We start from the raw sequence: 57,671 nt of genomic DNA, 5'->3' as shown, positions 1-57,671 counted from the left end.
TCAGCTGCTATACCGTTTACGGCTATGTCACTTCTCATAATCAAATCTATTAATATGTACGAAAATGGTGCAACTATCAGAGATGTTCCCATTAACCACTTGTTTTTATGTTTCTCATCAGGTAAGTTTGCATCTTTTATATTTAAAAACATTATGATAAAAAGTATCAAAGATAAAATTGCACCTGCGTATATTATTATTTGCACAACAAATAAAAATGTTGCATTGACCAGTGCAAATAGTGCCGCAATACTGACAAGCGTTACAATAAAACTAAGTGCAGAATCAATCGGTCTATGTGCACTTATCATAACTATAGAACTAACTATTGCTACTAGTGCCAGTATTGTAAATATTATCTCATTTTCCAAGACTGTACTCCTCTTTTGATATACCTTTAATGCTCAGAAGTTTTGCTTTATTGTAAATAAAATCTTCTCTGAGTTCACCTATTACCGAGTATATTCCGCTATCCATTCTTATTGCGTCACATGGACAAGCTTCCACGCAGTAGCCGCAAAATACACACTCTAGTAAGTCAATATTAAAAATAGCCGGCATCTTCTCATCAATACCATCTTCTCTAGGGGTCGCTACTATCTCTATACAATTTGCAGGACAAGCGGTTGCACACATAAAGCAGGCAACACAGGCAATTGAGTCATCCTCTTTTCTATGAGTAAGTCTATGCACACCTCTGTAACGAGGGGTGATATCTGTCGGCTTCTCCTCCGGATAACATATTGTAGGTATATTTGATGCATCACTTAAATTTTTTGTAAAATGCTTAAGTGTTGAGCGCATACCCGAAAATATTGCGGGGAGATACAGTTTTTCTTTAAAAGTGTTTCCATGACGCTCTACGACTTTAACTCCCATAATTTACCCCCACCACAACAATAGCTGTTATAAATATATTCACCAAAGATAGAGGAAGCAATATGTTCCACCCTAGTTTTTGAGTTTGATCGTATCTAAAGCGAGGCAGAGTCCATCTAACCCAGATAAATACAAAATGTAAAAAGAAAAGCTTCACCGTAAAGATGGCAAACTGTAAAATCATAACACCGACACTGCTCCCCTCGCTAAACCCAAGAGCGTAATAAGACATTACCACTATTGCAAAAGCTGTAAATCCAATAATTAAAGTTGCATATACTTTTTTCTCATCTAAGCCTGGCATTTCAAATATATTGTGCTTTTTCATCCATTTAAAAAATATTATAGAGGTAACAGCAGCAAAAGCAATTATCAGCCATAAAACCAGCTCAAAATTGTTTATTAGATCATTTGTGTTTAGATATGGAAGCTGATAACCCCCAAGGAAAATAGTAACTATCAATGCACCAGATGCCGCCATAGCAATATACTCAGCAACAAAATAAAGACCAAATTTCATAGCGCCGTACTCGGTATGGTAACCGGCTACAATCTCACTCTCTCCCTCTGCTGCATCAAACGGTGCTCTGTTTGTTTCTGCAAAAGCAGTTATTATAAAAATAATAGTAGCGATAGGTTGAATAACGATTCCCCATGCCGGGATAATAAAAAAGCTTTGTGACTGGTAGGTAACCATCTCATTTAAACTTATTGTTCCATAGGTGATTAGCATTGAGACCAACGATAAACCCATCGCAACTTCATATCCTATAACCTGTGCAGTAGCTCTCATTGAACCTAACATTGCGTACTTATTGTGGCTTGCCCAACCACCTAAAATAATTCCGTATACACCAAGACCAGCAAATGCCAAAAACCAAAGAACACCTAAATCTGTCGGCAATGCCTGCATGTAGTATGTTTTCTCATTAATTGTAATATTATCTGCATACGGGATAACCATAAAAGTTAAAAACGCGCTCATAAAAGCAAGAGAGGGAGCAACCAGATAATAAAACTTATTCTTTATATGAGAAGGTAAAAACTCCTCTTTAAAGACAAGCTTCATCATATCTGCAACTGATTGGATAATCCCGCCTAGTCTAATTCCGTTTATGTGACATCTGTTAGGTCCGAGTCTATCTTGAATCAAAGCGGCGATACGTCTCTCCATCCATACCAAAATAGGGACAGTTGCAAGTGAGAATAAAATAGTCAAAACAAGAGGGAGTAAGATTAAAACCGTATTCATCTTAGCTCCTGTAAAAGTTCTACTAGTCTAGGGTGAACACTTTCGTACTTTGTTGCATAAAAGTCCTGTTTTATCATATCGCAGTTAATTATTGTCCCACTGTCATGGGCAAAATTGGCAATTGCAAAAACAAGCTCATAGTTTGTCTCAATATTTGAAGTTGTAAAATGGACTACTTTTTTATTTTTCAAGACTCTATCTCTGAGAAGTTTATGGTCAAAGTTAATAACTACATGTGACTCTTGTAAAGAGGCATTAAACTCTTCCTCACTGCTGTTTATACCAAGCTCTTTTACCCCTGCAAAGTTTGCACTCATATCGTTAGTTTTTAGCCAATCATCGCCAAAACTCTCATCAATATATGGCAGAGAAAAAAGCTCTACGTTATTATTTCTACAGAACTCTTTTACAGCAGAGAGCTGTTGAAGACTCATAGATGGTGAGACAAGTGCAATTTTTTTATCAACTTTAAGTAGCTCTTTTAAATCTTCTACGTGTGAGACTTCACCAGTAAACTCCTTATTTAACTCTTGGTAACTTAGTCTTCCATAATCACATAAAAAAGATTGGTTTATATCTCTGTTTCTTCTTGAGCGAAAGCGGTGAACCTTCTCAGCTGAATATTTTGTTTCATTATAGTCTATATGAATATTACACCCGCGTGAACAGCCGTGACAAACACTCTTTGTAGAGTCTAAAAACCATACACGCTGTTTAAATCTAAAATTTTTTGATGTCAGTGCTCCAACAGGACATAGCTCTGCAACATTCATAGCATAGTCATTATCTAGTTCATGTCCTGGCGCTACTGCAACTCTAGCATTGTCTCCGCGTCCAATAATCCCAAGCTCACCACTTTTTGTAATATTTGTTGTAAAGCGGATACATCTTGTGCACAAAACACATCTCTCTTGATCAAGGATAACATTGCATCCAAGATCAATTGCTTTGCCTTTTTTTGTTTTAGGCGTACTTAGATGACTCTCATAGAGACCAAAATCCATATAATAGTCTTGAAGTTTACACTCTCCTGCTTGGTCACATATAGGGCAGTCAACCGGATGGTTCAGAAGTTCAAGCTCTAATATAGAGCGCTTAACCTCATTGATTTTTTCGCTGATTGTTGAGACTTCAAGATTCTCTGTTACAAAGGTGTCACATGCAATTTGAGGACGTTTTTGCCCTTTTATCTCAACCATGCACATTCTGCAGTTACCATCAGCACCCAAATCCTGATGGTAACAAAAATGAGGGATTTTAATGTTGTTGTCAAGCAACACATCCATTAATAAATCGCCTTCTGCACACTCTATTGGAATATCATTAACTATGATTTTCATTTTATACACTCCAAAAATTCACTCTCAAAGTGTTTTAAAAAGCCGTCGATTACACCACTGGCTGCCGGTGCAAACACACATATCGTTTTTCCGTTCATAGTTTTACTAACAGACTTTAAAATTTGCAAATCCTCTTTTGTAGCACGTTTTTCTACAAACTTATTCATAATTTTATCAACCCAAGAAGTACCTTCTCTGCAAGGTGTACACTGCCCACATGACTCATGGTGATAAAATCTAAGTAGATTTTTCAGAGCTTTAACCATAGAAGCATCTTCATCTAAAACTATCATGCCTCCAGTACCAAGTGATGAACCAAGACCGCGCAGACTCTCATAATCGAGTCTTGCACTCTCGACCATATCTGCCGGAAGTATTGGAGTTGAAGCACCGCCTGGAATTACAGCTTTTAGCTTTTTGCCGTTTTTTACACCACCGCCAAGTTTTTGTATGTAATCAATCATGCTTACACCAAATTCAGCCTCATAAACACCAGGTCTGTTTACGTTTCCGCTTATTGCAAAAAGGAGAGTTCCTGGAGACTGTTCAGTCCCGTAAGCTCTGTAAGCATCTGCTCCATTTTTTACAATAAAAGGGACTGATGCGATTGTCTCAACATTGTTTACAAGTGTCGGCGAACCAAAATAAAATTCCGGTTCTGGAGATTTTGGCTTTAGTCTTGGATGACCACGTTTTCCTTCAAGAGACTCTAAAAGAGCAGATTTTTCACCGCAGATATATGCCCCTGCACCACGATGAATAGTGATATCAACTCGGTATTTCGCGTTGCTTCCTAAAAAATTTCTCTCATAAGCTTCATCTATTGCACTTTGCGTAATATCGCTAAACTCTTCATACTCACCTCTAACATATATATATGAAGTGTGAGAGCCAATTGCATAACATGTAGCAATAATTCCCTCAATTAACAGATGTGGGTCCAATGAAAGGATGCGTCTGTCTTTAAATGTTCCCGGCTCACTCTCATCAGCGTTTACTACAAGATACTTTGTACCTTCGTAGTCAGATGCCAACTGCCATTTTCCCCCTGCTGGTGCACCACCGCCACCTTTGCCTCGAAGATTACTCTGCTTGATAATATCTATTATCTCTTGGGGCTTTTTTGAAAAAGTTGCCTCTAAAGATGAATAACGCCCATTCTCAAGTGCCACATCAATAGTATGAGAGAGTGGTATTTCAAAATTTTTACTTACTATCTTAGTTTGCATTTAAAACCTCATCAATCATCTGCGGTGTCAAATTTTCTATGTATTTTCCATCAAGTGTACACATTGGAGCACCTGAACATGCACCCATACACTCAACTTCTATAATCTCAAAATTATCACTATAGTTATCATCTAAATGTTTTTTAATATCTTCACTTCCATTTAACTCACATGAGAGTGTTCTGCAAACCTCAACGATTCGCTTCTTGGTTTTTTCAAGCCTAAACATTGAGTAAAAAGTTGCAACACTGTAAATATTCATATATGGCAATTGCACAATTTCAGAAATATGCTCCATTGCATCTTCTCGAATGTATGACTCCTGTTTTTGCGCCAACCATAAGAGGGGAAGTATTAAAGCTCTATTATCAGGATAACGTTTTTTTAAAAGCTCTATTTTTGAACTGTTTTGGATGTTATATGAAAAACTCATCTATCCATCTCTCCTGCAATAATATTTAGACTACCAAGTGTTAAAATAGCATCTGCAAGTTGTGAACCTTCAACCATTTGAGGGTATGCACTCATGGCTGTAAAAGATGGAGCTTTTACTTTTACCTTATATGGCGTTCCGCTACCATCACTAACTATAAAAAAGCCAAGTTCTCCATTGGTTGCTTCGATTGAACCGTAATACTCTTTAGAGGGTACTTTTACACCCTCATAAGTGAGTTTAAACTGATTCATAGCACCCTCAATAGTGGTGTAAACAGCCTCTTTTGACGGCAGAGTTATAGAAGCATCTTTTATATTCACCTCACCATCAGGTAAGTTTTGCATAACTTGATCAATAATCTTAATGCTCTCATCTATCTCTCCAAAGCGAACCATAACTCTGTCATATACATCGCCTACGCTTCCGACTATAACATCAAACTCATACTTCTCATAACCATAATAGGGTGTATCTTTACGCATATCAAATGAGACTCCAGATGCACGTAAATTTGGACCGGTCATAGAAGCATTGATAGCATCTTGCGCATTTATCACACCAACATTTTGTGTTCTGTCATGAAAGATTCTATTGTGCTTTATAAGAGCCAATGTCTCTTGGACACCATACTGGACTTTTTTTATAACCTCTTTTAATTCTTCTTCAAAACCATCATACAAGTCATTTGCCATGCCACCAACTCTCATAAAAGAGTTTGTCAGTCTCGCTCCAGTCAGCTTAGAGAGTAAGTCATAAATATCTTCTCTAGGATTGTACATGTACCAGTAGTTTGTAAGTCCGCCCATATCTACCAAAACAGCTGCTAAACAAACAACATGGTCCTCAATGCGGGAAAGTTCTAAAAGCATTACTCTGATTGCCTGAGCCCGCTCGCTTAGAGTAACACCGAGCATATCTTCAACTGTTTTCACAAAAGCGATGTTATTGCTAATAGCTGAACAGTAGTTAAGTCTGTCTGTATACGGAACTATCTGGTTATAAGTGTGGTTCTCACAACTCTTCTCAAACCCGCGGTGCAGATAACCAATCTCTGATACTGCTGCTTCAATAGTCTCTCCATCAAGAGCAACATAAGTTCTAATTGTTCCATGACTAGCTGGGTGAGATGGTCCAAGGTTTAGAAACATTAAATCTTTGTTACAATCACTAAAGGAACCATCTTCTAATGAGCAGACAACCTCTTTACTAAGTAGTCTATTGTTCATCTCATCAATTAAATCATCTACCTCATAAAGAAGCTGACCCTTAGTTATAGGGTAGGATTTTCTTAGGGGATGCCCAACAAACTCTTTATGATTTAGAACTCGTCTAAGGTTTGGATGGTTGATAAATTTAATGCCGTACTGATCATAAACTTCTCTTTCAAGCCAGTTTGCACCACTAAAAATATCTGTAATTGTATCTATCTCAAGAGTTGGCAAATATGTTTTAATAACTACATGTAGCTTAAAATCTTTATGGCGAATAATATAAACTACTGCATAATCTTCATCATGAGAGTCTATATGTTCAGTGTAATCTATCGCCGTAATGTCTAATAGATAATTAAAACCCTCTTTATATCTGTTGTATATAACAGAGTGAAGCTCTGAAGGTGCAACAGTTATGTATTCATGACTCATCAAGCAAACCTTTAAAATCTTTATGTCTGTCAGGATTGTATTTATTGGTTCTCAAATCTTTTTGTATGCAAAGAAGTGCATCAAGAAGAGCTTCAGGTCTTGGAGGACAGCCACCAACATACATATCTACCGGGATAATCTCGTCAATTCCCTGCAAAGTACAGTAGTTGTCATAAAAACCGCCACTACATGCACATGCTCCCATACTTACAACCCATTTTGGCTCACTCATTTGGTCATAAATCTGTTTAAGTATCGGGGCTTGCTTATATGTAATAGTCCCTGCAACTATCATCAGATCAGCCTGTCGCGGTGAAAAACGCACAACCTCTGCACCAAAACGGGAGATATCATACTTGCTAGCAGCTACACTCATAAACTCAATTGCGCAACATGCAGTTCCAAAAATCATAGGCCATAGTGACGACTCTCTTGCCCAGCCAATAGCCTCATCCAACTTTGTTACTATAACAGTGTCGCTTGGAAGATTTGGATTATTTAACTCCATCTCAAAGCACCTTTTTTATAGATGTAAATAAGTCCGGCAAGAAGTAGAGCCATAAATGTAAACATCTCAAAAAGACCTAAAAGACCAGTCTCTCTCAATGTTACAGCCCATGGAAACATAAAGAGTATCTCCACATCAAAAATCACAAATATAATGGCAACAAGATAATACTTTATATTGAATCTCTCAAAACTATCTTTATATGTTTTTTTGATTCCACTCTCATACGTTTGATTGATTGAATTACCTTGCTTAGATTTTTCACCAATATAACGGCTTAAATGAAACAAGAAAGGTATAGCAACAGTTAAAGTTAATATTACGGCTAATGGTAGATAAAAATTATAATTCATATTTTAAGACCTTTTAGTATGAGGAATTATAAACTAAAAAAACTTATTTATTGCCTTGATTTGAAAAAGAATTGATATGAGTAATTTAAGTATGAATATCTAGAAGTATGTAAATTTAGTAGTAGTTAAACGGGTAAGGAAAATCCTTAACCCATTTGCGCAGCAACTTCTGCAGCGAAGTCGCCAACAACTTTCTCAATTCCTTCACCTACTTCAAGGCGAACAAATTCAGTAATAGTTGCAGTACCACCAAGTGCAGCAGCAGCAGCTTCAACAGCTTGTGCAACTGTTTTGCTGTCATCTAGAACATAAGTTTGATCTAGAAGAGCTTGCTCTTTGTCTAAAGTCGTGTTATCATCGATAAAACGAGCTAAAGAGCCAGGAACAATTCTATCCCAGATTTGTTCTGGTTTTCCTTGAGCCTTTAATGTCTCTTTTATATCAGCTTCAGCTTGAGCCAAAACTTCTTTAGTCAATTGACTCATAGAAATGTACTGAGGTACATTTTTAAGAGGTTTTTTAAGACGAGATAGTTCTTCGTTCTCTTTTTTGATAACTTCGATTCTACCTACAGTCTCAGATGCAACATACTCAGCATCAAAATCTTTATAAGATAGTGTAGTTGGTTTCATCGCAGATGCATGCATAGCAACTTGCTTAAGCATAGCTCTCATACCCTCTGCAGTTTTTTCACTATCACACTTAGCTGATACTATAACAGCTATACGGTTGTTCGAGTGAATATAACCGTTAAGCGCCGTAGTTGCATCAGCTGTAAGTGTAGTAAAACGGCGAACTTCTATCTTCTCACCGATTTTACTAACAGCAGCTGTAAAAGTTTCTCCAAAAGAAGAAGCCATTAATGCAGCAACATCAGCAGGTTGATTATTGTAAATCTCTTCTGTTGTAGTTTTAACTAGATTTTGAAAACCTTCATTTTGAGCAACGAAGTCAGTTTCAGAGTTAATTTCAACTACAGTAGCTTTTGAAAAATCATCAGCAATTTTATAGCCAGTAAGACCCTCAGCAGCAACTCTGTCTGCTTTTTTAGCTACTTTAGCGATACCACGTTCTTTTAAAAGCTCAGTTGCTTTTGCCATGTCTCCATCAGCTTCAACTAAAACTTTTTTACAATCCATCATTGGCGCGTCAGTTGCTGAACGCAACTCTCTTACCATTGCTGCTGTAATATCTGCCATAATTATACTTCCTCTGTTGCTACTGGAGCTTCTTCAGTTTCAGCTACTTCTTCAGTTTGCTCTTCTTCAACTGGCGCATCTCTAAGAGCTTTACCTTCGTTGATTGCTTCAGTCATTTCACGACAAAAAAGTTGAATTGAACGAATTGCATCATCATTACCAGGAATTCCATAAGTGATTAAATCCGGGTCACAGTTAGTGTCAAGTGGAGCAACAACTGGAATACCTAAACAACGAGCTTCTAAAACAGCAATATGCTCTTTAACCGCATCAAGAACAAAAAGCATATCTGGAAGTTTTTTCATACCACGGATACCACCGAAATATGACTCTAACTTCTCTTTTTGACGAGAAAGCATTAAAGCTTCTTTTTTAGTTAAAAGATCAATTTGACCATTTTCTTGCATCTCTGAAATAATGTCAAGTTTACGGATAGATTTTTGAATAGTTGGGAAGTTAGTAAGCATACCACCTAACCATCTGTTATCAACATACGGCATACCACAAGCGATTGCTGCATCTCTTACAGAGTTACGAGCTTGTTTTTTAGTACCAACAAATAAAACTGTTTTACCTTCAGCTGCTACATCAACAACGATTTGGTAAGTGTTACGGAAATAACGAAGAGTTTTTTGTAAATCTATAATATAGATATTTTTACGTACACCAAAAATATACTTTTTCATTTTTGGATTCCAACGACGAGTTTGGTGTCCGAAGTGTACACCACATTCTAATAGGTCTTTCATAGTTACCATTTAAGGTCCTTTAAGAGCTCTTTTGAGCTAGAGTTTTATCAGTTAGCTTTGGCAATATCGGGTAATACTCATCTAATAAAACGAGTTACACTGACTTTTGATACATACCTGTTAATGTTTCTTTAGCTACATGTAGTAAAGAAAATCCGCGAATTATACTCAAAATATATTTAAGTTTTGCTTTTATATTGTTTTATCAATTTTAAGTAACAGCATATGTCGCATATTAGTATTTACCTATATAAATAGCACTATTTAAAATAAAATTTATATAATCTTGGTATAGTTATGCATAAATTATAAAAAACAGTTATATTACTGACTATGTTTTTTTGCATAAAAAGGATCAATATGAATAGGCCTCTACTACTATCTTTAGCTGCTGCTGCACTCTTAAGTACAAACTTAAGCGCACAGTCAATGTATGAGCGATTTGAAGCAATGGAAAAAGAGATGAATCAGCTCAAAAGAGAGCTTTCTGCTTTAAAGTCTAGCAAATCTTCTACTAAGACCGATGAAGAAGAACAAGAAGAGGTAGCTTCAAGTGTAACATCTACAGAAGATGAAACAGTGGCAGTCGCAGAAGACAAAGAAGAGGATGATGGAGAAGAGATTGCGACTAATGAAGACAGGATATATGAGCTTGAAGAGGCTGTTTCACAACTAAACAGAAGTACATCTGGTTCTCATCTTAAATTTAAAGTTGATTACAGATTCGCAATTGAGAACATGAACTACACAATGGCTGATGGTAGTGAGGCTAAAAACAATGCTTTTATGACAAACAGACTTTGGATAAATACCGCATATAAGGCAACAAACAATCTAAGTTTCTCTGCTCAATTTGCTTACAACAAAGCTTTCGGGGAGCGTTCAGGTGCCTCAGTTCCTGCTTCAAATTCATTTGAAGGTTTCGACTGGATAGCAAATGAAAATGCGTATGATGACAAACTGAGAGTCCGATCTGCTTACTTCTTTTACAGAAACACAGAGTTTATGGGTCTTGATATACCATGGACAATAAGTATTGGTCGCAGACCATCAACAAACGGCCATCTTATAAACCTAAGAGATGATGATAAAGCTTCTTCTCCTCTAGGACATGCTATCAATGTTGAGTTTGATGGACTAAGTTCAAAATTTGTTATAAATAAAAATACAGGTACATATGTCAAGTTTTGTGCAGGTCGTGGGATGAGTAATGCTGCTCCGAAATTTTCATCTACTCCTTATGCTGAAGTTAGTAGTGATAACACAAATATAGATTTGGCTGGATTGATATTTGTCCCTTTTGACAACAAACAGTATTCTGTAGCAACCCAATACTACTATGCAAACAATCTAATTGATGCAGTCAACCCTAATGACCAAACTGCTGGCTTCGATACAGTAGGCGGTTTGCATAGCGCCAGCATCAATTTTACTGCCAAGGGGATTGGGAACGAGTGGAGCAACTTTTTAGATGATTCTACATTTTTTGTAAGTCTTGCTGCTACTGTTACGGACCCTAAAGATGGACATGGCATGTTGGGCTCTACTGATAAAGAGACTGGTACATCTTACTGGATAGGGACACAATTCCCTTCACTTCTTACAGAGAGCGGAAGATGGGGTCTTGAATTTAACCACGGTAGCAAATACTGGAGAAGTATAACTTACGCTGAAGATACAAATATAGGTTCAAAAGTTGCAACCCGCGGTAATGCATATGAGGCATATTTTACAGAGTATCTTATAGAAGATATATTGTCTTTACAACTTCGTTATACATATATAGATTATGACTACTCTGGAAGTAATGGATTTTTTGGAAGCACTTCAGGAAATTCAATGAGAATTTCTGACATCCCTACAAACAGTGCTATGGCCTCTCAAGTTGTAGACAAAGCGCAAGATATCCGCTTTTATCTCAGATATAGATACTAAACTAGATTCTGGGTCAAGCCCAGAATGACGGAATTTTCAAGCCCAACTGACGGAATAGTCAAACAAAAACGTCATCCTGAACTTGATTCAGGATCTCAAATATATTAACCCTGCAAACTCTCCAGTTCACTCTTAACTTTTTGCACATGCTCTTTAACTCTTACTTTTTCAAACACGGCTTTTACAACTCCATCTGGGTCTATAATAAAAGTAGTGCGAACAATCCCCATATACTCTTTGCCATAATTTTTTTTCATCTGCCAAACGCCATACTCTTGCATCATAGAAGTATCTTCATCACTTAAAAGTGTTACATCTATCTCATGCTTTTCTATAAACTGGCGATGCTTCTTAGTTGTATCGGCACTTACTCCCAATACAATCGCATTAAGGTCATTAAAGTCAGGGAGCGCATCTGTAAACTCACAAGCCTCCGTTGTACATCCAGGAGTATTGTCCTTTGGATAAAAGTACAAAACAATCCACTTCCCTTTTAAATCTCTAAAACATATCTCAACATCATCTTGGTTTGGAAGACAAAATTCTGGTGCTTTGTCATCTATTTTTATCATATATATTCCTTAGTTTAAACTGCTTTTTTTCCATTTATCATAGTTGAGACAATTCCGTTTTCGTCTGTAGTATCTGCAATTATTACACCTGCGATATGAAGTGGCACAAAAATCATAACAACATAAAAAACAATCTCATGAATATCTTTGATACTTCCTGCAAGCTCTTTACTCATCTGTAGCTCTTTATAAAAGTGTATTGACAAACCACTAAGTGCCATAAAAATAAGTGTCGCATAAATCACATAGTATGAAATTTTAACAGCTTTTTTATGAAGGGTTAACGAAGCAAAACTCTCAGTAACACTTGAGTCTTTAAAAAAGAGGAGTATTCGGTAAATTATTAAAAATGCAAGAGCATAGCCAAATATAATATGCCACTCCCACATCCCTGCGCGAACAGCTTTTGCTAATATCTTTGCTTGTTCTGCTGTTATCTCTAATCCCATCTCTGAGAGCTGAGTCATTAAAATTTCAGAGTTAGTTCTCCATGAAAGAAATGTTTTTCTTAAAAAAACAGTACCTAATAAACCGATAACTACTATGGCATTGAGCCAGTGCCATACTCTAAATTTTACAGTGTACTTCATCTTATCCCCTAAATCTTAATATACAAACATTAAAAAATAAACCCATATCCCTGTTAGTGAAGTCGCTATGACCCCTACAAATGTAATAAGACCCGCTTTTTTGTGCTTTTTTAATTGCACCTGTTTCTTAGCCATAAAAATAGTTGTTCCCCATATTATCAGTGTTATAACTGCAACTGCTATATGAAAAACCAAAACTATAAATGCGTAATTATGAGCGACTGAACTCTCCTCCATAAAGGCATTAAAGCCACCGCTTAGTCTTACTCCATATTCGAAATATGAGACTACAATCACTGAAAAAGCAAATATAAATATTTGAACATATGAGTGTGCTTTATAGTGTTTATTTCTTGCCAGAGCAATTGCCCCTGCCACCAAAAAAGGCAAAAGTGCAACAATAAGAGTTACTAAGTCCATAAAAAATGGAGCCCGTGTGCCGAAAAAACCAGGATGGAACATATATTCTAGATTACTCATTAATTAAACCTTCTTTCTTTTTTGAACACTATAATACCAATAAATCAATAAAACCAAGGTAATTAAAATAACAATAATAATTTGTTTTAAATAATTGTTAATTAATTCTTGATTTTCTCCTATAAAATACCCGAGCATTACAAGTATCAAAGCCCAAATACCAGCCCCAAGTGCAGTGTAAGCAGAAAAAGAGGCCAAGTTCATTCGAGAGAGCCCTGCCGGGATAGAGATTAACTGACGAATACCGGGTATAAGTCTTCCTGTAAAAGTGGATATATGTCCATGTTTTACAAAAAAAGTATCCATCTTCTCTATGGCATTCTCATTTATGAAAAAATACTTCCCATATTTACGTAAAAGCTTTCTCCCTAGTGTAAGAGCAAGATAGTAGTTTATAAATGCGCCAACCATAGAGCCTCCCAAAGCACTGGCCATTATAAGACTAATACTCATCTCACCTTTTGAGGCTAAATATCCGGCAGGAACAAGCACTATCTCACTAGGAAAAGGTATAAATGAACTCTCAACAGCCATTAGCAAAAATATTCCCAAATAACCCCAGTCAAAAATTAAATCTACTAAACTTTCTGCTAATTCTCTAAGCATTTAACACCTTGACAACATCTTTTATCATCTTAGAAGCGACATCTTTGGATGAGTACTCCAATAGAGCTTTACTTTTACTCTCAAGCTCTTCATCTAATATAGAGAGCAGTTTTACTCTTAAATCTTCACTCTCCCTCTCACACCATCCAAGGTTGTTCTCTACTATAAACTGAGCATTGTGGTACTGATGGTCGCCTGCTGCGTATGGGTATGGGACAAACAAAGCTGGACAACCATTAGCAGTTAATTCCCAAAGTGTGCTCGCACCTGCACGGCTAACAGCCAAATCGGCACTAGATATTAACTTATCCATCTCCTTTGTAAAAGCATAAAGTTCAACCTCTACATGTAGAGATTCATACTTATTTTTCACCCTCTCATAATCAGCCTCACCGGCTTGGTGAATTATTTTTATATTTAACTTTTTTAGATGTTTTGCTACGCTTAAAGCTAAATCATTTATAGCCTTTGCACCGTTTGAGCCGCCTAAAAAAATGATACTCCTTAGAGACTCTCTGACTCTTGCATGTTTAAAAAATTCATCTTTAATCGGGTAACCTGAAATAGGAGAGTTATTGTCATATGCAGATATAAACCTTTTAGCAAATGGCTTTAAAAGTGAATTTAGCCTCCCCTCAACTGCATTTTGTTCATGTATAAAAAGCGGAATGAACTTACTCAAAGAGGCAAAAGAAGCAGGAGCGGCAGAAAACCCTCCCACACTGTATGTTGCCACAATATTGTGCTGTTTTAGTAGTTTTCTTGATTTAAAAAATGCTAAAAAAATTTTAAAAAGTGCTTTTATTTTTTCTAAACCTTTTTTATTTACAACACCTGAGGTGTCCAAAAAATACACATGCGAAAATGAGCTGTGATGCTCAAAATACTTTCTATCCTGCCCACGTTTTGAGCCTATAAAAACAACCTCATGTCCGTCTTTGACAGCAGCTTCTACCAAAGCTTGAGCTATCATCAGATGTCCACCTGTTCCACCACCGGTAATGCATAATTTCATTTTAATTTCCACATATATTAATTCATTTTCGCTTTTTTAGATGCCATCAAAACCATTCCTACACCAAAAGAAGCCGCTAAAATAGAAGATCCGCCGTAACTTAAAAAAGGGACTGAGATTCCTTTAATAGGCGTAATACCGCTAATCCCGTAGGCATTTACCAAAAAGGCAAATGATAAAAGCAACCCAACACCCAAACTAAACAGATATATAGTCGAGTCATCTGATCTATTTGCAATTTTAAAGATTCTTTGAATCATCCACATAAATATAAACACCACCAACAAGACACCAACAAACCCAAACTCCTCTGCTAATCCTGCTAAAACAAAGTCTGTATGTACCTCTGACAAAAAGCCTAACTTAAATGTACCGTTTGAAACACCTGTTCCAAATATGCCTCCATTATGAATTGCATTTAGTGAGTGTCCGATTTGATAAGGTTCAACTTCCGTAGGAACTCTTAACTGCTTTGCTATTGCATCTGGTAAAAGTTCCAATACACTGTTTTGCGCCAAAGCCCACCAAGATTTGATACGAAGAATTCTATGTTCAGCCGTAAAAATGAAAAACAAGAAGAACATAAGTGCTCCTAAGAGAAGAGTCAAGAAAAATCTAAAACTGCTTCCGGCAAACATAAGTAAAAAAAGAAGCGTCAATCCAAGTACAACAACCTGACCTAAGTCATTTTGTACAAATGCTATAACAAACATAGCACCGATAAAGACTACTCCATATGGAGCAAACCGTATATACTCCTGTTTTATCCCCATTCCACCATGGTGTCCTAACTTTCTTGAAAAGCTCCATGATAAAAAATATACAAATCCGATTTTGAAAAACTCCACAGGTGCTATAGAGAATCCAAAAAACTTTATCCACCGTTTTGCTCCCCCAACTGCTGAAACTAAAAAGTCTGGCAGAAACGGCATTGCTATCATAAGTATAGCTGAGCCTATAAAAAGGGTAAAGCCTATTGGGGCTAAAAGCTTATCTGGATCGCCCTGAGCAAGCAACCATATTGTAAATATACTTATAAATCCAAAAAGTGCCTGTCTTACAGCAAAGTGAAATTCATTAACCTCAAAAAGAATAGTTGTATATGCAGAGAGGGTGTAAGTCAATATAATACTAATCCCTATAAGTGCGCAGACGAGAGCGAATAGTTTTCTATCTGCCATAAAACATTACTTGATTTTGTTGATTTTTAGAACAAACTCAACTTCTGCTTTAGATATATGCAACTCTTTTGATATTGTCTCAAGAGTGACACCCTGCTTGAAAAGTAAAATAATTTTTTCATCATCATTACCATGAATAGAGGTAGGGATAGAGATTTGTTTTACGCCGTTCTCTAAAGATGCGATTCTGGATTCTATATGCTCATCAATGCTTTGAACACTCTCTTCCAATCTCTTCAAGCCCAAAGAGATAGGTTTCACCATATCATATACTGTTCTCTCAACCTCTTGGTAGATATCATCATCGCTCATTCGGCTGGTATTTTTTGTAATATTTTTTTGTGTTTCGCTAAGTTTTTTTTTCAAATAGAAGATTTCTCTATTTAGCTCCTCGGCCACAGTCGCAACAGAGCGTATATTTTTACTGTACTGGGAATCTTTTGTAAAAACATAGTAAATAAGATATAAAATCATAGCCGCCATTGCGACTACAAGATACTCAATGCTAATATACTCTATGTTTAAGTTCATCTCTTGTTCTCTTTCGCTTCACGGATCAAAACTCTCTCTCTTGCAGTCAGGTAAGCGCCCCACTCTTTTTCATCTCTATCATGAATTTTACTAATTTTAGCAAGTGATTTATCAATAGCGGTAAAAAATATAGGCACATCTCTTTTTGGGTGAACTGGCATCTCAACTCTGCCATAATATTCTTTCCCTTCTTCTAAAATATCTTCTTTGAGTTTAAAATGCTCAAAACCAATAGACTCAATTGCCACCTCATCCGTTAATGACAATCTTTTTGGCTCTTCATTTTTTAAAAACTTCTCAAGTGAGTCTATTTTTCTATGCAACTCTACCATAAGATTTAGCAAAACCGGGTCTGTATCTGAACTCTCACCTTTTGCACGCGCGAGTTTAAGCCATTGACTTACTGGATCATCATCACTCTCGCTCAACTGCTGATACTCTCTTAAATACCCCTCATTATCTATCTCTGCTTCACTAAATGTTAAACTAATTGGAGCATTGACTAGACGGATATTCATTATAGAACCTTATCAAAAACAATTAAAATAAAAAATGCAATCCCAAGATAACCATTGACTGTGAAAAATGCACGATCTATTTTAGTAAAATCTTTTCTCACCAAATAGTGTTCATATCCAAGCATAACCGCACCTAACATTACTGCAAAAAATGCAAATATACCAAGCTCTGCCATCCAAGCAAACAGCGCCCAAAAAACTACTGTCAGTATATGAAAAAATGCTGAAAGCAGAAGTGTCGCTTCTGAGCCATATTTTGATGGAATAGAGTGAAGATTATTCTGTCTGTCAAACTCCATATCCTGCAGTGAATAAAGCAGATCAAACCCTGCAACCCAAAATATAACACCTAAACTAAGCATTACAGACCAAGGTGTAATCTCTGCAAGAACTGCAACTACACCGGCTATTGGTGCAAGTCCAAGAGATATACCTAAAACTATATGAGCTAGAGATGAGAAGCGTTTAAAGTAAGAGTAAGAACCAAGAATTAAGAGTATTGGGAAACTAAGATAAAATGCTAATGGATTTATAATATAAGCAACCCCAACAAAGACAAAAGCATTTACAAGAGTAAAAACCATAATGCTTGGAGCATCTAATCGTCCATCAACATTTGGACGAGATGATGTCCTTGGATTTTGTGCGTCTATATCTCTATCTGCAAACCTGTTAAGACCCATTGCAAAATTTCTCGCACTAATAGCTGCAAAAGCACCTAAAATGAGCAGCGTAAAACCAAACCAACCATCTGCCGCAACAATCATAGCGATAAATATAAATGGAAGTGAAAATATAGAGTGCTCAAACATTACCAGTTCGTTAAAATCTTTAATTTTATTAATATATCTTTGCAAATTTCACCTTGACGTATTTTTGCTTATTTTACCTAAACTAGGTTTAAATGTGTATGATTATTAAACTAAATTATATTATAATCGTTTACATAATATAACTAATAGGAATAGAGAATTGAGGAATCAACCGAAGTATAATTTTTTTAAAAACACAACGTATGCTCTAAACGGACTAAAAGATTTAATACAGACGGAGACATCATTTAAAATTGAGCTCATACTTGCTCTGATTTTATTGCCAGTTATTATATTCATAGAAACCACTTTGGTTTATAAAGCTTTGATGTTTATATCACTAATGGGGATGCTTTTGGCAGAGGCTACAAACAGTGCTATTGAGAGAGTCGTTGATTTAGTAACGCTTGAGCATAATCATATGGCCGGTCGAGCAAAAGATGTTGGAAGCACTATCGTTTTTTTAAGCATCTTTGTCTTTACTGTAACCTGGGCAATAATTTTAATAGATATTCTATAATATGAAACAACTTGCCATTATTGGTCCAACAGCATCTGGAAAGAGCGATCTGGCTATAAATATAGCCAAAAAGATAAATGCCCACATATTATCTATCGACTCACTAAGTATATATAAAGAGATTGATATAGTCTCAGCAAAACCTTCATCTGCCGAACTAAACTCTGTGAAACATTTTGGTATAAATTTACTTAATCCTGATGAGTACTTCAGTGTTGACATTTTCATTGATTTGTACAAAAAGATACTCTCTACATGTAGAGGTGAAAATAAAAATCTTATTATTGTTGGCGGAACATCTTTTTATCTGAAATCGCTTCTTGAGGGGCTCTCAAAATTACCTGATATTAGTAATGAAACAAAACTGCATGTAGAGTTAAAACTGAAAAATCTAAAAGAGTGTTATGGGTTTTTATATGACTTGGATGCTCCATATATGAGTGATATTTCTCCTAATGACAGCTATAGAATTGAAAAGGCGATGCTTATTTATGAAGCTTCTACTTTAACACCTTCAGAGTGGTTTAGACAAAATTCACCAAAACCGACTATAGAAAACTTGAATATTTACAATATAGATGTAGATAGAGCTGTTTTACGAGAGCGAATCTCTAAAAGAACATCTAAGATGTTAGAGCTTGGCTTAATAGATGAAGTTTGCGCTTTGGAGAAAAAGTATACAAGAGCGCCACATGCTATGAATTCTATAGGGATAGTTGAAGTTTTAGAGTACCTTGACGGCAAAGTTACAAAAGAGGTTATGCTTGATAATATATCAACCCATACGGCACAGTTGGCAAAGAGACAGCAGACTTTCAATCGCACTCAGTTTAAAGGCATTGTCAGCGCTCCACTTGAAGAGCTAGAGGAGATTATACTTTCTCAAATCTCCTGAGCAGCTTTGGCTAATTTAGCCCAAGATGACTCTTTGTCTGCATTTATGGAGTCTTGATAAGCTGCCTTTGCATCATCATCTCTCCACAACTTACTGTATATACTGCCTAAAAGATATTTTTGTCTTGCTCTTGTGTTCTTTTTTAACTCAATATTGTCTAGTGATTTTATGACTTCTAGTGCTCTATTGTAATTTTCTTTTTTTGAATATGCCTCGTAAAGTGCAAACTCAACAAAAGGACTCTGAGCGTTTGAATTAGAAATTGTTTGTATTTTCATAACCTTTTCGCCATATAATATTACTAAATTACTATCTTTTTTTTGACTTCCAGCTGATATCAACGATACATATCTCTCGATATCTAAATAATCCAATCCATAAACTTTTTCTATCTCTGCCATAGTGTCTATCATCTTTGTACTGTTTTCTAATCTAGAGTATGTGTCAAATAAGTACCTATAAACATCTTTGTAGTCTGAATTTTTTTTATCCTCTATTAGGGTTATTAAATCTTTTGAAGCTTCTATAACATTACTGTAATTTCCAGTAGCAAAATCAATTTTAATATATCTATATAACCACTTCTTTCTCTCATCTAAATCTTTTGATTTTAAATTCTTGTCTGCCATCTTTTTAGCAAGTTCATAATCAGCACCTTTCATGGCACACTCATATATCCCATCATCCCATTCATCTGATAGTTCAATTTTATATTTTGATGCTATCTCCAATACACTGCCACACTCTTTTACCTCTAATGCCTGTTTCATGGTACCTATTGCAGACGATTTAATCATATTTCCAACATCTTTATACTCTTCAGTGTCTAGCTTGAGAAGTTTTTCCTCTAAACCGAGAGCATCTCTGAATTTAGAATTTTGAATAAGGAGTTTAGCTTTTTCATATATAGCTTTGTTCCCTATGCTGTCCCCGCTGTATTCATTAATAAGCTTCTCATAATTTGTTAATTTTGTTGTTACATTATCATCACTTACATCAAAAAATAGACCATCTTTAGCAACTTTTACTTCTTGTTCATAAAGACCATCAGGGAATAGCTTTAGGTATAGATTCAAGGCTTCAAGTGATTCTTTTTTATTTTTTGTTTTACTAAGCCATACTCCTCTATTCTTCAGGAGTGTCTCATACTCCTCATGAGTATCTTCTAGGCTCTTAAAGAGGGCTTGTGCTATAGATGCTCCTGTATTATAATCTTCGCTGTCTACGAAATCATACATCATATCTATTGATTCTGGAATTGATTCAATAAAGTAGCTAGGCTTAGCTTTTGCCACTTTATCTGCATATACAGATGCCTCTTTGATATCACCTGATAATATAAAATTTTGCGCTAATCTGTATGCAGCAGTTGAAGCTACATCTATATCAGAAGTTTGTTCTAATGCTTTTTTAAATAACAATCTGGCTTGAGTAGCACTGCCGGACGAATCCAACATCTCACCCTTATATATGTATCCCCACTGAGCATAAACCGTATTGTCATGTTCAGTGAAAAGCCGGTCAAAAAAGTAATCAGCATCGGTTCCCAAACCTATTTTATAGTAAGATTTAGCAGCCATCGAGAGGACTTCAGCAATATTTTCATCTGAAGAATACTCTTTAAGATAGGCTTTTGCAACATCTATCAACTCGTCGTACAACATCAGTTTAGAATATGCTTTCATCTTGTAAAACAGTAATTCAGCTGTGAATAGTGAATTTGGATACTCTTTTATAACTTCGTCAATAAGTTCCAAGGTAAACTCATACTCCTTGTCATCATAAAGTTTTTTAATTTTTATATACTGGGAAACATCCCCGACTCTTTCTACATGTACGGGGTTTCCTTGCATATCTAAACTTCCTACATATGGAAATTTATCTTCTGCAAATGTAAATGGAAAATTTATAGATACATCCAATTCAGCGTTTTTCTTTATAAAAGGTAATTCATTTCTATAGCCGATAACCATCCAGTGATTTGAGAGTTTTACATTGGAACTAAAAACAGTATCATCTTTAGTTAAGTCAAATACTATTGGGACAAGTTTCATTCTTTCATATGGTTTTATTATTAAAAAAAAAGTTTTATTCTTTACTTCAGTAGTTATCTCAAAAAAATTGTTTTGTATCTTTTTTAACTTTTGAGATGGGGATTTTGAAAATGCGCAAACTATTTTAACAATTTCATCAAAATCATTTTTCATATCTTGGCATAAAAATTTATCTTCATCTCTTAAATGAAGTGTTGAGAAATCCTGATGATTCTCTTTTGCACCTTGAAGAGATATTTCAAGTGAAAAAATAGGTTGAGTAAATAGGAGTAGCAGCGACAGGGCTAAGAGCAAGGTTTTTAACAAATTTCTATCCCTATTATTAATTTTTACAACACCTAGTTAAGCTATTGCTTCGCTAGGTTGCACCAACCTTGACACTAAAGCCAAACCATATTATTATTGGTTGACATTAGCATAAATGCAGAGAAATTTATTAATATCCGCTATTGTATACGAATGATGTAACAAACTCTAAGAGTGGGTTTAGCAATAAAAAAGCAAATATAGTTCCTATTGCTGCAAAACCGATAATAGTTTTAAGTGGAAGTGTTGCATTAGACACATATACATGTCCATCATTACCTACCACCGGTTCTCTCATAAACATATATACTATAAGTTTTAGGTAGTAGTAACCGGCTATAGCAGAGTTAAGTGCCATAATAAGTGCTAATACTGTATAGCCTCCTGTAATCGCTGAACTAATCATATATAACTTACCCCAAAATAGAGCGAAGGGAGGAAGACCGGCTAAACTTAACATAAACAGAGCCATAATAGATGCAGCCATTGGTGATGTTTTAACCATCCCGGCAAATTTGTCATAACTATGGTCTGATTGCTGATGAGCTGGAAGATTTTTCTGTCTGCTTATCCACAACATAGAAAAAGATCCTAAGTTTGTGAAACTAAATAAAATCCAGTATAAAAATAGAGCACTGTTTGATTGTGTAGTACCTATTAAAATTGCTGCCATAACAAAACCTGCATGTGAGATTGAACTATATGCAAGCATTCTTTTTACATCAGTTTGAACAAGTGCCCATATATTTGCCATAGTCATAGTAAGAACTACACCAATATATAAAATCACTTCTAACCAAACTATCCCACTATGAATTAAAAACTCAAATAGTCTCATGGCAACAACAAATGCAGCTATTTTTGGAACAATTGACATGTATCCAGCTAGTGCAGCTGAAGAACCCTCATAAACATCTGGAGTCCAAGTATGAAAAGGGACCATAGAAAGTTTAAAACCAAACGATGCTAAAAGGAATACAACTCCAATAAGAACAAAGCCTATATCAGCATAGTTGTTTGCAGAAAGAACACTTGCTATCTGATTTATCTCCACTGAGCCTGTAAGTGCATAAAACACCATAGAACCAAAACTAAAGAAACCTGCAGCTAAAGCACCCATTGTAAAGTACTTAACAGCAGCCTCAAATGATTTATCGCGGTTATGCATAGCAATCAAAGTGTACAGTGCTAAAGAAGCTGTCTCCAACCCTACAAAGATTAATATTAAATTATCAGTTGCTACCATAAACTGGAAGCCTGCTATCATAAATAAGAATAATGCAAAGAATTCAGGGTATGAGAACTCATGGAATCTCTTATGTGTTAGTGCCAATGGGATAAAAAGCATTGATGCTGCAACGATAATGAACTGCGACAAAATTGCCAAACCATCTATAAGCATTACATCAAAAACACCCATAACTGTACCGTTTTGGGCAAATATACCTGCTGAATCTAACAGTGCAGCAAAATCAATTCCCAATACAAGTAAACTTATCATTACATATAAAGATTTATCTTGTCCGCTTTTAAACAGATCTATTACTAAGATTAAAAGAGCACCAACTATTGGAATTAGCATTGGTGCTAAAGTCATTAAGTTTAGTGACTCCATTGAAATATTTACTGGTGATAACATTAGTGTGCCTCCTTTACAGAAGTCTTATTAATTAGAATATTAAGATTTGGTATTCTATTTTTTGCTTCCTCAGTTGTAGATTTTTCATGCATTAACTGAACAACTGCTTCTACTGAATTATTGATAGGCTCTAAGAGCGGTTTAGGATAAATACCTAGCCATATAGTTATCGCAACTAAAGGAATTAATGCTATTAGCTCTCTTTTGTTTACATCTGGGAGATTTCTATTTTCCTCTTTTGTAACTTCACCAAAGAACATCTTTTTGTAAGCTGCTAGCATGTAGATAGCTCCTACGATTATTGCTACACCTGCTAAAAGTGTTAAGATATGAGACTGCTGATAAAAACCAATAAGACTTAAAAACTCACCTACAAAGTTAATTGTAAGCGGCATACCAACTGAAGCCATCATCATTATTCCAAAAATTGTCGCATATCTAGGCATAACTGCTGCAAGTCCACCAAATTCACTCATAAGTTTTGTATGACGTCTGTCATAAATAACACCTACAAGCAAGAACAGAGCACCAGAGACAACACCGTGAGCAATCATTAAAAATACTGAACCTGTAATTCCCTCAACATTAAGTGCAAATGTACCGAGGATAATTACACCCATATGAGATACAGATGAGTATGCAACAACCTGCTTAATATCTTTTTGTGCGTATGCTACCATCGCAGTGTAGATAATCATAATAATTGCCAATACTGCAATTGGGTACATGAAGTAAACTGACGCATCTGGAAAAAGTGGCAGCGAAAAACGGATAAAAGCATATGTACCCATTTTCAGTAAAATTGCCGCAAGTATTACAGAACCAATAGTTGGTGCTTGACCGTGAGCGTATGGTAACCAAGTATGGAATGGAAACATTGGAACCTTGATTGCAAAACCAAAGAAAAATGCTACAAATAACCAAAGCTGGAATGATTCAGGCAATATTAGACGGTACCAATCAAGAATTGCAAAACTCCATTGACCTGTTGCTTGATAGTAAAAATAAGCCATAAACAGCATACCAACTAGCATTACAAGTGAACCTGTAAATGTATATAAGAAAAATTTAACAGAAGCGTAAATTCTTCTTGGTCCACCCCATGCACCAATGATATATAACATTGGTACTAGTGAAAGTTCCCAGAATACATAAAACACAATAGCATCAAGAGCAACAAATACACCTATCATTGTCATATGTAAAAACAAAAGTGTGATTATCATATTTTTTACATCTTTAGTATCCGTTAACGAAGCAATCCCAATCATAGTAAAAAATGACGCTAATATAATAATAAATAGTGATATACCATCTACACCGACAATATAGTTAATTCCAAATGCTGGAACAAGAGCTACCTGCTCCATAAACTGCATGCCAGAAACATTTGAATCAAAAGCAAACCAAAGCCATAGAGATAGCGCAAACTCCACTGTAGCTACTGCTACACCGTATGAACGCATACTGTCTTTATGAACAACGAATCCAAGCACAGCTGCTAGTGCCGGGAAGAAAATTAAAATCGATAAGATATGATCTAACATATATTAAGCTCCTAAACCTGATAAAATCGTTTTGATTTCACCAGAATATCTAACTGCAAGTCCAAAAACTACAGCTAACGATAGCAAGACAACAGTTCCTGCTACCATCCATTTAAGCATAGTTGATAGATTACCACTCTGCATTGCTCTTGTGTTTTCACCAGTTGAATAGAACATATGTGCTATTCCATCAACACTTGCGTCAACAACTTTTTCATCAATCTTTGTCCAACATGCATCAGACAACTCTCTGTATGGCTTAACAATATACTCTTCATAAGCATAAGGGATATAGTATTGATTGAATAAAAGTTTATATGCAAAACTTTTTTCCATTTTAGAAGTTCCATCAGGTACTTTTATATCTCTTGATGTATATTTTTTATATGCAAAAAGAATTGCAGCAATAACAAAAAGTTGTGTACCAATAGTCATAATCCAATATGTCAATTGTGAATGAACATGATACTCTGTAGCTGGAAGTACATATGTAACCATCTCAAAGTATGTCATTTTAAACGAACCTGCAATAATTGCAAGAATTAAAAGTGGGCTCATAGCAACGAGCATAAACTTGTATGCTTCATGCGGATGAAAACCAAATAGTTTATATCTCTCTTCACCATGGAAAATTAAAGCAATAATTCTAAATGAATAAAATGCAGTTAAACCAGCAGTTAATAGTAGCACTGTATAGATGATATAGTGATGTTCAACAAAACCAACCTCTAGGATTAAATCTTTTGAAAAGAAACCAGCAAATGGATATATACCAGCAAGAGCAACTGATGCTAGTGTCATCATAATCATACTAGCCTTCATCTTCTTGCCAAGTCCACCCATTTTAAATGGATCAAGTTCACTATCCATAGCGTGCATAACATTACCAGCACCAAGAAATAGTAATGCTTTAAAGAATGCGTGTGCCATAAGGTGAAATAATGCAACCCAGTATGCACCTAGTCCTGCTGCAACAAACATATATCCAAGCTGAGAAAGAGTTGAGTAAGCAATAACACGTTTAATGTCACGATTCACAAGAGCCATTGATGCTGCAAAAATTGCAACAAAAGCACCAAGAGATGCTATAAACAACCCTACATGTGGAATTAAATCATACAACGGATTAGCACGAACTACAAGATAAACACCGGCTGTAACCATAGTAGCAGCGTGAATTAGTGCAGAAACTGGAGTAGGACCTTCCATCGCATCTGCGAGCCATGTATGTAGTGGAAACTGAGCTGATTTACCCATAGCACCGATAAACAAAAATATACCCATCCAAGTTAAAACATCGCTCTCTAAAGAAGGCATAGCAGCGAATGCTTCATCATACTGAAGTGTACCTGTATTCCAATAAACTAAGAAAATACCAATAAGCATTCCAAGGTCAGCAATACGGTTCATAATGAACGCTTCATTAGCAGCCCATGTTGCAGACTCTTTTTTATACCAAAAACCGATAAGACCCCATGAACAAAGACCAACACCTTCCCAACCAATAAAAAGACCAGCAAAGTTATCACTCATAACAAGAACAAGCATTGAAAAAACAAATGCAGACAACCAAGCAAAGAAACGGTTAAAACCTGCATCGTGATCCATATAACCAACTGCATATACATGTACAACAGTTGAAACTAGCGTTACAACCATCATCATTGTAACAGATACTTGATCAACTACAAATCCAAAAGGAATATATAAGTCTCCGGTTGCCATCCAAGTCATCATCTCTACATGTAGTGTATGACCAGTTGAAAGTACCAAAACAAGAAGGATTGTACTGCTCAGCAGAGAAACACCAAGCAAAATACTTGGAACGATACCAGCTATTTTTGTCCTAGGAGATGCACCAAATAGTGCTGCAAACAAAGAACCAACTAGTGGCGAAAACAGTGCAGTATATAAAAATAATTCCATCTGTTATCCTCTCATCATTGACATTTGGTCTAAGTCAATATTGTTATGTTTTTTATGCCATACAATTAGCAGACCAAGCCCAACAGCTACTTCTGAAGCAGCAATAGCTATTACGAAAAATGCAAACATCTGTCCTGTTAAGTCACCGTAAAAATGTGAAATCGCAGCAAAAGATATATTTACAGAGTTAAGAAGTATCTCTGTTGCAAAAAACAACATAAGCAGATTTTTTCTTCTCATTACACCAACTAGTCCTATAGCAAATAAAATTGTTGAAAGAACAAGATAATGGTTTAGTCCAATTTCCATCATGAAAGCACCTTTTTATTTTTTTCTTCTCTCATTTTTCTAATATCATCTTCATCCATAAGAGTCAAAGAAAGATCCATTTTTTTACCGGCAAGAACAATACCTGCAACCATTGCAACAAGTAGCATTACGGCGGCAACTTCAAAAGGGACAAGATACTTAGTAAACAAAACCATACCTACCTCTTGAGTATTTCCTGCACCTGGAGTCATTGGATAAAGAGCAGTAATGTTATCACTTACGATAGGACCGGCAAAAATAGCAACAACCAATATTGCAGATATGATACTTAATCCTACAACAATATACTTGTTACCGTTTTTCTCTTTTATCTCTCTGGTAGTATCAAAGAACATCATACCAAATGCATAAAGAGCCATCACAGCACCTGAATAAACAACGATTTGAATCGCACCTAAAAAGTCAGCACCTAATATAAAGAAAAATGCTGATATAAAAATCATCCCTGCTGCCAATGCTGTAAGGGCATATAGCGCCTGTGACGTTGTTACTGTAATATAAAACATAGAAATTGTTAAAAATGCAAACAGATAAAATGCAATTGCTTCAAACATAACCTAACTCCTTAATATGATAGAGGTGTTTTTTTAACACGCTCATCTTCATGTGGTGTAATCGCACCAAAACCTTCGAACTCCAGCTGTTTTCCAGCCTTCATCTTATCTATTGGAGTTAACATATCTTCATACATTACAAAGTGCTCTCTTTGATCACTAGCATTTTCATACTCTCCACCGTGCGTAATTGCAAGTTCTGGACACACTTCAGCACAATAACCACAAAAAATACATCTTCCAAGATTAATACTATATTCAGAAACCTCTTTACGAGAATTTTCATCAATTTTAGTATCCATTTTAATACAGTTAGAAATACAGATTTTTTCACAAAGCCCACAACCGATACATCTCTCTGCCTCAGACTCCCAAAGTCTTTTCATCTCATGCACTGCACGATATCTTGGACCAATTGGCATCTTCTCTTCAGGGTATTTTATTGTATGTATGTCAAATCTTATCATCTCACGCAATACAACCCAAAGACCAACAAAAAGCTCGCCTCTAAGACTTCTTTTAAGTGTTCTTTTAAACTTATCCCAACCAGTGGTAGGATAATCTTCTATATCTACTAAGAAATATCCGTTACTGACATCTCTGTCGTTAAATTGTTCATTATTCATCATCACCCCTTACATCATCACAATTGCAGTGATTAAGATATTTAGCACTGCTATCGGCATTAGAACTTTCCAACATAACCACATCAATTGATCTGGTCTAACATCTGGCCATGCAGCTCTTGTCCATAAGAAAAAGAAGAAGAAAAATGCCATTTTACCAAGTAAACCTAAAGCACCTAATAGACTTCCATCACCATATCCACCTAAGAAGAGTAGAGGTATTACAAAAGAGATAAAGAACATATTTGCATACTCACCAATAAAGAAAAGTCCCCATCTCATACCAGAGTATTCTGTACCGAAACCATCAATAATTTCATGATCATTTGCTATAAGATGAAATGGCGTACGACCAGTTTCAGCAAATGCAGCAATCCAAAATAAAATAAATGCAACAGGTTGAGACCATACAATCCAATCTGTAAATCCACCAGCTTGATACTCATTAAAATCAATCAGTGAAAGTGAGCCAACTAACATAATAGGAGCCAATATTGACAAACCTGTAACAACCTCATAAGAGATAAATACTGCAGCACCACGAGCAGCTGAGAGTAATGCAAACTTATTAGCTGATGCCATACCACCAAGAAGAGGACCATAAAGACCAACTCCCATAATCCCTAATATATATAAAATACCAATATTAATATCAGCAACTATTGGATGAACTTCATATCCAAAAAGTGTGAATGATGGCAAGAAAGGAATTGCAGCAGCTGCCATAAAAGCGGTAGCAGCTGTAATAACAGGAGCAATTTTAAATATTCTTCCAACTACATTAGAGGGGACAATATCCTCTTTAGTAAAAAGTTTTATTCCATCTGCCGCAACTTGTAAAAGTCCGTATGGTCCAACATTCATTGGCCCTAAACGACGTTGCATAAATGCTAAAATCTTTCTCTCAAAATAAGTACCTATCCCTGCTAATGCAGAAAAGACAAGTAAAATTACAACGATTTTTATAACCGTTTCAATTAAATATGCTGTTTCCATATATTACACCTTTTCAATCGAAGCTACTGCAAAACGGTAACCGTTTAGAAGAACCTCTGAATTTATTTTAGAATCAAACGTTGGTAGAAGTGCAATATCACCACTGATTTTATTATCACTTACGATATTAACAACAAGCTCACCACTCTCACTCTTAACTCTCACACTGTCTCCTTCACTTAAATCAGATTTACTTAGGAACTCTTCACTCATGTAGAGTCCGCCAATCTCATTAAGATTAGTAGTTTTATTTGTAAACTCTGTAAACTGTCTTACTGGATTAGCAAGATAGATTATAGTACCTTCTAGTTTTGAATCACTAAACTTTTCTACTGATTCATCAGAACTTGTTTTAGCACTAACATTCTCTAAAAGATATCCACGATGCTCAACTCCATCATTAGAGTAATGATTTGGTAAAGAGTCAAATTTCACACCCTTAAAGCCTGATGCGACTGGAAGAGAAGCAGTATAATCAATAGTATTATACGCTTTAATACCCAATTTGTTTGCGATATCGTTTAGTGTATAACCATTGTATCCGACAGCAGCATTTGTAGGGTTTACTCTTTTGTTAACACTTGTAAGAGTCCCCTCTTGCTGATTAATAGCCGGCATATCCAAGTCTCCTTCACCAAGAGCACAGAGAGTAAAGTCACCCTTAGTATTGTACCCAACACTTAATGAGCCGCTTGTTTCATCAAGCTCACATATAAGTGCAACACCTAATGAATTTGTAAGAGTTGGTATCATAGTAATTTCAAATGCACTATACTTCTCAATTAGTCCTAAAAGACGAGCAAGATTTTTTGAGTTTGGATGAGTATATAGGTCCGGTCCGGCAATCAGAGCAAAACTATCTTTTTTAGCTAGATTTTTCTCCAAGCTCTCCATAAACTTACCGTCTGCGCCTAATATCTCTAAAAGTCTGTTATCATCAACAACAACCTCTTTAGAGATTTTTTTAGGAACCATTTTTTTCTTCTCTTCTTCTACTTCTTCATCTTCACCGGTCTCTTCATTTTTCTTCATAACGTTTACTATTTCAGTAATTTCTTCTTTAATTGTCTCTTCTATTGTAATGGTTTTTTCAGAATGAAATGTTGCCAAATAGTCAATAATACTAGCTGGAAGTTTCTCTTTATCTGCAAAAAGGTCAAGAATCAGGTATAAAACTGCTTCCTCTTGAAGCGGAGCATGTTGAACCGTCATAATGCTTTTGCCAAGACCCTCTATGATTGGATCTTTTACAGGATGAAAATATAAACCTGCACCTTTATTTACAGTCATTGAGTTATTGAGGGCATATCTTGCATTTGGATTATCACTCTTAAGTGCTGTACCAACAGAGATAATGAAGTTTGCGTTATGAGTAGCTTCTAGGTCATTGCCATAAAGTTTAGTACCACTAATTTCACTATAGTTATTTAAAAATGTCTGGAATGATTTAGCTTCACTATTTACAAGCTTAACTCCAAGTTTCTCTTTTATTTTTTGAAGTATAAAAGCCTCTTCGTTAGTTATAGTAGATGTAAACTCAATAGTATCAGCTTTTTTGAAAGCTTCAATTGCATTTGCAAATGCTGCCTCATCTTTAGCTTCAACTCTGTTTTGATAGTCAAATCCATATCTTCCGGCGCCACAAAGCGAAACATAGTTCCACTCATTCATAACACGATAGATTTTATCTTCATCATTTTCAATACTAGTGTGCTTAACATCGTAAGTTATTTGACAACCAGCAGAACAGTGTCCACATGTAGCAGGAATTTGATTTAACTCCCAAGCGTTAGACTTATACATAAAGTGAGTATCAACTAAAGCGCCAACAGGACAAACTGAAGCACACTCGCCACAAGATGTACAATCAAGCATCTCTTCACCGCTTGTTAGTCCAATAACAGATTTATTAAGCTTATTCCACATTGCATAAGCATCTTTTGGCATACTCTCTTTATACTCTGCATCCAATGCATCTGCACCGCGGGCTACAGTTTTAAGCGAATTGTCACCAATCATATCTTTACATGCTGTAACACATCTCTCACAAACTATACAAAGAGCCGGATCATAATGTAAATGACCCCAATCTTTTGATTCTCTTGCTACATCTTTAACAGCGTAACTTTGAGAATCTACACCCATCTCTAAAGTATAGTTTTGCAACTCACACTCACCAGACTGATCACAAACACCACATTGAAGAGGATGGTTTACATCGTAAACTTCCATAATAGCACGGCGTTCTTTTGCAATATTTTCAGTCGAAGTTGTAATGTTCATACCATCTTTAGACTTAGCATTACAAGCATAAACTTGTTTGCCATCAGCCTCTACAAGACAGATACGACAAGCTAGTGTTGGACTACATCTTGTTAAATAACATATTGCCGGTATAAAGATATTGTTTGCTCGAGCAGCGTTGAGTATATACTCGCCCTCTTGCGTTTGAATATCTTTACCATCAATGTTTATAGTAATATTTTCGCTCATTGTACCCTCTCTAGTTTAACTTGCTTGTAGCGATACGATGCACTGTTTTGCATAGAATCAAAGTTTGGATTAAATGCAACTGTCCCTTTTAGCTTATTGCCAACTATAAATTGCCTAATTTGCTCTTCACCGTCAACAGTAAACTTAACATCATCACCACTCTTAATCTTTGCAGCATTTGCAAACTGCTGTGAGCCTAAAATAACCGCTTTATCAACAATCTGATGTGCCTTGTCAGTAAAGAGATTAAACTGTGAAATTGGGTTACAACTGTAAATCACAGTTCCGTTAAATTCTTTTATCTCTTCTACTTCATCCAAAGTAAAATCTATATCTACTGAAGAGTTAGCAAGTTTATATCCACGAACTTGTTCCCCATCATTAAGATAATAATTTTTTAAATCATCAAATTTTGTGCCGTTATACCCTTTACTCAAAGGTAATTTTGGGGTAAAGTCAATTACATTTTTACAATACACTCCAAGCTCTTTAGCTATATCGCTAAGCTCATATCCATTAAACGCCATTGCAGCATTAACAGGGACAACTTCTTTATTAATAGTAGTGAATGTCCCCTCTTGCTGATTCATTGCAGGCATATCTAAATCTGCATCGCCTTGCGCACCTATTGTAACTGTTCCATATGTGTTATAGCCTATATCAGCTAAAGTATCTTGTGAAGAGAGCTCACAAATAAGTGATACACCAAGAGTATTAGTGTCACTTGGTATTATTACTGTCTTAAAGTCACTATACTTCTCAAGCATACCGGCCATTTTTGCAATATTTTCTGCTTGAGGATGGTTATACAAATCTGCTCCTAAAACTAATATAGGAGCTTTTTTACGATTTTTATTTTTTGCCAATAGTTCAAACTCTTCTTCACCAATACTGCTCTCACCACAAATATAACCATGGTCAATAGAGTCAAAGAAAGATTTATGCTCATCTTTAGCTCCATCAGAAACGAACAACTCACAAAGCAGTGCTAAAATCCCCTCTTCAGAGCCAACTTCATGTTTAAAGTATTGTGTAACAATATTTTGAATAGTATCATCTTCGATTGGATGTATAGCACTTACGTAAGCTTTGTTTCTCTTAACAGCTTTTGAGAGTGCAAAACGAACCATTGGGTTATCTCTTGATATTGCGCACCCTAAAGTAATAACAAAATCACTATGTGCCACATCCGTTAAATCACCACTATACAGAGAGTTTCCACTAGCGCTGCTATAAGCTTTTAAAAACTCTTGATATGCTTTTGCATCTGTGTTTATTAAATTGTATCCATGCTTATTTTTAAGTTCTTGAAGAGTATATGCTTCTTCATTTGTAATCATAGAAGTAAAGGCAATAGATTTAGCATCTTGAAATGATTTCAAAACTTTTTCAAAAGCCTCAGTATCTTTGCCTGAAACTCTGTTTTCATAATCATAACCAAAACGTCCGCCGCCACAAAGTGAATCATAATCATCTTCATTTGTAACTCTATATATCTCTCTATCACCAGATACGGAACCAATTTTACTATCTTTAACTTCGTAGTTTAAATTACACGCGCTACTACAGTGTGCACATGCTGATGGTATTTTATCAAGCTCCCAAGCATTTGTCTTATATTTAAAATCAGAACTAGCCATTGCCCCAACTGGACAAACAGAGATACACTCTCCACACTGAATACATTTTGAATAGTGGTTGTCAATTTCTGACTTATATCCGCCTGGCTTAATATATAACGCTTCTGAACCAACTACCTCATTACATACAGATGTACATTTCTCACACATAATACATAGACCTGGGTCATAACTAAGAACGCCCCATTTTTTTTGTTTTCTTTTTTGGTCTTTTGTAGCGAATGTCTGCTCTGCTACTTCAAATTCTAATGTCTTATTTTGTAAATCACACTCTCCGCTTTTGTCACAAACACCACACTGAAGAGGATGGTTAACATTGTAAAGTTTCATTATATTTTGGCGCTCTTTAAATAGCTCATCTGAGTCTGTTGTTATTTCAACACCATCTATAGGTGGAGTATTACAGCTGAGAATAAAACCGTCTACCCCTTTAGCTTGAACAACACACATTCTACATGAAGCATTAGGTGTAGTTTTTGCCAAATAACACATCGTAGGGATATACACTCCCATGCGACGAGCCACCTGAAGGATTGATTCACCATGCTTAGCTTCAACAGAGGTACCGTTTATTTTAAAATTAATTGAATTATTCATATACATTACCTGCTATGTTGCTACCATAGCGATGTAGTAACATCGCATACAGCGTTCCGCTTCTGAAATTGCTTGTTCTTGTGTGAAACCATAGTTAACTTCTCTATTATTATATTTTCTATCATCAACACCGACTACTTCACTCTTCTGGCGCTTAATTCCTGGCATCCATCCAGTTACTTTCTCTTTTTTATCATAGACTTTGAGTTTGCTTAGGTGATCTTCCATAATCTCATCGTCACTACGAGTGATTTCACCTGTTTGAATATATCTAAGCATAACAGAAGCTCCACGTTTAGCTTGACCAACAGCATTAACAATAGTCATTGGACCATATTCACAATCCCCAGAAGCAAAAATACCTTTGCGAGATGTCATATAATCTTTACCGTTTGTTTTAATAGTTGCCCATGAAGTCATCTCTATATCCCACTCCTCTGGCAAGAAGTCTAAATCTGCACTTTGAGATACAGCCGGTATTAGATAGTCAACTTCTATCAGTTCACTAGCCCCTTCTATTTGCACTAGCTCTGGACGACCTCCATTTGGATCTGCAACTAATTCAAATTTGTCAATTATAAGAGATTTTAAAATATTATCTTCATCTTTCATCTCAGCAACTGCAGAGTGAAATATAAATTCAACACCCTCTTCAACTGCTTCGTGATACTCTTCATAAGTTGTGTTACGTATAATTGTTTTCTCATCACGACGATATAGCATAATAACACGTTTAGCGCCAGCGCGAATAGAACAACGGACAACGTCCATTGAGGTAAACCCACCGCCGACACAAGCAACTGTCTTACCAGTTAAATCAACAAAATCAGCATCTATCGCATACTCTATTTTTTGCTCTGGAGTCAATGTAAACCCAAATTTTTCATATAAATTTACACGGTCAAGGAAGTCAATAGCTCCCCAATAACCGGTAATCTCAGGTCTCTCATTTTTACAACGTACAGCTTTTGATATACGAGTGCCAGAAGCAACCATTGTTGCATCATACTCTGTCTCAAACTTACGCATATCATCAGCAGATACTTTATGATTTAGTATAAAATTAACACCCATATCTCTAACGCACTCAATATCTTGAAGATACTTATCCCATGGCATACGATATTCAGGGACACCGACAGTAACCTCACCGCCAAGAACCGGAAGCTCTTCATAAACATCAACTTCAACACCCTCAGCAGCAAGATAATAAGCTGTAGTAAGACCGGCAGGACCAGAACCGACAACAGCAACTTTTTTACCTATTGGTTTCTTTTTCTTCATTGGATGAAAAAAACTAAAACCATGGTCAGTCTCATAATCAGCACCGACTCTTTTAAGCTCCATTATGGCTATTGGAGAATCAAGGTTAGTTCTTCTGCACGCGTCTTCACAGGGATGAGGGCACACACGACCGCAAACATGTGCCAGTGGCATAGTTTGACGAGTCGCTTTTAGTGAATCACCCATCTTTAAATCTCTTACACCCTCTATGTACCCAGGAATATCTACATGCGAAGGGCAGGCATCCGTACAAGGTGCAGTAATTTTTGCAATGTAGCCAACTTCTTCATGGTAATGTTTAGATGGTTTTTGGTTAGTAATACAGTCCATAAATACATCTTCAAAATGCTTCATCAAATCAATGATAGGAGTTGGAACTGTTTTTCCAATCTCACATTTTGAAGTAATTTGCATACTTTTACCGATCTCTTTCAAGTGGTCTAAATCAGCGACAGCACCTTCACCGCGAGCAATCTTGTCTAGTTGATCATATAAGATTCGTCCACCCCATCTACCAGGTGCACATCTTCCACATGCCTCAGAATACTCTTGATACTGTGCAGCATACTCCATTGCTAAACGGATTACATCTACATCTGCATTAAATAACGAAACACCATCCCAGCCAATAAAAGCTTTAGATTCACGGTGACTGTCATATTGCGCAGGCAGATTATAAGCTGATTCTTCCCACTCTTCTTCAGGTTTGCCAATATTATTTATCAGCTCTCCATTCCAAGTAGAAAAATATACTTTACTCACATCATATCCCTAACTATTTTTTAACTACGATAGTCCAGTCGACTTCGTTAAACTTTAAAGAGTTCATCAACTCATAACCACACTCTTTTACTAAATCAGCTGATTTTTGAACTGATGAAAAATCTCCAATTTCAAATAAAAATATTGCCACTTCGCCAGCTTTATGCTCACCAAGTATCTCTTTCATTCTAGGCTCAAACTCAGTTTTTAGATGTCTTAAATCATATCTTTTCATTATCTGTCAACCTCTCCAAATACGATATTTGTAGTCCCTATAATAGAAACAACATCCGGAATATAGTGACCAGGTAATAGGTCAGTTAAAATTCCTGTATGCCAAAAAGATGGAGCACGTAGTTTCAGTCTGTAAGGGTATGGTCCACCTTGAGAGTTTATGTAAAACCCTAATTCACCTTTTGGTGATTCTGTTGCTACATACACCTCTCCAACAGGAGGTCTCATGCCTTGTGTTACAAGCACAAAGTGTTGCATTAAAGAGTAGTTTTGAGTCATAATATCTAATTTAGAAGCTGATATGTATTTTGGCGAATGAGCCATCAACTCAGTTTGATTATCTTTAACACATTGTTGATACATAGTTATAGTTTGTCTAAGTATCTTAGCAGACTCTCTCATCTCTTCCATATAAATACGGTAGCGAGCAAAGTTATCACCTTTATCAGACCAAGGAACATTAAACTCTACTTCGTCATAAAGCTCATATGGCTCCTCTTTACGGATATCCCAAGCAACACCAGATGCTCTAAGCATTGGACCTGTACAACCCCATGAAAGTGCCATCTCAGTTGAGATAGTTCCAACCTCTTCCATTCTCATTAACCAGATACGGTTAGTGTCAAGAAGGTCCTCATAATCTTTTATATTTTGAGGTAACTTATCTAAAAATATACGAAGCTGAGTTATAAAGCTATCTTGAATATCTAAAGGAACACCACCGATGCGGATAGAGGCATGTGTAAGTCTCGCTCCACAATACCCCTCTATAATATCCATTAAGTACTCTCTCTCACGGAATGCAAAAAGAAAAACTGTCATAGCTCCAATATCCAGCGCAGTAGTTGCCAACCAAAATAAGTGAGACATGATGCGGTTAATTTCCAAAAGCATCATACGGATTACTTTAGCACGTCTAGGAACTTCTAACCCTATAAGTTTCTCAACTGCAAGTGCGAAACCATAATTATTTGAAGATGAGGCAATATAATCCATACGGTCAGTTGTCGGCATAAACTCATTATAAATCATATTCTCAGCCATCTTCTCCATTCCACGGTGAAGATATCCCACGTCTGGATGGGCTTTTACTATCTGCTCTTGTTGAAGGTGAAGCATTAAACGAAGTTGTCCGTGCGCCGAAGGGTGCTGTGGACCAAAGTTTAATATCATCTCATTATCTTCTCTGTCAAAAGTGATATTCTCAAAGAAAGGATTTAATCTATTTTTTACTTGTGCCATATCTTACCACCTTACCTTTGAGGGTCGTTAATTACGACCGAATCTTTTTTATCGAATTTTTTAACCATAAAAACTCCGCCGTCTTCTTGATAGTTTTGCTCTGTCTTAGGTTCATTACCTGTAATTTTTGTCCCCTTAGGAACTTCATGTCCTAGGCGCGCAAATCTCTCAGAGTCATAACGGTCTACTTTAGCAGTATCTCTAAGTTCTGGTCCTATCGCCTCACGTGCCTCTTTTCCGTAGATTTTATCCACTTCGTACCAAGCAGCAAACTCATCACCTTGCAATGGATAAGTTTTCAGAAGTGGATGACCTTGCCAATCGTAAGGCATTAAGATTCTTTTCATAAACGGGTGTCCATTAGCTTCGATTCCAAACATGTCATACATCTCACGCTCTGACCAGTCAGCACTTCTAAAAAGCTTCTCAACAGAGTTTACAGCTTCTCCATTGTCAATAAACATTTTTATACGAATACGTTTACGCTTGTTCATACTTAACAGTTGGTAGAAAATCTCAAACTTGTTATCTTTAGCAAGCCAGTCTATAGCACTCATCTCTGATAGCTGCGTATACTCAAGCACATTTTTCATAAGCTCTAAAACTTTGTAATTATCTTCTGGTTTAATGTAAACAACCATTTGACCAACTTGTATATATGCATCAAGAACGTCAAATTTCGCTTTTATAGCTTCTAAGTCAGAATTGAAAACCTCATCACTATCTACAGGACTTTTTGGAACCTGTGGAGAAACGTAAAATCTATCTGTATAGTAAGCTTTTTTCTGTACATTATCTTTAGGTGTATATGTTCTCATTACATTAACCTTTTTGCTTTTTGCGCTCTAGATGCGTGATTAGCACGGATTTTTTTCTGTAATAGCATAACGCCATACTGAAGTGTTTCAGGACGAGGCGCACAACCTGGAAGATATAAATCTACTGGGATAATTCTATCAACACCCTGAACAGTTGCATAAGTGTTAAACATACCGCCAGTATTTGCACATGAACCCATAGAGATTACCCATCTAGGCTCAGTCATCTGGTCATACAGTCTTTTAATAAACTCAGCGTGTTTTTTAGTAAGAGTTCCAGCAACAATCATAACATCTGCCTGACGAGGAGATGCTCTAAATATTGTTCCAAAACGGTCAAAGTCATATCTTGATGCCCCTGAAGCCATCATCTCAATACCACAACAAGCAAGACCATAAGTAAGTGCCCAAAGTGAGTTTGAACGACCCCAGTTTACGATTTTATCTATACTTGTAAGTGCTACAGGCAAGCCACCATCTTGTGTATAATTTACTTTATGCTGTGCCATTCAAGTGCTCCTTTTTTCCATGCATATACGAAACCGATTGTTAACAATAATATAAACATTAACATCTCAGCAAAACCAAACCAGCCAAGTAGTTTAAAGTCTACTGCCCATGGAAACATAAATACTATCTCTACATCAAAAAGTAAAAATAGCAGTGCGAACAGGTAAAACTGTGGTGAAATTCTATTTGGTTGTCTAGTAACCTCAGGTCCACACTCATATACCGATAATTTAATTTTCTCGCTGTCTTTAGCCGCTAGCGCACGACTCGCCAAACGAGCAATGATTGTTGTTGCTGTAAATGCACCAAATGTTACAAGAAAAAGTACAAATACCCCAAAATACGGATTTGCAGTACTAATATGCTCCATATAACCTACCTTTATATTATTATTGTTTTTGCTTTTTAAATATTTATACAAAAAACAGTTGGTTGGAGTATATCAAAAAGAGTATTAAATAAAAGAAAACGATGAAACTTACAGTGGTGGTTGTTACTATATACTACACAGAAAAAAATTCAAATAGGTCAAATGCGTATATTAGTAACATGTTAAGTGCTGTTTATGTTTGTAAAACTACTTAGTTAAAAATCCCATAGATTTTTCACTGTCAAAGCTTGCATCTTTTTCTCGTCTGATTTCTTGAACAAAATCTTCCAATCTAAAGAGCGGTTCATCTCTAACTGCAACTTTGTACGCAGTGTTTTTTATGATTAGGTTTATTTGACCGCCAGTAAGAGCGTAAGTTGCCAACTCTTTTAAATCAAATTTTTCCTCATACGGAGCATTAACAGGGAGCATTAATTTCCAAAGTTCTACTCTTTGTTGCTCACTTGGTTTTTTGAACTCTATTTTGTAGTTAAATCTTCTTGAGAATGCTTTATCTATATTTTCCAACAAGTTTGTCGTAGCTATAAGCATACCCCTAAACTTTTCTATCTGTTCTAAAAATATGTTTTGCATCTGATTATGCATCTGATCTGCACCTGATGTTGTGCCGCTTGAACGCGCTCCTAAGAATTGGTCTGCTTCATTTAGCAGCAATATTGGTTCTGATTTTGTTTTCTCACAAAGGTCATAAAAAGTATCAAATATTTTACGGACATTTTTTTCACTCTCTCCAACATACATAGATAAAATTTTTGAACAATCAAAAGCAAGCACTTGGCGCTTTAATGATTTTGCAAGCGAATAAGCTGTCATTGTCTTACCTGTTCCTGCTGCACCATAAAATATAATCCTGGCATCAATCCCGCTTTTTTTATCTTTTACTCCCCACTCTACAAGTCTTCCAACAACCTCTTTATCGAGTTGTCTCATTAGATTATTTAGTGTCTCTTTTGTCTCAGTAGCCAAGACTACGTCATCTAAAGATGTAGTAGGTTCTACAAGTTCAAAGATATCTTGTTCATTTATCAGAGCATTGAGTTTTAATCTTGTGACTTTTTTATTCTTTTGTGGATGAATAATGCTTTGAAGAATGTCATCAACTATATAAAATGCACGAGAAATCCCCCCAAAAGGGTTCAACATCTCTTCATAGTCTATAATCCCCTCACTTATTAAGTTTGAACCATCTTCTAAAAGTGAGCGATTTTTGATTTTGTCGTACTCATCAAGAGAGATTAACTCAATAAGAGCATTCATCTCTCTCAACGATGAATCTGATGCGCTATACTCTTCACGAAGCAGAGCTATAAAAATTACCTGCTCTTTGTAAGCCATCTTTTTTTGTTTGAAAAATTTATCCAATACAAGTTTTTCACTAGTTTGTGTAACTCTCTCTTCAATTCGTTTTTCTAAAAGTTGCAATTTGTGTTGTGTTCTGTCAATGCCAAGTGAGTGTTCATGTACATTTTGTCTTATCATGCTTATTTTTTGGTAAAGTTCTATACGAAAAAACTGATCTTGAAGATACTCTAAATGGTCAAGATATGGCTTTATATCAGGTAAATCACTATCTAATGTTCCATACTGTAAAAGCTTCAACATTGATGGTGACAAGCCAACTGCACTATTTAAAAGCTCTAGTGGCGTTACCTCAGATATTTTTACAGGAGTAAAACTTTGTTGATTCAACCAACCGAGTTCTAAAAGTACCTTAACCTCATTTAAATGCTTTATTGGCTCATACTTTTTATCTCCATAAATATCTTGAAGAATATCTATAGTCAAAACATCATCTTGACCCTCAACATATTTTTTTGCTAAATGCTGAAGTATAACAGCCTCTTCTCTACGGCACTTTAGTTGTACAAAAACCTCAGACTTCTCAACGTCTTTAGTGTCTAAAAAATTTATTAATGTTTTCAAAAATTTCCTTAAAATTTATATTCTAAACCAGCAGAGATTATCAATACATTTGAGTCTGTCAATTCACCACTTGCTATGTCTCTATCATCTTTCATTGAATAAAGAGCTGCTAACCCTATATTCATCTTTTCATCTATTTGGTAACGCCCACCGAATGATACTGAGATAGAATCAGAATCAGGCGACTCGAAACTTAGCGTATTATCTGGTATAGGTGTTTCATCAATCACAACACCCGCCATAAGAGTGAGTTTATCCAAATCCTGAGTAACCCCTAATCGGTAAACAGTTGTATCTTTCCAATTTTTTGTTATTGATGCTCCAAATACATAATCTGTAACAGGATTTACACTCGCTCCATAATTAAAATCTAGTTCACTATATGAACTCCAATAGTTTTTCTCATAAACAAATTCTACTGTTGTTTTGGTTGGCAGTGTATATGCTACTGCAATATTTAATAAAGCTGAGACAGGAACAGAGACAGTTGCACTACTAGTAGAAGTATAAATAGCACCTGCACCACCACCAAAAGCATTAGTTGCATCAGTGAAAGACAAGTCTGCATCACCTTCTACGCTTAAATCAATATTTGAGCGATAAGTTACGGCTAACTCTAGCTCTTTAGTTGGCTTGTATGAAAGTGCTAAGTTGTACCCAAAATCTATAGCATCCCCTTCTAGGTCTCTTGAAGATATTGGTGATGTACTTTTAACTACACCTTTAGAATATAAAGCTCTCAGCCCAACGGCTACTGCTAATTTATCAGTTATAGAATAAGCAACTGTTGGATTTATCTCAACTATTTGAAGAGTAAACTCTTCTGCTGTATAAACTGCTGGAGCAGCATCCCATCTTTTTGATAATCCTGCTGGAGAAAACAGACTTAAACCAAAACGAAGACCATTTATAGCTGATGAAACATAGTGAAGCGATGGAATAAGAAAATGCTCTTTTTTAGCATTTATATCCACGCCTGTAGCTTGATAATTAATATCACTAAGACCGACATACATAAGATTGACTTCCATGACATCTTCATCTTTCATAAAAGCCATATTTGCTGGATTGTAGTAGGCTGCATCTGCCCCATTGGAGTGTGCAACATTCGCAGCACTTAAAGCTACGGCATTGAGTGAAGTTTCGGGTATTTTATACCCGCCTGCCATTAAAGCTGAACTCGCAGCTAAGGAGATTAAAAGAAGTTTTTTCATATTTTCATCCAATTGTTTTACGTCGGACAATACTACACAATCTAAGCTTAATTTTCAAAAGAGTAGAGAAGCTCTATCTCCTCTTTCCAAATATCGCTATCTATCGTCTCAAGAATAAGCGGAATATCATCCATCCTCTCATCATTCATTATAAATCTAAATGCATCAAGTCCGATTTCGCCTTTTCCTAAAGAGTGGTGTCTGTCTACATGTGAGCCCAAAGGCGGTTTTGAGTCATTTATATGCATACCCATCAGGTATTTAAAACCTACTATTTTTTCAAACTCGCTCCAAGTTTTCTCATATACATCTCTTGTTCTTATATCGTAGCCTGCTGTAAACATATGGCATGTATCTATGCAGACTCCGATTCTGGACTTATCCTCAACTTTATCGATAATATGAGCTAAATGTTCAAACCTCCAGCCAAGATTAGTTCCCTGCCCTGCTGTGTTCTCAAGCACTGCACTCACACCGCTTGTTTTATCAAGAGCTATATTTATGGACTCTGCAATAGTATCAAGGCATTTATCTTCAATCTCTCGCATCACATCTGCGTTCTCTTTATCTTTTTTACCAACTTTAACAAGATGGCTTCCCGGGTGAAAATTAAGTTTGTCAAGCCCAAGAAGCTCGCATCTTTGCAGTTCGTCTATAAATGCGGCTCTTGATTTTTCAAGTTTTTCAGCCTCTGGATTTCCAAGATTTATAAGATATGAGTCATGAGGCAATACATGCTTAGGTAAAATGCCGCTTTGCTCAAGTGCATGTTTAAACTTCTCTATTGTCTCGCCGTCTAAATCTTTGGCTACCCACTGCTTTTGGTTCTTGGTAAAAAGTGCAAATGCCTTTGCTCCTATCTCCTGCGCATGTTTCACTGCATTAAAAACTCCACCGCTTGCACTTGTATGTGCTCCTACAAATTTATTACTCATTTGTATCCTTTATCTTAAAAATTATATTGTTTTTCCTATCTCTGAAAAACACTACATGTAAGCCTACTTTATACTCTATATCTACATGTACATCTTGTATATTTTGCTCAAACCCATCCGCTGTTTTTACAATATTTTTTCCGCCATAAATCTCACGAGCCAAAAGTATATTTTGAAGAGTCTCTTCGGGGTATGAATAGTTTAAATAATCTTTATTAAATCCGCTTTTGCTCATGCACCCGTCATTTGTACAGATTAGATGATTGACGCTGATTTTATCTACAGCTTTGCCCGCTATAAAGAGTTCCAACTCTATACTTTTATCGCTGTTGCGAATATATCCAAGGTCAGAAAATTTTATTTTAGGTGATTTTATTATGATTATTTTTGTCTGAGTAACATCGTAGTTTTTAACGCTACATGCACTGAAAAATAGTATAAATATAGGCAATAAGTACTTCATTTGGAAATTATAGCGGTTATTGATTACTCTATTGTTAAATTTATTGAGATGTTTTTTGATAAAATGCCAGTAAAAGGTTTGATTTGAAAAAAATTATATTATTTATAACACTGCTGTTTTTCTCCTCTTCGCTCAGCGCCATAGAGGAGATAAAGTCGATGTCGCAACTAAAGGAGCATAAGCTTATCTTACTTGCTTTTGAGAAAAACGGATGCCCGTGGTGCGTAAGGTACAAAAATGTTCTAAACTCAGAATCAATAAAAAAATATCAAACAGATGTAAAATTTTTCAAGGCACAAAAGTGGAGTGAAGTATTTAAAAAATTCACAAAGAAATTTGATAAAAAAATAGTTATCTACCCTATGACCTACATAATTGAGCTAGACCAAAACAATGAGTCAAAAATAGTCCACGAGATATATGGCTACCAAACAGTAGAGTATCTTGAAGACCTTTTTACAAACGAGCTTTTACTTAAGTAAATTATATTTTTCTTGACACTTTGTCATATTTTCAACCTCTACATGTAGATTTATATATAATCATTTTTATGAAAATACATATAGATATAGACTGCTTTTTTGTGAGTGCTGCCAGAATACAAGACCCTTCTCTTGAACGTAAAGCTGTTGCAATTGGCGGGAGAAGTGATACCAAAATCTTTACAAAAGATGCTAAAAAACAGACGGTAAATTTTGAGAACTCCGGGAGCTTTGTACCAACTTTTTATAAGGCTTATGAAAAGAGCGATGATGATTTAAATGCTTTTAAAGATTCAGACGGAAGAGTTCGCGGCATACTTACAACTTCGAGCTATGAAGCAAGGGCTTACGGCGTAAAAACTGCAATTAGCATAAAAGAAGCTTTGGGTCTGTGTCCTCAACTGATTATAAAAGCACCCAATATGTCACTTTACCAAAAACTCTCTCATGAACTTCATGAGTTCTTACAATCAAAGATTCCGCTTATTGAACAGGCAAGCATAGATGAGTTTTACGGAGATTTAAGCGGCTGGGTTGAAGATGTGGACATACCACGTTTTATAGATGATTTGCGTCATGAGATTAAAGAGGTTATAAAACTCCCTGTTTCTATAGGCGCGGCAAATACAAGATATATAGCAAAACTAGCTACTACTGCCGCAAAACCTTTTGGGTGTAAAATCATTCAACCCTATGAGCTCGATAATTTTATAAACAAAATACCAGTTAGTGAGTTTGCAGGTATTGGAAAGAGCATGAAAGAGAAACTTCGTTCGGCACAGATTCATACTTTGGGTGATTTAAAAAGCAGACGTGGAACTGTTGAGTCTTGGGGACCTTATGCAAAAGAGTTATACGCAAGAGTTAGCGGAATCAGCGATGCACCGATTCAGACAAAACATAAAAGAAAATCCATAGGAATTTCTCGTACATTTGACCCCATTTTTGACAGATATGAGTTAAAAAGAAGAGTGCATGTACTTGCTCGTCACTTAAGTTTTGCAATATTAAAACTAAATGTTATTCCAACAGTTTTTCATCTCTCCTTATCTTATGAGATGAATCAAAAATCGCACAAAAATATAAGCCTGTGTGAAATATTTACCGAAAAAAAGTTTGATTCTCTATGTTTAACACTTTTTAATGAAACAGATATACACAAGAGACTACATGTAATAAGAATCAGTATAAACTGCTCAAGTTTTACGAGAGATTCAAAAAAGGAGTTATCACTTATCGGCTTTGCTGATGAGAGCAAAATGAAGAAACTGACAGAGCACTCACAGCAAATAAGGGAGAAATACGGAATAAATATGTTGAAATGGGGAAGCGAAATGTAGAAATTTTATGCTACAATTTCCACATGTTAGATAATACACTTTTAGAACAATTTCGTTCATTTTATATAAGAAACTTTCCAGATGACATGGAAACGCAGATTGATTACTTCGCAGTATTTGGTGGCTTTGGTCGAGAAATAGACACGACAAAGCCGATTGACTTTTTAATCCAAGAGTTAATATTGGAAAATTTTCAAAAGTTAAACAAAGAGATAGAAGAGCTTACCAATCAAAACAAAGAATATACAAGATTGCTTCGAGCACTTGCTGTTGGGGACAGAAGAATATTCTCCGCTTTTAACAGAGCCAGATTAAACAATCAAAATGGTGGCATTGCTCTTAATCATCTCCAAGACAAAGGTTTAATCCAGATTGAGTACTCAAGAGAGGAACCTGCAAAGAGTCTAAATCCAAAAGGTAAAGTAAAACGAGAGGTTGCAAAACATAGAATCTCGCATAAAGTTCTCTTTACATACCCTTTTATAAGATTTTGGTTTTATTTTATAGTTCCACATGCAAGAGAGATAGCTCAGGGTGATTATGATAAATTTTTAAAAGATTTTGAGCTTAAGCAAAACAGTTATACAAGCCTAGTTTTTGAGGAACTCTCAGAGGTGCTTCTTAATTATAACCTCAGAGATTCACAGATTTTAAGTTCAGGCAGTTACTGGGATGCAAATGTAGAAATTGATATATTGACTATTACCAGTGATGAAAAAGTTTATGTTGCTGAGTGCAAATGGACAAATCATAAGGTAAATAAATCAGAGTTAAATAAGATAAAAGAGAAGTGTGAAAAACTTGAGATTGACCCTGACCAAATAATTTTCTTCTCTAAAAGAGGTTTTTCTAAGGAGTTGAAACAGTATGAGGGGAAAAAGCTGGCTCTATACAGGTCTGAAGACTTTGAAGCACTGGTTAAAAATGCTAAAGAGCATGAGCTGATAAAAGAGCTCTTTAGCTCATAAGCACTTAACTGCTAATTCTAAGAGCGGTATACGCCTCTTGTAAAAGCTGAAATTTTTGCGTGTAACGCCTTACCATGTGAGGAGTTTCATGGACTATTTTATCTGGATGGTAAACTTTGGCTAATTTTTTATAGCTCTTTTTAAGTGCATCCTGACTTGCCCCTACCGGACACTCCAACACTGTGTATAGGTGGATATTTTCTTTATCTTCTTCGGCTTTACATAAATCACCAAAACTAAAATTTGCAAAATCACTGTAAAGCTTGCTCATAAAGTGATTATCATAAGTATATTGAATCTGGTAATGAAGAATATGGCGTTTGTTAAGAGCACGCTCTAGTCTACTTTTTGCTTTGTAGTCTGAAACGTCTATAACCAAAGAGATATCTGTGCCTCTTTCAACATAAACCTCTAGTTGAGAGCGGAGATAGTTAACAACCCATGAGTTTGGATAAAGCAAAGATATTAAAACTGTATCTTTATCGTAAGCATACAGGTTTACCTGAACTACTTCGGGTTCTTGAAGTTTATTTAACTCAATTTTTATGGGTTGTGTTCCGTACTTAAGCATTGAGCGCAAGAAAAACTCATGTGAAAACTCATTTATTTTGGCATGATGCTGGCTTAATTGGCTTAAAAACTCTTCTCTAACTTCTTTTAATGTTTCATTTCTAAATACTAGAACTGCTTTTGGCAGAAAAAGCATACCACGGGAGTGATGACTTAAGAACTCTCTCATCCACTTTGCATTTAACGTATCAAATTCCGTAGTGATGAGAATAAGATTATTGCGCAAAACAATTTTCATATATTCTAACCTTTATTGAATTATTTTACATTTTAAAGCAAAAATAGTTCCACTTAGCAGATATTTTTGTACATCTCAGGTTTTCTATCTCTTAGCAAACCCCAATATTCCCTTTGTTGTGCATTTTCTATCAAATCTATCTCTGCATAGATTATCTCTTGTTTGTCTCTGCTGGCCTCTGCCACTTTAGCACCTGTATAGTCGGTTATAAAAGATGAGCCGTAAAAACTCAAACTGCAACTCTCCCCCGCCTCTTCGCCTATGCGGTTGGCAACCACAACAGGAACGGTATTTGTAGCGGCATGTCCCATTTGAACTCTCTGCCAATGCTCTTTTGAGTCAAGCCCTATTTCTGGTTCACTCCCTATTGCTGTGGGATAAAATATTATTTCTGCACCCATAAGCGTCAAGGCTCTTGCTGTTTCACAAAACCACTGATCCCAGCAAATTCCCACACCTATCTTGCCGTAAGTTGTTTCATAAACTTTAAAACCGGTATCTCCCGGCTTAAAGTAGAACTTCTCTTCATAACCCGGACCGTCCGGTATATGAGTCTTGCGGTAGTTATCCATAACTTTTCCATCGGCATCTACGACCACTAGAGAGTTAAAATAATCATCTTTGCTTTTTTCAAAATAGCTAACTAATATAACTACATGTAGCTCTTTTGCCAAGTCACTAAAGCGTTGTATTAATTTGTTATTCTCTCTAGGCGTTGCCCATGAAAAGTATTTTTCATCCATATCTTTACAAAAATACAAACCCTCAAACAGTTCCGGTAAAAGGACAATCTGCGCACCGTTTTTTACAGCCTCTTTAACCAACTGCTCTGCTTTATGAACATTAGCCTTTTTATCTTCGCCCATACTCATCTGAATTGCGCTTACTTTAACCATAATCTACCCCTAAAATTTAATGTAGAAGCTACTAGCTTCTACTTGTAACCTCTAAAAGGTGGTAGCCAAACTGAGTTTTTACAGGACCCTGCACAACACCAACTTCAGCAGAAAAAACCACTTTATCAAACTCAGGAACCATCATACCAGGACCAAATTCACCTAAATCTCCGCCACTTGAGCGTGATGGACACTGAGAGTTTGCTTGTGCAACATCTGCAAAAGATGCCCCATTTTCTATCTCCGACTTTAGTGCATTGCACTGCTCTTCACTATCTACTAAAATATGTCTTGCTGTTGCTTTTGCCATAAACTTTTTCCTACTTTCAAAATTGTTTAGCGTATTTTACTAAAATTTTATGTTACTATGACAAAAAAAATATTGGAATTTCATGAAAAAAATCTCAACTAAACTCGGCTTAACTGTTTTAACCTTTGTGTTATTGACAGACAATTTTCAGGCTGCAGACTGGCTAATGCTTCAAGGGACGGAAAAAAGCTTTGTTAAAAAAGATGGAAAAGTTGTTAAAAACACAAGAACAACACCCGTTATTTGGGGGTTTATACAGGTAAACTATAAAAGAGATTTTGGAGATGTACTAGACACGGGTGTCAATAAAACACCGTTTTCTTTGCTGATACCTGATTTAAAAAGGCAGTCCGGTGTTAATCTTGGGCGAGGACGTTTAGGCCTCAGAGGTATGATAGATGAGGATAATAAAATCAATTACTTTACCTTGGTAGCTATTGAAAACAGTGGGATCACAAACCTGCTCAATACAAGAGCTACAACGAGTGAAGCTCTTGTAGATGCCTCGGTTACACTAAAACACATTCCATATGCAAAATTAAGAATCGGGCAGTTTAAAACACCTGGCTCTGAAGAGGGTCTTAGAGCAACTTTTGCATCTCCATATATTGAGTTTACCTCTTTTACAAATGGGGAGCTTATGGAGCGTCAGACCAACGTTGTCGGGTCAGCACAAACAGGAAACCCTGCAGGCGGTGCCTCAACAATCCACTATCAGGGTGACCCATATACATCAGTCGGTGCTTTTAGAGACAAGGGTGTTCAGGTATTTGACACTGTTGCTCTGCCGTTTGCCGCAAACTATAAACTTACTTATGCCTACATGTATGGTAATGGGAGTAATTTAAAGATGTATACACCAAGTGGGCAGGGAACACATTATGGATATCTTGCATTGGAAAAAGAGTTTGGCAAAGGAAAAGGTTTTTATACAGAGTCTCTTAAAACTTTTCTCTGGGGACAAACTGGAAATCGCAAAATTGTTACAGCCGACGCAGGTGTTCAAACTAACAAGCGTAAAAGATATGGTATCGGTATGACTTACTACAAAGATGGCCTTAGGGTTACCTCAGAGCTAATGGGCGCAGAGGGGATGATTTACACAGGGGCTAAAGACAGTGACCCAACTGTTGATGTAGAAGCCTGGCAGGTTCAACACGCTGTTGGAGTGGAGAACAAATCAGTTGGTGGATACTTCAATGTTCAGTATGAACTGGTTCCAAAAAAGTTTGAGATATTTGGACGTTATGACCAATACAACCGCTTAACAAATGATGCATCCGCTGAGAGAATATTCAAAACTTTAACCCTTGGAGCATCTTATAGGTTTAAAGGGGCGACAAGAGTTGACTTTAACTATGCGATAAGAGATGCTTTTGCCAACGGTAACCCAGGTGCGCAAACGGTTGTTGACAATATAGGGAATCGTTTTATGGTTCAATTTACAGGATACTTTAGTAACTAAATAAATTAATAAGTTTAAGATAAAATAGCACAAAAGGATTGCAGTGAAGTATATATTATTACTTATTTTCATATCTATTACTTCACTGAGTTATGCTGATATAAAAGTTGCTGTTGCGGCAAATGTAAGCTACGCAATAGATGATTTGATAAAAGAGTTTAACAAAACCAATCCGAAGACTAAAGTAACCATAACGCTTGGAAGCAGTGGAAAACTTACAGCACAGATAAGCAACGGTGCTCCATATGATTTGTTTATGTCTGCAAATATGAAATATCCGAATAAGCTTTACGAGAAGAAACTCACTAGTAGTAAACCTGCTGTTTATGCTCAAGGTTCTCTTGCACTTTTTAGCATTAAAAATTTAGATTTTTCCAAAGGGATAGAGTTATTAAAATATAGTGAAATCTCAAGAATAGCAGTAGCAAATCCAAAAACCGCCCCTTATGGAAAAGCAGCTTTTGAAGCTTTTAAAAATGCCAACTTACTTGAAGATATAAAGAGTAAATTTGTTTACGGGGAGTCTGTTTCACAAACACTCTCTTACACTGTTACTGCAACTGACATTGGAGTTGTTGCGAAGTCATCACTATACTCTCCTCAATTGACAATGTATAAAAAAGGCATAAATTGGGTTGAAGTTGACTCAAAACTATACACACCAATAGATCAGGGTGTTGTTATGATTAAAAATTCTTCTGAGGCAAAAGCCTTTTATGATTTTATTTTAAGTCAAAGTGCCAAAAAAATCTTTAAAAATTACGGATACAAAACAGAGTGAATACATTTACAGCAGAAGTTAAAAAAATAGATAGTGTCGATAACCTCACTATAGTCAAGTTTGATTTTGATGGTGTAGCGCTCAGTATGATGAGTTTAGAACTAAACAGCAGTGTGAAAGTTGGAGCTAATGTAAAACTTAGTACAAAACCTACACATGTAGCAATCGCAAAAGCATTTGGCGGAGAAGTCTCTTATTCAAACCAACTACCTGCAAAAATTCTACATGTAGAAAATGGAGAACTCTTAAGTAGCATAACATTGCAGGTAAAGAGCACAATTTTAGAGTCTATAATCACAAGAGAATCAAGCCAGAGAATGTCACTACATGTAGGTGATGAAGTTACTGCATTTATAAAAGCAAATGAGCTTTCTGTTTTGGAAATTTTAAATGATTGAGATTTTACAAAATCTAGAGTTCACACCTTTTTTACTCTCTTTTAAACTAGCAGGCATTACAACTTTCATACTTTTTATTTTATGTTTGCCACTAGCTTGGTACCTTTCGCAAACCCGCTCAAAAGCAAAACCTTTTTTAGAAGCTATTACTGCTCTACCGATAGTTCTTCCACCTTCTGTTTTAGGTTTTTATATACTTTATGCCCTCTCATACAACTCACCTATAGGGGCTTTTTTTAAAGAGTTTTTCGGTGTTGACTTAGTTTTTAACTTTACAGGGCTAGTAGTTGCAAGTTGTTTTTATTCTCTCCCCTTTATGGTTCAGCCTCTACAGAGCGGTTTTGAATCTATAAACAAAAACATGCTTGAAGCCTCATATATCAGCGGTAAAAGTAAGTTTGAGACTATTTTTAGAGTAGCTCTTCCAAATATAAAACCGGCTCTTATAACGGCAATTATTGTAACCTTTGCCCATACAGTCGGTGAGTTTGGAGTAGTTCTTATGGTTGGGGGAAGTATTCCAGCAGAGACAAAAGTTGCTTCGGTTGCAATCTATGAGATGGTTGAGATTATGGACTACTCATCTGCTCATATATACAGTGCGATTATGGTTATTATGAGCTTTTTAGTTTTGCTTGGTGTTTATACTTTTAACCATAAACAAAAATTTTCCGGGTTTATAAAATGATAAAAATAAACATAAATAAAAACCTTCACGGCTCTCAGGCAGATATGCTTTTAGACGTAAACCTTGAGATTAAAAGTGGTGATTTTATAGCACTTAGCGGGAAAAGCGGAAGTGGAAAAACAACACTTTTGCGTATCTTAGCAGGGCTTGAGACGGCGAGTGGAAATCTACATGTAGATGACAGAGTATGGTTAAGTGAAAGTTTCAATCTTGCAGTACAAAAAAGAGAGATTGGTTTTGTTTTTCAAGACTACGCCCTGTTTGAAAACATGAGTGTTTTAGAGAATCTTTTATATGTTCAAAAAGACAAAAAGCTAGCGCAACATCTTCTACATGTAACAGAACTCAGCGAGTTAAAGAACAGAGCTCCAAGCACTCTAAGCGGTGGACAAAAACAGAGAGTGGCACTTTGTCGTGCGATGATGAAGCGGCCAAAACTTCTTCTTTTAGATGAGCCTCTCTCCGCCCTTGACTCTACCATGAGGACAAAACTTCAAAATGAGATACTTGCACTTCATAAAGAGTTTAAAACTACTACAATTATGGTTAGCCATGACCCAAGCGAGATTTATAGACTTGCTTCAAGAGTAATAGTGCTCGAGCATGGAAAAATTATAAACGATGGAACTCCAAAAGATATACTCCTTCGTACATCAGGAAGCCAAAAATTCTCATTTGAAGGGGAGCTTCTAGAGATAAAAAAGGTTGATGTTATTTTCATTGCAATTATAGCTATAGGTCAGCAGTTGGTTGAGATAGTTGTTACTCAAGATGAAGCTAAGAGTTTAAGAGTTGGTGATTTGGTCAGTGTCAGCACGAAAGCTTTCAGCCCGACAATCAAGCAAAGTAAGCTGTAAGATTAAATATAAAGACCTCACATGAAGCGTAAAACCGTAGGAGAGAATTTATGCTTCACAAAGGGAGATGACACTTAGAAAAGTGTCATATTTTAGAAAGTTTTAAAGCGTATTTTTAAAACACCATATCTAAATGCGGAGATGTGATAGGGATATTAATACCCGCGTCATCGTAAGCCGACATGTGGTGAGCAAATGCGCTAGAAGCTAAAGCTCCAAATAATAGTGCCGCTGTAATAAATTTTTTCATGTTAATCCTTTTGTTTTTAGATAGGAAAATTGTAACACCTCTGTGTAAGCGATATGTTAGCAATAGAAACGTCACATAAATAATATGTTAAAATCTAAAAAATTGTTTACAAGAACAAAAGAAATGAGAAAAAATATTGAGCAAACATGTAGTTATAATAGGTGGCGGGTATGGTGGTCTTCGCGCCATAGAGTTTTTAGATAAATATGAAGATGTAAAGTTAACACTAATTGACAAAAATCCATATCACTATCTTCAAACTGAAGCTTACGGCTATGTTGCTGGAAGATTTAATATGCATGATATTGCTATTAACCTAAGCAGTTGGTGTAGTGGTTTTAAAGAAAAAGTTCGTTTTATACATAAAGAAGTGACAACAATAGATTTTGACAAGCAGAATATAGATTTAGGTAATATGGAAATAGCTTATGATTATCTAATAATTGCAACAGGTGCCCAAACTAACTTTTTTTCATTTATAAATGGTCTAAAAGAGCATAGCTATGGTGTAAAAAATTTAAAAAGAGCCTATTCATTCAGGCAAAAATTTGAAGATATCATATATAAAAAGCTACTAAATACAAAAGAGACAAATGATGGTGAAGTAAATATTGTCATTGGAGGGGCAGGACTAAGTGGAGTTGAGATTGCTGCTGAGATGGCACATGTAATAAATGTTCACAGCAAAACAATTGGTGAAGCGGCAAAGGATATTAAAATATATCTTGTTGATGCAAGTGAAACTATACTTCCAGGAATGGGCAAATATACTATCTCTAATACAAAAAAAAGATTAGAAAAACTCGATGTAATAATTCTTACTAATACTTTTATAAGCTCTCTTGATGACTCATGCATATACTTTAGAGATGGTGAAAAATTAAACTACTCGTTCATGGTTTTTACCGGGGGGATTAAAGCAACAAAGCTAAACACTACAATCAATCATGACAAAAACAGAGTTGATCAGCTTATCCCAGATTCACAGCTGAACATACAAGGCAAAAAGAATGTGTTTGCTTTAGGTGATTGCGTAGAGGTTCGAGACAGAAATGGCAATATTCTTCCACCCACAGCGCAAATAGCAGAAAAAAGTGCAGAGTATGTAGCAAAAACAATCAGAAAAAGAATAGATGGCAATCAAGCAAAACCATTTAACGGAAGTGTCTCTGGTGTTTTTGTTGCACTTGGCGGCAACTATGCTGTAGGAGAGATGTTTAAATTTTTAAAAGTAAAAGGCTACAAAGCCTATTTGCTTAAAAAAGCAATAACAAGCGCGTATCATTTTGGACTTCGACTACGTATAAACAGCGGTTTTAAAAACAGAATAAAAGAGATGTAGATACACTAAAAATTGTATAAATTTAAAATACTGAAAATAAAATTATGTTACAATTCCAAAAATATTTTTCAGGAAAACTAAATGAAAAAATCTCATTTTACTAACTTTATCTTTTTATCTTTTTTCTTTATCTTGTTTACAGATACTCTTTACGCAAAAGAGTCAGCTAAAAAAATGATTAAACATAAGCCTTTCGCAAATAAAGAGTGTGCTTCGTGCCACGTTGACAAAAAGGGGAAAACGGCTGAACTAAAAGATGATATGCCGGGACTATGTTACTCTTGCCATAAAAGCTATGATAACAATAAATTCATTCATGGACCTGTTGGTGCAGGCGGATGTATGTTGTGTCATGACCCGCATGAATCTGAGAATCCTAAGCTTCTGGTTTACAAGACAATAAATGAACTTTGTACTACATGTCATTCTGAAAAAGGCGAGATGTTGGCGAGCGTGGACAACATACATCCGCCGGTAAAAGATAGCTGTATAAACTGCCATGACCCACATGCAGAAAATAACAAGTTTCAATTAAGAGGCGACAGAACGCAAGAGTTATGCCTTATGTGTCATATTGATAAAAAAGAGAGAATAACCAACTCTAAAAATAAACATGGCGCTATTGAGATGGGTGACAAGTGTTTAAACTGTCATGACCCGCACGCAACTGGACGTCCTAAAATGCTTAAAGCGGAAACTCCAAAAGATTTATGTCTGCAGTGTCATAGTAATGAGTGGAATCGTGAAGAGGACGGAAAAGTTCTTATGAACATGGGACAACATCTTGAGGATAATCCCGACTGGCATGGACCAATTTTATGGGGTGATTGTGCTGCTTGCCACAATCCTCACGGATCAGACAATTATAGAATGTTAAAAATGCCATTTCCGGAAAAATCAACAGCAAAATTTTTACCGGAGGGTTATGTATGCTTTAAGTGTCATGAGCCTCAAAAAATAGAGGATAAATTTACAACAGAGTTTACAAACTTTAGAAAAGGGGAAAGAAATCTTCACTTTATACATGTAAAAGACAAAAGCATTACATGTAGAGCTTGTCACGATTACCACGGAAGCAAAAATCTTCCGCACCATTTGAGAGAAAAATCTAATTTCGGGAGTGCGAACTTTTCACTCCGTTTTCTTGAAAAACCGACAGGTGGTTCATGTAACCCAATTTGCCATGAGAGAAGACACTACGACAGAGAAACTCCAAATAATCAATAGTGTACTGCCAGCCAAACACTCTCTTGGTCTGGCTTTGTCCAAGATACTCTATGTTTTTTATGTGCAACAATATTCAGATAATCTCCAGCTTTTAACCTAACATCCTCTTCATTCAAAAATGAGATAATAGCCTCACCTTTAAGTAAAATAACCCACTCATCACCCTTTTGGTCATACCACTCAGACTCTGCACTTTTATGCCCATACGAAACTATACGCTCAATTTTAATAGAATCTTTTGATATTAGTTCTTGAAAAAGCTCCTCTTTTAACTCCTTTGGAATCTCCTCAAATATATTTGATATATTCATAAGAAACATGCACTCATATATCCGACAACTCTGTCTGTGTCATCACTCGCATCGGCACTGGTTCTATAATCAAGAATATGAGATGAGAGTCCAAGCTTTTTAGCACTTATCATCATCGCTTCGACACCAATCATACCACAAGCTTCACAACCTTCATGAAGCTGATTTAAATCAAGATTTTTTACCGCTTCCAAACAGATATTATCAAGTTTATTTGCATCTTCAAGGTTATAGAAATGGCTTAAGTCTGTGCTTATAATAACTCCGCAATCCTCTTGCTCTAAGACGAAATCTATAATCTCTGAGATTTCTTTTGCGCTTTCACGGCTGTACACCAACTCAATTATATGTACATCTTGTATATAGTGTTTTATAAATGGGAACTGCACCTCTGTGGAGTGCTCTTCGTGTGCTTGAGTGAAACATGAAAGTGAAAAATTTTCTTGAAGTTTTTCAACTAAAGTATCCGCTGATTTAATCTCTCCAAATGGGGTTACATAGCTCTTGTAATCACAAAGACTAACCCCTTCAAAGGCTACTCTGTGGGAAGGCCCAATAACAACAAAGTTTTTAATGCCGCTTTTTTGTAAAATCCTGTATGCCACATTGGCTGTATATCCAGAGTATATATACCCCGCGTGAGGCACTATAACCGCTCTGCTTTTTACATGAGGAAGAACTAAATCCTCATCATATGTCCTGCTAAAGTGTTCAAAATACCTCTCCAATTCAACTTCTCTTGCCGGATAAAATGTTCCCGCCACACTCATCTCTCTTTTCATAAACAACTCCTCATGTGTAATTTAAATCTTAACTTTTTTCACATCTACAACGGAACAATTTCATTAAAAGCTCCCTCTATCGCCTCAACACCATACCTGTAGATTGTAGGATGCAGTGCATATATATCTGGTGAAGCACCCGCCTTCATGCTTAAATGTTGCAAAAACAGTTTAGGAGTTGCGAGCTGCTCCCATACCTGAGGTAAAAAGGTTCCATGGTATGAGCCATGTTTTAAAATAAGTCCATCAACCTTAGGCTTGACTTTTTGACATAAGTCATCAAAATCCTTATACTCCAAAATTGTCGGTTCACTTAAAACAGAGACCTCAACAGAAATATTTGAGAGTTCATCAGCATGGAGATGCTCAAATCTTGGGTCGCCAAATCCCGCTGAGACGGCATTATTTACAATATCATCATAAAGGGCGCAATGTGCAACCACTGAGCCAATACATCCACGCAACTCATTATTATATTTCAGGGTCACAAAGGCTGCCCCATTTTTTTTTAAAAATGGGTATTGAGTCAAAACACTCCCCCTCTCGAGTACATATTTATCTTCAAATCTACTAAGAAGTGCGCTCTTGGCAACTCTTAAAATAACAGGATTTAGCATTTTAACACCTTTAAAATTATTTGTACAACATACAGTATTCTACCATTTTAAACATTATTAAATATTAAATTCGCTCTCTGCAAAACGTAGATTATAGTATCATAAAAAATAAATTCTAATATTATCAGTTAATATATAAATAACTCAACTCGTATGTTCTTTTTTTTGTAAATTTTTAGTTTATACTTCTTTTGAGTTGTTCGTTAGAAGTAATGTATCGGTACTTAACTAAAGCGGCATAGTCTAGCTTGTGCGAAAGTCGGATAATTACACTTTAAATTTGAGTGGCGAGTGGATCGGTTTCTAATATCTTTTTTTTGCAAGAAAAAGTTGAAGCTAGATCGGATTGAATCACGAGGCAAAGTTATGTGTAGTATTATTGCTTAAAAGTCACATAGGAGTTTACTCCTATGCTAACGAAC

General features: G+C 36.0%; 59 protein-coding genes and 1 pseudogene (1 of these 60 cut by a window edge). 13 read left to right on the top strand and 47 right to left on the bottom strand.

Translation table 11 applies throughout. The features are described from left to right. The 11 genes from HUE88_RS01405 to rpsB form a co-directional block, all read right to left on the bottom strand. Positions 1–371: the 5' portion of an NADH-quinone oxidoreductase subunit J family protein gene (locus tag HUE88_RS01405; RefSeq protein WP_229860115.1), read on the bottom strand. The gene continues 130 nt to the left of window position 1, outside the view; only the first 371 of its 501 coding nucleotides appear in the window; it begins with the start codon at positions 369–371; the stop codon falls past the left edge of the window. Beyond that, entirely contained in the window at positions 361–879 is a 519-nt protein-coding gene (locus tag HUE88_RS01400; RefSeq protein WP_194370373.1) for a NuoI/complex I 23 kDa subunit family protein, read from the bottom strand. The genes HUE88_RS01405 and HUE88_RS01400 overlap by 11 nt, the downstream gene beginning before the upstream one ends. Then, on the bottom strand, positions 869–2,131 hold the full coding sequence (locus HUE88_RS01395) for a complex I subunit 1/NuoH family protein (RefSeq protein WP_194370371.1): 1,263 nt from the start codon (positions 2,129–2,131) through the stop codon (positions 869–871). Before HUE88_RS01395 ends, HUE88_RS01400 begins: the two co-directional genes overlap by 11 nt. Next, complete coding sequence (locus HUE88_RS01390; RefSeq protein ID WP_194370369.1) at positions 2,128–3,471, bottom strand: 2Fe-2S iron-sulfur cluster-binding protein; 1,344 nt, start codon at positions 3,469–3,471, stop codon at positions 2,128–2,130. Before HUE88_RS01390 ends, HUE88_RS01395 begins: the two co-directional genes overlap by 4 nt. Continuing rightward, positions 3,468–4,700, bottom strand: coding sequence for an NADH-quinone oxidoreductase subunit NuoF (nuoF, locus tag HUE88_RS01385; protein WP_194370367.1), 1,233 nt, complete (start codon positions 4,698–4,700; stop codon positions 3,468–3,470). The genes HUE88_RS01390 and nuoF overlap by 4 nt, the downstream gene beginning before the upstream one ends. After that, positions 4,690–5,133, bottom strand: a complete 444-nt coding sequence (locus HUE88_RS01380) for a complex I 24 kDa subunit family protein (protein ID WP_194370365.1) — start codon at positions 5,131–5,133, stop codon at positions 4,690–4,692. Before HUE88_RS01380 ends, nuoF begins: the two co-directional genes overlap by 11 nt. Then, a complete protein-coding gene (nuoD, locus tag HUE88_RS01375) occupies positions 5,130–6,779 on the bottom strand; it encodes an NADH dehydrogenase (quinone) subunit D (protein ID WP_194370363.1) in 1,650 nt (549 codons plus the stop codon). Before nuoD (HUE88_RS01375) ends, HUE88_RS01380 begins: the two co-directional genes overlap by 4 nt. Beyond that, a complete protein-coding gene (locus HUE88_RS01370) occupies positions 6,769–7,287 on the bottom strand; it encodes an NADH-quinone oxidoreductase subunit B (protein ID WP_194370361.1) in 519 nt (172 codons plus the stop codon). The genes nuoD (HUE88_RS01375) and HUE88_RS01370 overlap by 11 nt, the downstream gene beginning before the upstream one ends. Beyond that, entirely contained in the window at positions 7,278–7,640 is a 363-nt protein-coding gene (gene ndhC, locus HUE88_RS01365; RefSeq protein WP_194370359.1) for an NADH-quinone oxidoreductase subunit A, read from the bottom strand. Before ndhC ends, HUE88_RS01370 begins: the two co-directional genes overlap by 10 nt. A gap of 146 nt (positions 7,641–7,786) precedes the next feature. Beyond that, the gene (gene tsf / locus HUE88_RS01360; RefSeq protein ID WP_194370357.1) at positions 7,787–8,839 is read right to left on the bottom strand and encodes a translation elongation factor Ts; all 1,053 of its coding nucleotides are present in this window, start codon (positions 8,837–8,839) and stop codon (positions 7,787–7,789) included. Between the two features lie 2 nt (positions 8,840–8,841). After that, positions 8,842–9,597 (bottom strand): 30S ribosomal protein S2, encoded by a 756-nt coding sequence (gene rpsB / locus HUE88_RS01355; RefSeq protein ID WP_194370355.1) that lies wholly within the window; start codon positions 9,595–9,597, stop codon positions 8,842–8,844. A gap of 351 nt (positions 9,598–9,948) precedes the next feature. On the opposite strand from rpsB, the gene HUE88_RS01350 reads away from it, so the two are divergent. Further along, positions 9,949–11,523 carry a DUF3373 family protein gene (locus HUE88_RS01350; protein WP_194370353.1) on the top strand — a complete coding sequence of 525 codons (1,575 nt, stop codon included), beginning with the start codon at positions 9,949–9,951 and terminating at the stop codon, positions 11,521–11,523. A gap of 104 nt (positions 11,524–11,627) precedes the next feature. Here HUE88_RS01350 and bcp read toward each other — a convergent pair whose 3' ends face one another. The 9 genes from bcp to mqnP are packed head-to-tail and all read right to left on the bottom strand — an operon-like array spanning position 11,628 to position 17,873. Then, the gene (bcp, locus tag HUE88_RS01345) at positions 11,628–12,095 is read right to left on the bottom strand and encodes a thioredoxin-dependent thiol peroxidase (protein WP_194370351.1); all 468 of its coding nucleotides are present in this window, start codon (positions 12,093–12,095) and stop codon (positions 11,628–11,630) included. 14 nt (positions 12,096–12,109) lie between these two features. Further along, complete coding sequence (locus HUE88_RS01340; RefSeq protein ID WP_194370349.1) at positions 12,110–12,685, bottom strand: cytochrome b/b6 domain-containing protein; 576 nt, start codon at positions 12,683–12,685, stop codon at positions 12,110–12,112. 15 nt (positions 12,686–12,700) lie between these two features. Next, positions 12,701–13,165, bottom strand: coding sequence for a DUF420 domain-containing protein (locus tag HUE88_RS01335; protein WP_194370347.1), 465 nt, complete (start codon positions 13,163–13,165; stop codon positions 12,701–12,703). Positions 13,166–13,168: 3 nt separating this feature from the next. Further along, complete coding sequence (locus tag HUE88_RS01330) at positions 13,169–13,771, bottom strand: DedA family protein (protein ID WP_194370345.1); 603 nt, start codon at positions 13,769–13,771, stop codon at positions 13,169–13,171. Next, positions 13,764–14,786, bottom strand: a complete 1,023-nt coding sequence (murG, locus tag HUE88_RS01325) for an undecaprenyldiphospho-muramoylpentapeptide beta-N-acetylglucosaminyltransferase (protein WP_194370343.1) — start codon at positions 14,784–14,786, stop codon at positions 13,764–13,766. The genes HUE88_RS01330 and murG overlap by 8 nt, the downstream gene beginning before the upstream one ends. Positions 14,787–14,803: 17 nt before the next feature. Further along, a complete protein-coding gene (locus tag HUE88_RS01320; RefSeq protein ID WP_194370341.1) occupies positions 14,804–15,967 on the bottom strand; it encodes an FtsW/RodA/SpoVE family cell cycle protein in 1,164 nt (387 codons plus the stop codon). A gap of 6 nt (positions 15,968–15,973) precedes the next feature. After that, the gene (locus HUE88_RS01315; RefSeq protein WP_194370339.1) at positions 15,974–16,498 is read right to left on the bottom strand and encodes a hypothetical protein; all 525 of its coding nucleotides are present in this window, start codon (positions 16,496–16,498) and stop codon (positions 15,974–15,976) included. After that, on the bottom strand, positions 16,495–17,016 hold the full coding sequence (locus HUE88_RS01310) for a hypothetical protein (RefSeq protein ID WP_194370336.1): 522 nt from the start codon (positions 17,014–17,016) through the stop codon (positions 16,495–16,497). The genes HUE88_RS01315 and HUE88_RS01310 overlap by 4 nt, the downstream gene beginning before the upstream one ends. Further along, positions 17,016–17,873: a menaquinone biosynthesis prenyltransferase MqnP gene (mqnP, locus tag HUE88_RS01305; protein WP_194370334.1), complete on the bottom strand. Its 858-nt coding sequence runs from the start codon at positions 17,871–17,873 to the stop codon at positions 17,016–17,018. The genes HUE88_RS01310 and mqnP overlap by 1 nt, the downstream gene beginning before the upstream one ends. A gap of 115 nt (positions 17,874–17,988) precedes the next feature. On the opposite strand from mqnP, the gene HUE88_RS01300 reads away from it, so the two are divergent. Both HUE88_RS01300 and miaA read left to right on the top strand, forming a co-directional pair. Next, positions 17,989–18,348 (top strand): diacylglycerol kinase, encoded by a 360-nt coding sequence (locus HUE88_RS01300; RefSeq protein ID WP_194370332.1) that lies wholly within the window; start codon positions 17,989–17,991, stop codon positions 18,346–18,348. A gap of 1 nt (position 18,349) precedes the next feature. Next, positions 18,350–19,243, top strand: a complete 894-nt coding sequence (gene miaA / locus HUE88_RS01295; protein WP_194370330.1) for a tRNA (adenosine(37)-N6)-dimethylallyltransferase MiaA — start codon at positions 18,350–18,352, stop codon at positions 19,241–19,243. Here the strand turns inward: miaA and HUE88_RS01290 are convergent. The 20 genes from HUE88_RS01290 to HUE88_RS01195 all read right to left on the bottom strand — a co-directional run bounded on the left by HUE88_RS01290 (position 19,231) and on the right by HUE88_RS01195 (position 43,727). Next, positions 19,231–21,603 carry a tetratricopeptide repeat protein gene (locus HUE88_RS01290; protein ID WP_194370328.1) on the bottom strand — a complete coding sequence of 791 codons (2,373 nt, stop codon included), beginning with the start codon at positions 21,601–21,603 and terminating at the stop codon, positions 19,231–19,233. The genes miaA and HUE88_RS01290 overlap by 13 nt on opposite strands. Before the next feature lie 130 nt (positions 21,604–21,733). Further along, positions 21,734–23,242: an NADH-quinone oxidoreductase subunit NuoN gene (gene nuoN / locus HUE88_RS01285; RefSeq protein ID WP_194370325.1), complete on the bottom strand. Its 1,509-nt coding sequence runs from the start codon at positions 23,240–23,242 to the stop codon at positions 21,734–21,736. Continuing rightward, positions 23,242–24,789, bottom strand: coding sequence for an NADH-quinone oxidoreductase subunit M (locus HUE88_RS01280; RefSeq protein WP_194370323.1), 1,548 nt, complete (start codon positions 24,787–24,789; stop codon positions 23,242–23,244). The genes nuoN and HUE88_RS01280 overlap by 1 nt, the downstream gene beginning before the upstream one ends. A gap of 3 nt (positions 24,790–24,792) precedes the next feature. Beyond that, positions 24,793–26,715, bottom strand: a complete 1,923-nt coding sequence (nuoL, locus tag HUE88_RS01275; protein WP_194370321.1) for an NADH-quinone oxidoreductase subunit L — start codon at positions 26,713–26,715, stop codon at positions 24,793–24,795. Positions 26,716–26,718: 3 nt separating this feature from the next. Then, a complete protein-coding gene (gene nuoK / locus HUE88_RS01270; protein WP_194370319.1) occupies positions 26,719–27,027 on the bottom strand; it encodes an NADH-quinone oxidoreductase subunit NuoK in 309 nt (102 codons plus the stop codon). Continuing rightward, the gene (locus tag HUE88_RS01265; protein WP_194370317.1) at positions 27,024–27,599 is read right to left on the bottom strand and encodes an NADH-quinone oxidoreductase subunit J; all 576 of its coding nucleotides are present in this window, start codon (positions 27,597–27,599) and stop codon (positions 27,024–27,026) included. Before HUE88_RS01265 ends, nuoK begins: the two co-directional genes overlap by 4 nt. Before the next feature lie 11 nt (positions 27,600–27,610). Beyond that, a complete protein-coding gene (gene nuoI, locus HUE88_RS01260; protein WP_194370315.1) occupies positions 27,611–28,225 on the bottom strand; it encodes an NADH-quinone oxidoreductase subunit NuoI in 615 nt (204 codons plus the stop codon). Positions 28,226–28,234: 9 nt separating this feature from the next. Further along, the gene (gene nuoH / locus HUE88_RS01255; protein WP_194370312.1) at positions 28,235–29,221 is read right to left on the bottom strand and encodes an NADH-quinone oxidoreductase subunit NuoH; all 987 of its coding nucleotides are present in this window, start codon (positions 29,219–29,221) and stop codon (positions 28,235–28,237) included. Between the two features lie 3 nt (positions 29,222–29,224). Continuing rightward, positions 29,225–31,714 carry an NADH-quinone oxidoreductase subunit G gene (locus HUE88_RS01250; protein WP_194370310.1) on the bottom strand — a complete coding sequence of 830 codons (2,490 nt, stop codon included), beginning with the start codon at positions 31,712–31,714 and terminating at the stop codon, positions 29,225–29,227. Then, positions 31,711–33,951, bottom strand: coding sequence for a 2Fe-2S iron-sulfur cluster-binding protein (locus HUE88_RS01245; protein WP_194370308.1), 2,241 nt, complete (start codon positions 33,949–33,951; stop codon positions 31,711–31,713). The genes HUE88_RS01250 and HUE88_RS01245 overlap by 4 nt, the downstream gene beginning before the upstream one ends. 12 nt (positions 33,952–33,963) lie before the next feature. Beyond that, the gene (locus HUE88_RS01240; protein WP_194370306.1) at positions 33,964–35,997 is read right to left on the bottom strand and encodes an FAD-dependent oxidoreductase; all 2,034 of its coding nucleotides are present in this window, start codon (positions 35,995–35,997) and stop codon (positions 33,964–33,966) included. 13 nt (positions 35,998–36,010) lie between these two features. Beyond that, entirely contained in the window at positions 36,011–36,232 is a 222-nt protein-coding gene (locus tag HUE88_RS01235) for an NADH-ubiquinone oxidoreductase subunit E family protein (protein ID WP_194370304.1), read from the bottom strand. Then, complete coding sequence (gene nuoD / locus HUE88_RS01230) at positions 36,232–37,473, bottom strand: NADH dehydrogenase (quinone) subunit D (protein ID WP_194370302.1); 1,242 nt, start codon at positions 37,471–37,473, stop codon at positions 36,232–36,234. Before nuoD (HUE88_RS01230) ends, HUE88_RS01235 begins: the two co-directional genes overlap by 1 nt. Before the next feature lie 11 nt (positions 37,474–37,484). After that, complete coding sequence (locus tag HUE88_RS01225; protein WP_194370300.1) at positions 37,485–38,291, bottom strand: NADH-quinone oxidoreductase subunit C; 807 nt, start codon at positions 38,289–38,291, stop codon at positions 37,485–37,487. Continuing rightward, positions 38,291–38,800 (bottom strand): NuoB/complex I 20 kDa subunit family protein, encoded by a 510-nt coding sequence (locus HUE88_RS01220; protein WP_194370298.1) that lies wholly within the window; start codon positions 38,798–38,800, stop codon positions 38,291–38,293. The genes HUE88_RS01225 and HUE88_RS01220 overlap by 1 nt, the downstream gene beginning before the upstream one ends. Next, complete coding sequence (locus tag HUE88_RS01215; protein ID WP_194370296.1) at positions 38,782–39,171, bottom strand: NAD(P)H-quinone oxidoreductase subunit 3; 390 nt, start codon at positions 39,169–39,171, stop codon at positions 38,782–38,784. Before HUE88_RS01215 ends, HUE88_RS01220 begins: the two co-directional genes overlap by 19 nt. 207 nt (positions 39,172–39,378) lie before the next feature. Beyond that, a complete protein-coding gene (locus HUE88_RS01210) occupies positions 39,379–41,115 on the bottom strand; it encodes an ATP-binding protein (RefSeq protein WP_194370294.1) in 1,737 nt (578 codons plus the stop codon). Between the two features lie 8 nt (positions 41,116–41,123). Beyond that, on the bottom strand, positions 41,124–42,329 hold the full coding sequence (locus HUE88_RS01205; RefSeq protein WP_194370292.1) for an OmpP1/FadL family transporter: 1,206 nt from the start codon (positions 42,327–42,329) through the stop codon (positions 41,124–41,126). Between the two features lie 47 nt (positions 42,330–42,376). Then, positions 42,377–43,264 carry a deoxyribonuclease IV gene (gene nfo / locus HUE88_RS01200; protein ID WP_194370289.1) on the bottom strand — a complete coding sequence of 296 codons (888 nt, stop codon included), beginning with the start codon at positions 43,262–43,264 and terminating at the stop codon, positions 42,377–42,379. Continuing rightward, positions 43,257–43,727 (bottom strand): hypothetical protein, encoded by a 471-nt coding sequence (locus HUE88_RS01195; protein WP_194370287.1) that lies wholly within the window; start codon positions 43,725–43,727, stop codon positions 43,257–43,259. The genes nfo and HUE88_RS01195 overlap by 8 nt, the downstream gene beginning before the upstream one ends. A gap of 83 nt (positions 43,728–43,810) precedes the next feature. Between HUE88_RS01195 and HUE88_RS01190 the strand changes: the two genes are divergently transcribed. The 3 genes from HUE88_RS01190 (at position 43,811) to HUE88_RS01180 (ending at position 46,517) form a co-directional block, all read left to right on the top strand. Next, positions 43,811–44,209 (top strand): hypothetical protein, encoded by a 399-nt coding sequence (locus HUE88_RS01190; RefSeq protein ID WP_194370285.1) that lies wholly within the window; start codon positions 43,811–43,813, stop codon positions 44,207–44,209. Between the two features lie 68 nt (positions 44,210–44,277). Then, positions 44,278–45,549, top strand: a complete 1,272-nt coding sequence (locus HUE88_RS01185) for a Y-family DNA polymerase (protein ID WP_194370283.1) — start codon at positions 44,278–44,280, stop codon at positions 45,547–45,549. A gap of 23 nt (positions 45,550–45,572) precedes the next feature. Next, positions 45,573–46,517 carry a DUF234 domain-containing protein gene (locus HUE88_RS01180; protein WP_194370281.1) on the top strand — a complete coding sequence of 315 codons (945 nt, stop codon included), beginning with the start codon at positions 45,573–45,575 and terminating at the stop codon, positions 46,515–46,517. A gap of 4 nt (positions 46,518–46,521) precedes the next feature. On the opposite strand, the gene HUE88_RS01175 is transcribed toward HUE88_RS01180, so the two are convergent. The 3 genes and pseudogenes from HUE88_RS01175 to HUE88_RS01165 form a co-directional block, all read right to left on the bottom strand. Beyond that, positions 46,522–47,325, bottom strand: a complete 804-nt coding sequence (locus HUE88_RS01175; RefSeq protein ID WP_194370279.1) for a J domain-containing protein — start codon at positions 47,323–47,325, stop codon at positions 46,522–46,524. A 53-nt stretch (positions 47,326–47,378) separates the two neighbouring features. After that, complete coding sequence (gene aguB / locus HUE88_RS01170; protein ID WP_194370277.1) at positions 47,379–48,221, bottom strand: N-carbamoylputrescine amidase; 843 nt, start codon at positions 48,219–48,221, stop codon at positions 47,379–47,381. 31 nt (positions 48,222–48,252) lie between these two features. Further along, a pseudogene (locus HUE88_RS01165) lies at positions 48,253–48,543 on the bottom strand (peptidylprolyl isomerase); the annotation flags it as partial. Between the two features lie 70 nt (positions 48,544–48,613). Here HUE88_RS01165 and HUE88_RS01160 point away from each other — a divergent pair. From HUE88_RS01160 to HUE88_RS01140, 5 genes are read left to right on the top strand one after another with little or no spacing between them, the layout of a single operon-like run. Further along, the gene (locus HUE88_RS01160; RefSeq protein ID WP_194370273.1) at positions 48,614–49,996 is read left to right on the top strand and encodes a hypothetical protein; all 1,383 of its coding nucleotides are present in this window, start codon (positions 48,614–48,616) and stop codon (positions 49,994–49,996) included. A gap of 43 nt (positions 49,997–50,039) precedes the next feature. Beyond that, positions 50,040–50,777, top strand: coding sequence for a molybdate ABC transporter substrate-binding protein (gene modA / locus HUE88_RS01155; protein ID WP_194370271.1), 738 nt, complete (start codon positions 50,040–50,042; stop codon positions 50,775–50,777). After that, positions 50,774–51,175: a TOBE domain-containing protein gene (locus HUE88_RS01150; protein WP_194370269.1), complete on the top strand. Its 402-nt coding sequence runs from the start codon at positions 50,774–50,776 to the stop codon at positions 51,173–51,175. The genes modA and HUE88_RS01150 overlap by 4 nt, the downstream gene beginning before the upstream one ends. Then, positions 51,168–51,863 (top strand): molybdate ABC transporter permease subunit, encoded by a 696-nt coding sequence (modB, locus tag HUE88_RS01145; RefSeq protein ID WP_194370267.1) that lies wholly within the window; start codon positions 51,168–51,170, stop codon positions 51,861–51,863. Before HUE88_RS01150 ends, modB begins: the two co-directional genes overlap by 8 nt. Continuing rightward, positions 51,860–52,720: a sulfate/molybdate ABC transporter ATP-binding protein gene (locus tag HUE88_RS01140; RefSeq protein ID WP_194370265.1), complete on the top strand. Its 861-nt coding sequence runs from the start codon at positions 51,860–51,862 to the stop codon at positions 52,718–52,720. The genes modB and HUE88_RS01140 overlap by 4 nt, the downstream gene beginning before the upstream one ends. A gap of 115 nt (positions 52,721–52,835) precedes the next feature. On the opposite strand, the gene HUE88_RS13940 is transcribed toward HUE88_RS01140, so the two are convergent. Further along, positions 52,836–52,970: a hypothetical protein gene (locus tag HUE88_RS13940; RefSeq protein WP_268245917.1), complete on the bottom strand. Its 135-nt coding sequence runs from the start codon at positions 52,968–52,970 to the stop codon at positions 52,836–52,838. A gap of 136 nt (positions 52,971–53,106) precedes the next feature. On the opposite strand from HUE88_RS13940, the gene HUE88_RS01135 reads away from it, so the two are divergent. Both HUE88_RS01135 and HUE88_RS01130 read left to right on the top strand, forming a co-directional pair. Next, the gene (locus HUE88_RS01135) at positions 53,107–54,312 is read left to right on the top strand and encodes an NAD(P)/FAD-dependent oxidoreductase (RefSeq protein WP_194370263.1); all 1,206 of its coding nucleotides are present in this window, start codon (positions 53,107–53,109) and stop codon (positions 54,310–54,312) included. Between the two features lie 81 nt (positions 54,313–54,393). Continuing rightward, positions 54,394–55,539 carry a cytochrome c3 family protein gene (locus tag HUE88_RS01130; RefSeq protein WP_194370261.1) on the top strand — a complete coding sequence of 382 codons (1,146 nt, stop codon included), beginning with the start codon at positions 54,394–54,396 and terminating at the stop codon, positions 55,537–55,539. On the opposite strand, the gene HUE88_RS01125 is transcribed toward HUE88_RS01130, so the two are convergent. The 3 genes from HUE88_RS01125 to amrA are packed head-to-tail and all read right to left on the bottom strand — an operon-like array spanning position 55,533 to position 57,249. Beyond that, entirely contained in the window at positions 55,533–55,850 is a 318-nt protein-coding gene (locus tag HUE88_RS01125; protein ID WP_194370259.1) for a cupin domain-containing protein, read from the bottom strand. The genes HUE88_RS01130 and HUE88_RS01125 overlap by 7 nt on opposite strands. After that, positions 55,847–56,632, bottom strand: coding sequence for an AmmeMemoRadiSam system protein B (amrB, locus tag HUE88_RS01120; RefSeq protein WP_194370257.1), 786 nt, complete (start codon positions 56,630–56,632; stop codon positions 55,847–55,849). Before amrB ends, HUE88_RS01125 begins: the two co-directional genes overlap by 4 nt. A gap of 44 nt (positions 56,633–56,676) precedes the next feature. After that, positions 56,677–57,249 carry an AmmeMemoRadiSam system protein A gene (gene amrA, locus HUE88_RS01115; protein WP_194370255.1) on the bottom strand — a complete coding sequence of 191 codons (573 nt, stop codon included), beginning with the start codon at positions 57,247–57,249 and terminating at the stop codon, positions 56,677–56,679. Positions 57,250–57,671 lie beyond the last annotated feature (422 nt).

Origin of the sequence: Candidatus Sulfurimonas baltica (assembly GCF_015265455.1) — a bacterium.
Classification (GTDB): Bacteria; Campylobacterota; Campylobacteria; order Campylobacterales; family Sulfurimonadaceae; genus Sulfurimonas; species Sulfurimonas baltica.
Note: the sequence above shows the minus strand (reverse complement) of the source record. Positions and strands in the feature narration are given on the sequence as shown.

Excerpts from the sequence above, each read along its gene's own strand:
- HUE88_RS01400 (WP_194370373.1), bottom strand. The coding sequence starts at position 879 with ATGGGAGTTAAAGTCGTAGAGCGTCATGGAAACACTTTTAAAGAAAAA.
- HUE88_RS01395 (WP_194370371.1), bottom strand. The coding sequence starts at position 2,131 with ATGAATACGGTTTTAATCTTACTCCCTCTTGTTTTGACTATTTTATTC.
- HUE88_RS01390 (WP_194370369.1), bottom strand. The coding sequence starts at position 3,471 with ATGAAAATCATAGTTAATGATATTCCAATAGAGTGTGCAGAAGGCGAT.
- nuoF (WP_194370367.1), bottom strand. The coding sequence starts at position 4,700 with ATGCAAACTAAGATAGTAAGTAAAAATTTTGAAATACCACTCTCTCAT.
- HUE88_RS01380 (WP_194370365.1), bottom strand. The coding sequence starts at position 5,133 with ATGAGTTTTTCATATAACATCCAAAACAGTTCAAAAATAGAGCTTTTA.
- nuoD (WP_194370363.1), bottom strand. The coding sequence starts at position 6,779 with ATGAGTCATGAATACATAACTGTTGCACCTTCAGAGCTTCACTCTGTT.
- HUE88_RS01370 (WP_194370361.1), bottom strand. The coding sequence starts at position 7,287 with ATGGAGTTAAATAATCCAAATCTTCCAAGCGACACTGTTATAGTAACA.
- ndhC (WP_194370359.1), bottom strand. The coding sequence starts at position 7,640 with ATGAATTATAATTTTTATCTACCATTAGCCGTAATATTAACTTTAACT.
- tsf (WP_194370357.1), bottom strand. The coding sequence starts at position 8,839 with ATGGCAGATATTACAGCAGCAATGGTAAGAGAGTTGCGTTCAGCAACT.
- rpsB (WP_194370355.1), bottom strand. The coding sequence starts at position 9,597 with ATGGTAACTATGAAAGACCTATTAGAATGTGGTGTACACTTCGGACAC.
- HUE88_RS01350 (WP_194370353.1), top strand. The coding sequence starts at position 9,949 with ATGAATAGGCCTCTACTACTATCTTTAGCTGCTGCTGCACTCTTAAGT.
- bcp (WP_194370351.1), bottom strand. The coding sequence starts at position 12,095 with ATGATAAAAATAGATGACAAAGCACCAGAATTTTGTCTTCCAAACCAA.
- HUE88_RS01340 (WP_194370349.1), bottom strand. The coding sequence starts at position 12,685 with ATGAAGTACACTGTAAAATTTAGAGTATGGCACTGGCTCAATGCCATA.
- HUE88_RS01335 (WP_194370347.1), bottom strand. The coding sequence starts at position 13,165 with ATGAGTAATCTAGAATATATGTTCCATCCTGGTTTTTTCGGCACACGG.
- HUE88_RS01330 (WP_194370345.1), bottom strand. The coding sequence starts at position 13,771 with ATGCTTAGAGAATTAGCAGAAAGTTTAGTAGATTTAATTTTTGACTGG.
- murG (WP_194370343.1), bottom strand. The coding sequence starts at position 14,786 with ATGAAATTATGCATTACCGGTGGTGGAACAGGTGGACATCTGATGATA.
- HUE88_RS01320 (WP_194370341.1), bottom strand. The coding sequence starts at position 15,967 with ATGGCAGATAGAAAACTATTCGCTCTCGTCTGCGCACTTATAGGGATT.
- HUE88_RS01315 (WP_194370339.1), bottom strand. The coding sequence starts at position 16,498 with ATGAACTTAAACATAGAGTATATTAGCATTGAGTATCTTGTAGTCGCA.
- HUE88_RS01310 (WP_194370336.1), bottom strand. The coding sequence starts at position 17,016 with ATGAATATCCGTCTAGTCAATGCTCCAATTAGTTTAACATTTAGTGAA.
- miaA (WP_194370330.1), top strand. The coding sequence starts at position 18,350 with ATGAAACAACTTGCCATTATTGGTCCAACAGCATCTGGAAAGAGCGAT.
- nuoN (WP_194370325.1), bottom strand. The coding sequence starts at position 23,242 with ATGTTATCACCAGTAAATATTTCAATGGAGTCACTAAACTTAATGACT.
- HUE88_RS01280 (WP_194370323.1), bottom strand. The coding sequence starts at position 24,789 with ATGTTAGATCATATCTTATCGATTTTAATTTTCTTCCCGGCACTAGCA.
- nuoL (WP_194370321.1), bottom strand. The coding sequence starts at position 26,715 with ATGGAATTATTTTTATATACTGCACTGTTTTCGCCACTAGTTGGTTCT.
- nuoK (WP_194370319.1), bottom strand. The coding sequence starts at position 27,027 with ATGATGGAAATTGGACTAAACCATTATCTTGTTCTTTCAACAATTTTA.
- HUE88_RS01265 (WP_194370317.1), bottom strand. The coding sequence starts at position 27,599 with ATGTTTGAAGCAATTGCATTTTATCTGTTTGCATTTTTAACAATTTCT.
- nuoI (WP_194370315.1), bottom strand. The coding sequence starts at position 28,225 with ATGAATAATGAACAATTTAACGACAGAGATGTCAGTAACGGATATTTC.
- nuoH (WP_194370312.1), bottom strand. The coding sequence starts at position 29,221 with ATGGAAACAGCATATTTAATTGAAACGGTTATAAAAATCGTTGTAATT.
- HUE88_RS01250 (WP_194370310.1), bottom strand. The coding sequence starts at position 31,714 with ATGAGCGAAAATATTACTATAAACATTGATGGTAAAGATATTCAAACG.
- HUE88_RS01245 (WP_194370308.1), bottom strand. The coding sequence starts at position 33,951 with ATGAATAATTCAATTAATTTTAAAATAAACGGTACCTCTGTTGAAGCT.
- HUE88_RS01235 (WP_194370304.1), bottom strand. The coding sequence starts at position 36,232 with ATGAAAAGATATGATTTAAGACATCTAAAAACTGAGTTTGAGCCTAGA.
- nuoD (WP_194370302.1), bottom strand. The coding sequence starts at position 37,473 with ATGGCACAAGTAAAAAATAGATTAAATCCTTTCTTTGAGAATATCACT.
- HUE88_RS01225 (WP_194370300.1), bottom strand. The coding sequence starts at position 38,291 with ATGAGAACATATACACCTAAAGATAATGTACAGAAAAAAGCTTACTAT.
- HUE88_RS01220 (WP_194370298.1), bottom strand. The coding sequence starts at position 38,800 with ATGGCACAGCATAAAGTAAATTATACACAAGATGGTGGCTTGCCTGTA.
- HUE88_RS01215 (WP_194370296.1), bottom strand. The coding sequence starts at position 39,171 with ATGGAGCATATTAGTACTGCAAATCCGTATTTTGGGGTATTTGTACTT.
- HUE88_RS01205 (WP_194370292.1), bottom strand. The coding sequence starts at position 42,329 with ATGAAAAAACTTCTTTTAATCTCCTTAGCTGCGAGTTCAGCTTTAATG.
- nfo (WP_194370289.1), bottom strand. The coding sequence starts at position 43,264 with ATGAGTAATAAATTTGTAGGAGCACATACAAGTGCAAGCGGTGGAGTT.
- HUE88_RS01195 (WP_194370287.1), bottom strand. The coding sequence starts at position 43,727 with ATGAAGTACTTATTGCCTATATTTATACTATTTTTCAGTGCATGTAGC.
- HUE88_RS01185 (WP_194370283.1), top strand. The coding sequence starts at position 44,278 with ATGAAAATACATATAGATATAGACTGCTTTTTTGTGAGTGCTGCCAGA.
- HUE88_RS01180 (WP_194370281.1), top strand. The coding sequence starts at position 45,573 with ATGTTAGATAATACACTTTTAGAACAATTTCGTTCATTTTATATAAGA.
- HUE88_RS01175 (WP_194370279.1), bottom strand. The coding sequence starts at position 47,325 with ATGAAAATTGTTTTGCGCAATAATCTTATTCTCATCACTACGGAATTT.
- aguB (WP_194370277.1), bottom strand. The coding sequence starts at position 48,221 with ATGGTTAAAGTAAGCGCAATTCAGATGAGTATGGGCGAAGATAAAAAG.
- HUE88_RS01160 (WP_194370273.1), top strand. The coding sequence starts at position 48,614 with ATGAAAAAAATCTCAACTAAACTCGGCTTAACTGTTTTAACCTTTGTG.
- modB (WP_194370267.1), top strand. The coding sequence starts at position 51,168 with ATGATTGAGATTTTACAAAATCTAGAGTTCACACCTTTTTTACTCTCT.
- HUE88_RS01140 (WP_194370265.1), top strand. The coding sequence starts at position 51,860 with ATGATAAAAATAAACATAAATAAAAACCTTCACGGCTCTCAGGCAGAT.
- HUE88_RS13940 (WP_268245917.1), bottom strand. The coding sequence starts at position 52,970 with ATGAAAAAATTTATTACAGCGGCACTATTATTTGGAGCTTTAGCTTCT.
- HUE88_RS01130 (WP_194370261.1), top strand. The coding sequence starts at position 54,394 with ATGAAAAAATCTCATTTTACTAACTTTATCTTTTTATCTTTTTTCTTT.
- HUE88_RS01125 (WP_194370259.1), bottom strand. The coding sequence starts at position 55,850 with ATGAATATATCAAATATATTTGAGGAGATTCCAAAGGAGTTAAAAGAG.
- amrB (WP_194370257.1), bottom strand. The coding sequence starts at position 56,632 with ATGAAAAGAGAGATGAGTGTGGCGGGAACATTTTATCCGGCAAGAGAA.
- amrA (WP_194370255.1), bottom strand. The coding sequence starts at position 57,249 with ATGCTAAATCCTGTTATTTTAAGAGTTGCCAAGAGCGCACTTCTTAGT.